Here is a 57,671-nt window from a genome sequence, read left to right on the forward strand (position 1 = left end):
GTGGTGGGTGGTACAGGAGTCGAACCTGTGACCTACGCCTTGTAAGGGCGCCGCTCTACCAACTGAGCTAACCACCCTCGCCATGGGCTGCGCATTCTACCGAAATCCGACGGGGTGTCAAACACTTTTCAGAAATTAATGGGAAAAAAGCCAAGATATTGATTGTTGGGCACTTTTTAACCATTTCGCCCCTGAAAGACCGCCGTTTTTACCCGCCGTAAAGCGGTTGCACCACTGAGCGTTTCCAACCGGACAGCGTTGGGCGTTAGAATGGCGCTTTACCGTTCATAACTACTATTACGATGCGCTTACCGCCCGCTTTCAGTACAGGTTTGAAACGATGCCTCCACCCCGGCGTCTGGCCGCTGCTGTTGTGGTGTCCTGTTTCGCTCGCCCAGGACGATACGAGCTGGCCGACTACGCTTCTGTGGGTAGTGATCCTAGTACTGCTGTTTTTGCAAACGCTCTTGATCCTCGGTTTGCAGCGCAGCCGTCTGAATAACAAGCGGGCCAAACGCGCCCTGAGTAAAAACCAGACAGAGTTGGAAGCGCGTATTGCGGAGCGCACGGACCGGCTGAACCTTGCCAACCAGCAGTTGCAGGATGAAGTGGCACATCACCAGGCGACGGAGATCCTGTTGCGCGAAACGCAGGATTACCTCAACAGCATTATCAACGCGATGCCGTCGGTGTTGATCGGGGTCACCCCGGAGGGCAAGGTCACCCATTGGAACACGGCGGCCGAACTGTCTACCGGGCTGCCACCCAATCAAGCACTGGGTAAAACACTGGTCGATATCTACCCCAACCTCCCCATCTCCATGGATACCATTGCCCGCACCATTCAAACCGGTGTGCCCTATCTCAATGAGAGCTTGCAGGAAGGCAAAGGCAGCAGCGCGCGTTACACGGACCTCAGTATTTACCCGTTGATTGCCGTACAGGCGGTCGGGGCCGTCATCCGTATGGACGATATCACGATGCGGGTGCGTATTGAGAATATGATGATCCAGAACGAAAAAATGATGTCGCTGGGCGAGCTGGCCGCCGGCATGGCCCACGAGATCAATAACCCGCTTAGCGCGGTTTTGCACGGCGTTCAGAACATACAGCGCCGCACCTCTCTCGATCTGGAACAGAATCACCACGTCGCGGAAGAGCTGGGCGTAAAACTGGACGTTTTGCACCGCTATCTGGAAGAGCGTCGCGTGCTCAGTTTCCTGGACGACATTCGTGAAGCCGGCGAACGCTCCATGCACATTGTCAGCAATATGCTGGAGTTTTCCCGAGGCAGCAGTCATCCCCACGATCAGTTCGATCTGGCGAGAGTCATTCGACACACACTGGAGCTGAGCGACAATGCGCTGAACCTTCAGGAAGAAAAACGCCCTGAGTTAATCACCGAGCTGGAAGACGCTCTGCCCCCGGTCATGGGCTCCGCAGCCGAAATCCAGCAGGTGATTCTCAACCTGTTGCGCAATGCCATGCAGGCCTTTTACGCAGACCCACCGAACCGCCCGCCCGTGATCTGGTTGCGCGCCTTTGTGGACCGGGGCAGCGCCGTTCTGCAAATTGAGGACAACGGTCCCGGTATGCCCGAAGAAGTCCGACGACATATTTTTGAGCCTTTTTTCACCACCAAGGATGTGGGGCAAGGCACCGGGCTCGGTCTGTCTGTATCCTACTTCATTGTTACCGAACACCATTCTGGAACCATTGAAGTGGATTCTCTCCTCGGAGAGGGCACCTGTTTTACCATTCGCCTGCCGCTGGCGGATCACACAGAACACCACCGCACCAGCAACCCTCTGTCTTCAGGGCCCACCTCATGATCAAGTATGCCACCCGTGCCTCATTTGTTACCTCACTGTCTGCCCTCTGTCTGGGAGCCGTGTTGCTCGTTGGCTGCGCCACGCCGACGGTAACACCGCCCTCAGAGGAGGAAAAAAACGCGCTGGCCGAAGCCAGTCTGGCCTCAGCCGTCTACACGGAAACCCTGCTGGGCCGTTGTGAACGCGTGGGCCCTGACTTGAAAAGCCTGGCGCGGGATCTGCGTTTGATGTGGATGACAGAGCACGGCGACCTTTTGGCTGGCGCAGATACGCAATACAGCCTGTCTTTGGCGAATGAAACTCTGGATTACAGTGGGCATGCTATGGCGTTGAGTGCCGTACGCTTTTTGCACCATCACCAGTCCCGCGCCGAGAAAACCCTTCGCCTGCATGAGCGCAGCCCGGAAAACCGCCGTCTTGTGTGCGAACGTGAATTGAATAATGTGGAGCGCGAACTCAACCAGCCGCTGGTCGAGCAGGATGATACGGAGCGCGCGGCGCTGATACGCCGCATATTGATTGCACAAGCCGAACGTCCGGTGACACTCGAGGACGTGCCCACACTGGCACTGCAAATCCCTGGGCAACAGCCTCCCGGGCGAAGCTACCGCGCCCTGGAGTCCAGGTGGCTCTCAGAGTGCGAGGACGGGATGCTGTTGGTCATTGCCAATGAATGGCCGCACGAAGCCTACGGTGCGTTTTGTGATTCCAGCGAAACAGGAGCACCCTCTGGCCCGCGCTTTGTGACCTGCGAATGGGGCGAGTGTGATTCGCTGTAGCGAGCCCCGCGCAGGGGCTGATTCACTGGCGAGCACCTGCTACAATCCCGCCGCTTTCCATTCATGTCTATCCCGCTTGCAGCCACTGCGCTGTCGCCGCTGCAAGCGATCAACCGGCCATATCGCATCATGAGCAGTATCCATCAGGTATTTCCCGAGCAGTACGACCAGCAGCTGAATGATAAAGTCGCCCGGTTGCGCGCTGATTTCGCGCACTTTGAGCTACCTGAGATTGCCGTCTTCGAGTCACCGGCAAGCCATTACCGGTTGCGGGCCGAGTTCAAGATGTGGCAAGAAAACAACCGCGCGCATTATGCGATGTATCAGCCGGGGGAGTACAAAAAACCGTTTGTCATTGACACTTTCCCCGTCGCGTCCAAACGCATTAATGCGTTGATGGGTCCGCTGCTCGACGCGATTAACAGTGACCCGCTACTGAGAGTCCGGCTGTTTCAGGTGGAATTTCTCACAACGCTCTCTGGGGACGCCCTGATCACTCTGCTGTATCACAAACGACTGGACGAAGACTGGGAAGCTCGCGCGCACGCCTTGAAAGCCGAGCTGGGGGTGGACCTGATTGGCCGCAGTCGCAAACAGAAAATTGTGCTGGGCCGTGACTATGTCATGGAGTCGCTACGTGTGGGAGATCACACCTACCGCTACCAGCAGATTGAAAGCGGCTTTACCCAACCCAATGGGCGGGTGTGTGAAAAAATGCTGGAGTGGGCGGTGACCCACAGCCGCGGTTTGGGGGGTGATTTGCTGGAATTGTATTGCGGCAACGGTAACTTTACGCTTCCGCTGTCCCGAAATTTCGACCGGGTACTGGCGACTGAACTGGCCAAAAGTTCGCTGGCGTCGGCACGCTACAATCAAACGCTCAACGACATTGAGAACGTCACCCTGGTCAGAATGTCCAGCGAGGATTTTTCCCAGGCGCTTGATCACGTCCGGCCTTTCCGTCGGTTGCGCGATATTGATCTGGACAGCTACCGGTTCAGCACCCTCTTTGTCGATCCGCCACGGGCGGGCCTGGACCCTCACACGACGGAAGTCGCTCAGCGTTTCGACAATATTCTGTACATTTCCTGCAATCCGGAAACTTTGCGGGATAATCTGGCCACTCTCACACAAACCCATCGTATTGCGCATTTTGCGGTGTTTGACCAGTTCCCCTACACGCATCACCTGGAGTGCGGCGCCGTACTCACCAAGCGCGAGCGCTCTTGAAGATTAGAACACCCGGCCACGAATTTGCTTTGCGGCGCTCACGACGGCCTTTTCGTGAAACTGTTCCTGGGTGGCCCGCTCACGGTCGTATTGGAACTGTTCTTTGCGGCTGAGCGCTTTCCAGCCCTCCAGGATCGGAATATGTTCGGTGGCCGTTTTCAGGTCGTAGAACGGCGAAAACTCATCGCGCACGGCATCGTCAACCCCCAGGCTGTCCAATAACACGCTGATGCGAATACTGGCTTCGGTCAGGGTAATATCGTCGGAACCAATCGCCTGGGCGATCACTTGGATACTCTTGTTAATCCGCTCGCGCTGGGCATCAACCGCTTCCTGCTGCAAGCGTTCCTGTTCACGTCGTGCCTGATTGAGCTTGTGAACCTTAAAGAGCAGCGTTCCCGCCACCGCTGCCAGAACGCCGATAATGACAATGCCGGCAACTGCTAGCCCTACCCACAGATTCATCGCATTCACTCCTCTATTCTATTGCGGATCACCGTCAGGGTGCTCCTCTGACAGCGACGCATCGCTCAAGGTTTCCAGATCGGCCAGTTCGTCCGCATCCTCCAGTTTGTCCCGATCAATGGCTTTTTTGGTTTTCGCACCCAGCTTTCGAATATTGTCCACCCGCCGCAGCAAGTTACCGTTACCCGTCGACAGGCGTTTGCGCGCCGTCTCGTAAGCGTCACGAGTTTTATCGATATGGTTGCCCACGGTATCCAGCGCTTCGAGCAACAACACAAACTGGTCGTGCAGCTTGCCCGCGTCCCGGGCAATACGCTCGGCATTTTTGTTTTGCTTTTCGTAGCGCCAGATATTTTCTACCGTGCGCAGGATCGCCAGTAGTGTTGTAGGGCTGGCGAGAATAATATGTCGGTCGTACGCATCACTGTAGAGCTTCGGATCCTGTTGCAACGCCAGCATAAAGGCGGCTTCAATGGGAACAAAAATAAACACGAAATCCAGCGCTCGTACACCTTCGAGCTGCTCATAATCCTTAACACTTAACCCTTTGATGTGGTTGCGCAATGACTGAATGTGCTGCGCCAGAAAACGGTCGCGCTCGGCCTGATCTTCACTGTTGCAGTATTTTTCATAATCCACCAGCGACACTTTGGCATCAATAATAATGTCCTTGTTTTCCGGCAAACGCACCACCACATCCGGTGTACGCCTTCCACCATCGGCGCTCGCGTAGCTGACCTGGGTGTCGTATTCGCGGCCTTTCTGCAAACCCGACTGTTCCAACAGGCGCTCCAACACCACTTCACCCCAGTTTCCCTGTGATTTGGTGTTCCCTTTGAGCGCCTGGGCCAAGCTCACCGCATCCTGGCCAATTTTCTGTGCCTGTTTCTGCAATTCCACGACCTGACCCGCCAAACGGTTGCGCTCGGCATTTTCCTTGTCGTACACATCCTCCACCTTGCGACGGAATTCCGACAGTTGCACTTTCAGCGGGTCAATGGTGGTTTCCAGCAGGGTTTTGCTGTTGCTGGAAAACTGTTGCTGCTTGCTGTCAAAAATTCGATTCGCCAGGTTTTCGAACTCTCCGGACAGCTGTTTTTTGGCGTCTTGCAACAGCGCCAATTGCGCCTCGAAGTGCTTGCGCTCCTGGCCGAGCTGCGTTTCCAGCTCCGCCACCTGCCGTCGGGTATCACTCAGCTGCTGCTCGCGCTGGCGCAAATCGTTCTGCGTTTCGCTCAGGTATTGCAATTTTTCGCGCGCCCCGGCCAGTTCCTGGCGGGCGTCGCTCAGTTGCTCCTGAAGCCGTTCCCGTTGTTGTTCACCGCCGGTGAATTCATCGCGCAACGCCCGTTGCTGCTCCCGCAGCTGTTCCACCTGCTGCTCACTCTGTTGCAAACGGTAACGCTGGTCAGCCTCTTGCAGCGCCCAATCACGTTCATTATCCCGGGCCTGTTGTTCCAGCTCGCGAGTCCGGGCCGCCACCGCGTCGTTTTGACGGCGATGGTAAAACAACGCGGCCAACGCCACGCCGAGTAACAGGCTTGCGCCAGCGGCGAGTAAAAGTGTTAAGGATGTCTGAGACAAAAATGCTCCCTAATTTTCCGAAGGGGCCGCTTGTGCGCGACCGTTGGCCCACCTACAATCGCGTTTGAACCCGCCATTGCGCCATCAGGATCATGTTGCTTTCGCCAATTCACCTATTCTACCAAGCCCTGCCCTCTCCGCCCAAGCGGTGGCGTCCATGACGTCCGTCCGCCCTGGGGCGTCACGCCCTCCGCAGTTGCTGGTGTTTGACTCGGGAGTCGGCGGGCTCAGCGTGGCCGCCGAGATCCAGCGCGCGCTGCCCGGCTGTGCCATTGCCTACGCGTCGGATAACGCCGCCTTTCCCTACGGCACCAAGGATGAGGCCACGCTGGTGGATCGGGTGGGTCGTGTGCTGGCGTCGCTGGTGAACGCCGTACAGCCTGACGTTATCGTGGTGGCCTGCAACAGCGCCAGCACTCTGGCGCTGCCCCATATCCGGGCCCGCTTCGCGGCGCCGATTGTCGGTGTGGTTCCAGCAATCAAGCCAGCCGCCGCGTTAACCCGCAGCCGGGTAATCGGCCTGCTGGCCACACCAGGTACTGTGGCACGACCCTACACCCACGAGTTAATAACACAGTTCGCGGCGGACTGCACGGTGATCTCACTGGGCAGCTCTGCGCTGGTGGAAGAGGCGGAGGCCCGGCTGCGCGGCACACCTGTGGACCCCGCTCGTCTGGACGAACTGCTGAGGCCGCTACGCGATCACCCGCGATACGGGGAAATGGACACACTGGTTTTGGCGTGCACCCACTTTCCGTTGTTGCGGGACGACCTTCAGCAATGGGTCGGCTCAGCAGTGCAATTGGTCGACTCTGGAGAAGCCATCGCCCGACGCGTCGAGTACTGGCTGAGCCAGCTGGCGCTGCCCAGAGAGAACACCCGCCCGGAGCACCTGGCTTTATTTACCCGGGACGATCCGGAGGTGGCCAGGCTCGCCCCGGCCTTGCAGCGTTTCGGTTTCGAACAGCTACGCATCCTGCCTGTTTAGCAACGCGGCCCTGTTTTTCACTCGTTGTCTCTGAGTAACGCCATCAAATCAGGGGCTGGAACCGGGCGACTGAAATAGTAACCCTGGCCATAGTGACAACCGCAGTCACGCAGAAATATCCACTGCGATTCGGTTTCCACTCCTTCCACCACCACGCGATACTGAAGACTGTTGGCCATGGCAACGATCAGCGTCGTAATGGCCCGATCGTCTTCATCGTGAGGCAGGTGCTGCACAAAACTGCGATCCACTTTCAAAATCGTCACTGGCAACTGTTTGAGGTAACTGAGCGATGAATACCCGGTACCGAAATCATCAATGGCCAGGGTTACACCACTTCGGCGCAGTTCGTGAAGGCTGGCCAGTGCCGCGTTGATGTCCAGCATCAACGTGCTCTCTGTGACTTCAAGCACCAACTGCTCTGGAGCGACCCCGGTTTCGCGCATCACCGACTGGCAGGAGGTCACAAAGTGGCGGTCATTCAACTGCCGGGCCGATACATTGATCGACACCCGCACGTGAGAGAAATGGGCGAGGTGCAACCGCCTCGCCTGCTCGCAAGCGGCTCGCATGACCCACTGTCCAATCGCAACAATCAAGCCACACTCTTCGGCCACAGGGATAAATGCACAGGGCGACAACAAACCACGTTCCGGATGGTTCCAGCGCAGAAGTGCTTCAACACACACGATATGGCCGCTTTGCATATCCAGTTGAGGCTGATAGACCAGCTCAAATTCGTCATTACAGTTGGTCTCTATCTTCGTGTTATTCTTCCCGTTCACTATGCCAACCCCGTTTGCACACGAGGAGCCAAGCCCGTTCCCATGCCTACTTCTCTGTTCGACCTGAAGCCGCTAACCACTGCGCTGGAGAATGGCGACCCGATCATCACCGCCAACGACCGATTGCGCCGTCACCTGCTCAACGCCTGGGACCAGCGGCAAATGCAAAACGGGCAGCGGGTGTGGGCGTCACCTCCAGTGTGGCTGCTCGACCACTGGCTTGCGCAGCAATGGCAGATACTGATGAGCAATGGGAGCGCCAATAGCGACCGTGCACCGGCTTCCGCTCACCAGCGCCACTGGCTGTGGGAGCTGGTAATCAGCCAATCCGATGCCGCCCAGACACTGCTTCAGGCCGAGCCTCTGGCGCAACAGGCCGACACAGCCCTGCGCAGCTTAATGCGCTGGGAAATAGAGCCCGACACACTGGAGCAGGACCTGTACCTGAACGCGAACAACCGCGCATTTTTGGAGTGGCAGCGACGCTTCAACCAACGTCTCGCGAGCCGACAGTTGATGATGCCCGAGATGGCACACCGTCGCGTGGCGGACGCGTTTGCAGAGGGCGAACTGCCGCGCTTGCCGCGCCTGTGGCTACTGGGTTTTGACGATATCCCGCCGCTGTACCAGCGACTGTTCGAGGCCGCCAGCGACGACGTTCACCGTTTGATGCCTGCGGGCGTCAGTCATAACCGGACACATCGGGTAACGGTGCCCGATGTGGATACCGAACTGAGTGCGGCAGCACTCTGGAGCCTGCAACAGCTCGAACAGGACCCAGATGCCAGCATTGGTATTATTGTGCCCGACCTCGGGCAGCGACGGGACCAAGTGGAGCGATTTTTCTCCGAAGTGTTCGAGCCGGGCTCTCTGTTGCCCGACCAACCCAGGCGTACCCCGCCCTTCAATTTTTCGGCGGGTGTACCGCTGGGAAGCACACCGCTCATTCACAGCGCCCTGGGACTGCTTGGGCTGCTGCGCGATCAATGGCCGCTCAACGATGTGTGCGCCCTGTTGCACACCCCCTTTTGGGGTGACCCCGAACGGGAACTGGTGCTGCGTACCCACTGGAGCACACGGTTGCGCGAGACGGGTAAGTTTGATGTGACCGGTACGGACCTACGCACAGTGGGTGAACGTTTGGCGGAACAGCTCACCGAAAGCACGGAAGCCGACCTTGAGTACACGGGTGACCCCATTGGCCCGGTACAGCGGCTGCAGCAGATTGATGAGCTTCGCCGCCGCTTCCCCTCCAGCGCCAGTGCTCGATTCTGGGCCGGGCAATTTCAGCGCACGCTAAATGTACTGGGCTGGCCGGGGCCGCGTCGCCTGGACAGTGTTGAGTACCAGCAGGCCCACCAGTGGGGAGAGTTGCTGGAGCTTTTCGCCACGCTGGAGGCCACTGGCGCCGACTTATCCTTGCCACAAGCGCTGACCCAGCTTGCCCAACTGGCCCGTCAAACCCACTTCCAGGCCCAAACTCCCGATTCTCCCATCCAGATTCTGGGAGCGCTGGAGGGTGCTGGACTGCGCTTCAGCCACTGCTGGGTCGTAGGGCTGCACCAGCGCCAGTGGCCTCCCGCCCCGGCACCCAGTCCGCTGTTGCCCTTGGAGCTGCAGCGGGACAAGCGCATGCCCCACGCCAGTGCCGAGCGGGAGCTGGACTTCGCCCGCAGCCTCACCCGACACTACGAACAGTGCGCGGAAACCGTCGTTTTCAGTTGCGCACGTGCCGATGAACAGGGCGACCTGGCCCCCAGCCCTCTGATTCGCAGCATTCCGGAAACGACCCTCAGCGCCCTGATACGCAACAGCGCTAGTGCCGACACATCCATGGAAGGATTGGAAAAAGAAATGGAAGGAGTGGAAGGAATGGCCATGACTGGACGATCGCAGTTTCGCGCCTCGTTGGCCGAACACCGCGCCCTTGAAGTCAGCCGGGACCGGCAGGGGCCAAGGTTCGATACCGAGCAAAACGCCCCCGGCGGCAGCAGCCTCTTCAAGCAGCAGGCAGCCTGCCCGTTTAACGCCTTCGCGCAACTGCGCCTGGGCGCCCGATTGCCCGACCCGCCCGTTGTCGGTCTGTCACCCGCCGAGCGCGGCACGTTGTTGCACGGCGTATTGGCAGAGGTCTGGAAAGTACTGCAGGACTCGGAAAGCCTGGCCAATTATGACGAGAACGAACTCAAAGCCCTCATCGCCCAGCTCAGCGAGCGAACTCTGGCCCCTATCCGCCGCCGACGGCCTCGTGAGCTGGGTCCGGAGTATTGTGCGCTGGAGCTGGAACGAACACAGGGCATGGTCGAGCGGTGGCTGCAATTGGAAAAACAACGCCCGCCGTTCCGGGTAATTGCCACCGAGCAACGCCGTCAAATCCAGTTTCAGGGCCTGAAGCTGACGCTGTTCATTGACCGTATCGACGAACTTTCCAGCGGAGAGCGTTTGTTGATTGACTACAAAACCGGCGCCGAACTCAATCCGTCCCAGTGGCTGGGAGAACGCCCGGACGAACCCCAGCTGCCGCTCTACACCGTGACCGATGACCTGCCCGTGGCCGGTGTCGCTTTCGCGCAGTTAAATCCCAAAGCCACACAGTGGATCGGACTGGGCCAAGTAAGCACACCTCCACCCGGCATCAAACCCGCGGACGACTGGGACGCGTTGCAGGACGAGTGGCGCACCGCACTGACGGCGCTGGCCGAGGCGTTTATTGCCGGTGAGGCCAGCGTGGATTTCAAGGACGCCAACGCCCAGCGCTTTTCCGGACAGCTGCTGCCGCTGAATCGATGGCTGGAAAAAGACACCGTTCAGCGCTACCTGACTGAGCACGGCGCGGCTGATTGAGCCATGGGCATGCCCCATGTCAGACCTCCCCAATTTGGCAAAAGTAGACCCAATGGCACAAGTAGACCCAATAGATAGCGACACCCTAGACCACCGCTCTCGCAGCCTGGAACAACTCCCCCACGGCGCCTTCAGTCCCGACGCGCCACCGGATTTCGACGCCCGGCAGGCCGCGCTGGACCCGTCCCGTTCTTTTGCGGTCGCCGCCCCGGCGGGCTCCGGTAAAACCGGGTTGCTGACCCAGCGCGTGCTGACGCTGCTGGCACACTGCGATCACCCCGAAGAGGTTCTGGCGATTACCTTTACGCGCAAGGCCGCCGGCGAGATGCAGGAACGTATCATGAGCGCCCTGCGCGAAGCGCAGGAGCAGCCCGAACCGGATAACCCCCATGCGCAACGCACCTGGCGGCTGGCGCAGCAGGTGTTGCGGCGCGATCACGAGCGCCAGTGGCAACTGCTGATGAATCCGCAACGGCTGCGTATCCAGACGATCGACAGTCTCTGCCGCAGCATTACCCGACAATTGCCGCTGGACAGTCAGTTGGGCGCCCAACCCGACACGCTGGACACACCGGAGCTGGCCTACCGGCAAGCGGTACGTCAGTTTCTGGCGAGACTCGAACGCGACGCCGATATTCGCGACGACCTCAAGCGCCTGTTGCGCCACCTGGACAGCCATCTCGGCAGCGTGGAATCCCTGCTCACCCGACTGCTCGCCAAGCGCGACCAGTGGCTCGGGGTCATGCTGGAAGCCCGGCAGGCTCACGCGCGGGATTACCTGGAAGGCGTCTTGCAGGCCGTCGTGGAAGAACAGCTGCAACAGGTCACCGAGGGTATTGGTTACCACAGCAGTGCGCTTTGTACGCTCGCCGATCAGGCGGCCGTGAATGTGGAGCAGGAGAGCCCGGAAAGCCCGATCCTGATGTTAAAAGGCATGGTCGAACTGCCCACTACCGAGCCGGACGGCCTGCCCCACTGGTGCGCCATCGCCGAACTGTTACTGACCGGCAAGGGAGACTGGCGCAAACGTCTCACCAAGAAAGAAGGCTTTCCGGCAGGAAAAGCCGGTGCAGCGCTCAAGCAGCAGTACGAAGTGCTGGCGGCGGATTTACAGGAAATGACGCCGGATCTGGCAGAGCAGCTGCACGCGGTACGTCAATTGCCACCAGCGCACTACACCGAGCCGCAGTGGCAATTGCTCGACAGCCTGACGCGGCTGCTGCCCCTGCTCAGCGCTGAACTCACGCTTGTGTTCAAACAGCTCGGCGCCACCGATTACAGCGCCATCGCCCAGGCGGCAAGTCTCGCCCTGGGCGATGAAGACAACCCCAGTGATATTGCGCTGAAGCTCGACTATCGCATCCGCCACATTCTGGTGGATGAATTTCAGGATACCGCCGCGCCCCAGTTACAGCTTTTGGAGCAGCTCACCGCTGGCTGGCAACCGGATGACGGACGCACACTGTTTATCGTCGGCGACGGGATGCAGTCCTGTTATGGCTTTCGCGATGCCAACGTCGGCCTGTTCCTGGACGCACGAGCGCATGGCGTCGGTCAGGTCCCGATGACGGCGCTGGACCTGACGGTCAATTTCCGTTCGCAAACCCATATTGTTCGCTGGGTCAACGCCACGTTTAGCCAGGCGTTTCCAGCCCGGGATGATATTGGCCGCGGTGCGGTGCGCTATTCGCCGTCGACAGCCTTCAATGCCGCGCTGGATATTGACGCGGTGAACGTGTACGGCTGCCTGTATCAGGGCGAACACGACGACGCTGACAGCGACGCCAGGCACCCGGATGCCAGCGCCGATAAAACGCTGGCTCAGTGGCAGGAAGCCGACTCCGTGGCCGAACTCGCCACCCGGGCTTTGAATAACAACAGCGAAGACAATGTGGCCGTACTGGTGCGCAATCGTCCGCACCTGCAATGGGTTTTGCCAGCGCTCGCACGCCGGGGGTTGCATGGGCAGGCCACCGAAATTGATCGCCTCGCCAGTCGCATGGCGATTGTGGACTTGATGTCATTAACACGGGCCCTGCTCAATCCCGATGACCGGATCGCATGGCTGTCGGTGCTGCGAGCACCATGGTGCGGGTTAAGCCTGAACGACTTGCAAGCGATTGCCAACGCTAAGCTTGGCACTGTGAATCCGCCCCTGAAATACCAGTGGCCGGTACTCTGGACTCAGTTATTGCACCGGGCCGATATTGAGGCACTTAGCGCTGAGGGACATCGCCGCCTCGACCGCGTAATGAATGTGCTGGAAGACGCCTGGCGGAATCGGCATCGCAAGCCATTGCGGCTGTGGATTGAGGGCATCTGGCTGGCGCTGGGTGGCCCCGCTTTGCTGGCCGATCCGGGCGATGCCCAGGACATACCGGCATTTTTCAACTTGCTGGAGCGCCACCAGCTCGGCGGTGGACTGCGCGACTGGGAGACCTTTGAGCGCGCCGTCGACCGTCTGTTTGCAGCGCCACGCGCGGACGCCAACCCCCGGCTGCACATCATGACGCTTCACAAGTCCAAAGGACTGGAGTTCGACGTTGTCATCATTCCGGGGCTGGACCGGGCTCCCAGCGGTGACGATAAGGAATTGCTGCTCTGGCAGCAGCGCATCAGCCAGCACGGTGAGCGACAGTTACTGCTCGGCCCTCTCGCACCCACCGGCGCCGACAGTGATCCGCTCTACCAGTTTATGCGCACTGAAGCCAAGCAGCGCGATACCTATGAATCCACCCGCTTGCTGTACGTCGGATGCACTCGCGCCATCAAGCAACTGCATCTGTTGGGCTGTGTCGGCCTCGACGCCCGAACCGGTAAACCACGCGCGCCCAGACAGGGTTCACTGCTGCGCACCATCTGGGCGGAGGTAGAGAGCCAGATGGTGGCAGCGCCCATGCCCTCCCCCGCAGCGGTGACCGCGTCGAGCCCTGACGGAGAGCACGGTACCCAGCATGCGCAACCGATTCTCCGTCTGCCACTGGACTGGCAATCGCCCCCGTCGCCCAGCATGGAAATACTGGCGCGTTACCGGGGCCACGAGTTCGACGACGATGACGATAACATTCCGGAGGTGGAAACCCCCGAGGCCCGGCTCGCCCGGCACACCGGCACAGTGCTTCACACGCAGTTGCAGCACCTGACAGAGAATGCCGTGCAACGCTGGTCGGAAGACTGGGCGGAACAACAACGCCCGCTGTGGACGCTGCATCTGCGTCAGCTGGGCTGGGAGCCCGACAGCGTAGCCCACGCCCTGGAGAAGATCCGCCAGGGTTTGCGGGCCACACTGGCCGACCCCGATGGCCAATGGTTATTAAACCCGGGCCACGAAGACAGCCGTTGCGAATGGGCGTTGCGCCACCGCGACCCCAGCCGTGCCACCGTTCGGGAATCGATCATCGACCGGACGTTCGTGGACGGCGGTGTGCGCTGGGTAGTGGACTACAAGAGCAGTCAACCAGAAACGGGCGAAACCACCGAGGACTTTATGGCGCGCGAGATCCAGACCTATCGCCCACAGCTGCAACGCTACGCGCAGGTGCTGCAGGATTTTGGTGAAAAGCGGCCCATTAAAACCGCGCTGTATTTCCCGCTGTTGGACGCATCGACGCGGTTGGTCGTTGTGGAGTGGTGAGCGGCTTGATGCCTTGGTGATAAAGTCCGCGGGACACCAACCCCGGTAAGCGCTATCGATTGGAGCTATCTTCCGGTATCTATTGGAGTGATAGGGAAATTTCTCCCAAAAGAAGCGCGGTTTTCAGTAGAATAGCGCTGTAAACGCACTATACCCAATGGATTCAATTCGATGACCGACACTCAAGTAGACGATCTCAACGTAGTCTCCCAGGAGTTGTTGATCTCACCGGCCGATCTCAAGCGTGAGCTGCCGATGAGCGACAAAGCCCGGGAGGTGGTCACCCAGGGCCGGGAAACGATTCGCAATATCCTTGATCGTAAGGATCACCGGATTTTTGTGGTAATCGGCCCCTGCTCCATTCACGATGTGGACGCCGCCAAGGATTATGCCCAGCGGCTGAAAAAACTGGCTGAAGAAGTCAGTGATACCATCTATGTGGTGATGCGCGTCTATTTTGAGAAGCCCCGGACCACGACCGGTTGGAAAGGCCTGATCAACGATCCGCACCTGAACGACTCCTTCAAGATTGAGGAAGGCCTGCATATCGGTCGCCGTTTGCTGCTGGATATTGCCGAGCTTGGCCTGCCCGCCGCCACCGAGGCGCTGGACCCGATCTCCCCGCAATACCTGCAGGACCTGATCAGCTGGTCCGCTGTGGGTGCCCGCACCACGGAATCCCAGACTCACCGGGAGATGGCCAGCGGCCTGTCTGGCGCCGTGGGTTTCAAGAACGGCACGGACGGCAGCCTGACCGTGGCGATTAACGCGTTGAAGTCCGTGTCCAAGCCGCACCGGTTTTTGGGTATCAACACCGAGGGCCAGGTCTCGATCATTCACACCCGTGGCAACCAGTACGGGCATGTGGTATTGCGCGGCGGTAACGGCAAGCCGAACTACGATTCCGTCAGCGTTGCCATGTGCGAGCAGGAACTGGAAAAAGCCAAAGTGAGCCCGCCGAATATCATGGTGGATTGCAGCCACGCCAACTCCAACAAGAACCATGAACTACAGGTTCTGGTCATGGATAACGTGGCCAATCAAATCGCGGAAGGCAACCAGTCCATTGTGGGGCTGATGGTCGAAAGTCATATCGGGGCCGGCAATCAGCCGATCCCGGAAAACCTGAACGACCTGAAGTACGGCGTGTCGGTTACCGATGCCTGCATTGACTGGGACACCACCGAGCGGGCGTTGCGAGACATGCGTGATAAAATCAAGGATCATCTGGCCAAGCGCCAGTCCTCGTAAGATACCTTTCGAGCGGGCGGGTGATTCGCCCCCTCGCTCGGCACTCCCCTCTACCGGTCGATCAAGCTCAGGGCTGTCTCAACCACGCTCAAGGCTACCTCACCCACGCTCAAGGCTGTGTCGTGACGCCGCCGATGGCCTGGTAGAGCGTGACGGCGGCGCTCAGGCGATTGAGGCGGCGCTGTATTAACTGGTCTCGAGCCTGGAACAGGCTGCGCTGGGCATCAATCAGCGTCAGCAAATCATCACTGCCCTCGCGGTATCGTACATCCGTCAGCTCCAGGGTTCGCTCCGCTTCATCCAGAATGGCCTGATCACTGCTTTCCTGATCCCGCTGCAACACCACCTGCCCCAACGCATCGTCGGTTTCCTGCAACGCGGTCAACAAGGTTTCCCGGTACTGCGCCAGTAACTCCAGACGACGGGCTTCGGTTTGGCGGGTTTGCGCGCGCGTGCGGCCACCATCAAACAACAATTGGCTAAGCGATAAACCCACGGAATTCACTTCCCGGGCATCGCTCAGTGAAAACAGTGAGGAGGTCGCCAGGCTAAACCCTGCACTGAGACTAAAACTGGGTAAAAATGCACGGCGTGCCGCAGCAACATCGGCATCAGCCACCTGCAACTGCGCTTCGGCCCGGGCAAGATCCGGACGATGATAAATAACGTCTACCGGTGTACCCGGCCGCAACTGCGGCACGTTGATATCCCGCAGGGGTTCATCATCAAGCGACAGGTTTTGAGGCAGTTCGCCAATCAGCACCGCCAATGCACGACGGGTCTGTCGGGCCTGGTAATCCAGCGGCGGCAACTGCGCGCGCTGCGAAAGCAGACTGGTGCGTTGCCGGGACACATCGGCGGCACTGGCGGCACCGTTTTTATAGCGCACCTCGACCACACGCATAACCCGCTCGCTCAGATCAATGTTCTCCCGCGCAATCTCGATACGCGTTTGCAGGGCCTGATACTCAAACCAGGCGTTTGCAATCGCCCCCGTGAGGCTCAAACGCGCCGCCAGATAATCGAACTCACTGGCGTTAAAACTCGCTTGCGCCGCCGCTCGCTCAGCCGCTACCCGTCCCCACAAATCCAGTTCATAACTCAGGCCGATATTGGCTGACGTTGATTCCGAAGCGCGGCTGTCGCCCTCCACATCTTCACTGCTGCGACGACTGGTACTGCCACCGAGCGTCAAACTGGGATAGACCGATGCCCCGGCGCTGCGCATTTGCCACTCCGCTTGTCGCAGGCGTTGCTCGGCCGCCGCCAGGTTCGGGCTCTGCTTCATCGCCTGGGCCATCAGGCGATTCAGGGCCGGTGACTCGAACCCTTGCCACCAGGGCCCGGTTATTTCACCAACATCGCTCTCTCCCGTCACGCTGTTCCAATTAAGCTCCGGGTTCAGCGCAGGTCGCTCAATCGGATCGATCCGTGCGCAGCCGGAGAAGACGGTCAGCGCCAATAATGAGGCTGGCAGAACGGAAGCCGACAACACACTGCGATAACGGACGCCCTTCATTCCCATACCTTTTACTCCGTTGCGAGCGCGCTAACCGGATTCAACCGGGAGGCTTTGCGCGCAGGCAAATAACCAAACAACAAGCCGGTGGCAAACGCGCAACTGAACGCCAGAACCACCGGTAACAGCGAGTAATAAATGGGTGTGCCAAACCACGCAATCACAGCGGCTACAGCCAGGCCAACGATCACACCAATCAAACCACCCAGGGCCGATACCACGAGCGCCTCAATTAAAAACTGTTGCAGTATGTGCCGGGTACGCGCACCGGTAGCCATCCGTATGCCAATTTCCCGGGTGCGCTCGGTCACACTGACCAGCATGATATTCATGACGCCGATCCCACCGACCAGCAGGGAAATGGCGGCAATGGAACCAAGCAGCCAGGTCAGTGTGTCCTGGGTTTCCGAAATCGTATCGATTAATGACGCCATATTGCGAATCTGGAAATCCTCGGTGCCGTGGCGCTGCATCAACAACTGATGGATGGCATCTTCGGTGCCTTGCATCAACTGGGTGTCGTCCACCGCCACCGTAATATTGCGCAGATGTTGTTGCCCGAAAATGCGCAAACTGCCGGTGGTGTATGGCACCAGAACGGTGTCGTCCTGATCCTGTCCCATGGGCGAAGCACCGCGGGTTTCCATGACGCCGATGACCTGAAACAGCACGTTGTAGATCATGATGTACTCACCCAGCGGGTCGCGGCCATCGAACAGGGAGGACACGACAGTGCTCCCCAGCACGGCCACCGGGGCGTAACTGCCCTGCTCGGCTTCGGTGAAAAATCGCCCTTCGTCGACGCGCCATTGACGGGCCTGGGGGAACTGGTGCGACGTTGCATTGATCTCCGCGCGGTGATCGGCATTGCCATAGCGCAATGTCTGACTGCCTGTGAGCTCTGGCACGGCGGCGATAATGTTGGGCACCACTTCGTTGATAGCTTCCATGTCCTCCGGCACAAGCGTGGTGACGTTCCACCGACCGCCCCACTGATCGGGACCACCGGGCCGGACCAGCAATAAATTACTGCCCATTTCACTGATTCGATCCACCACTTCCTGCCGGGCTCCGTCACCAATGGCCAACATGGTAATGACCGAGGCCACACCGATGACAATGCCAAGCAACGTCAGTGCGGTGCGGAACACATTGCTGAACAGGGAGCGAAATGCGGTTTTAGTGCCTTCCATTAACTCGTTGGTAAACGGCGGGTCGCGATGCCAGTCGGCGCCAGCGCTGTGACTTTCGCCGGCATCCGGGAAAGTCGGTTTGGAAGGACCGGGATCGGAGACAATGCGCCCATCGCTAATATCAATCCGGCGCTGTGCATGAGCGGCGACTTCCGGGTCGTGGGTAATCAATACGATGGTATGCCCTTGCTCCGACAGTTCGCGCAACAGTGCCATCACGTCTTTGCCGCTTTGGCTGTCGAGCGCGCCGGTGGGCTCATCGGCAAGAATAATTTCGCCCCCGTTCATTAACGCACGAGCGATGGAAACGCGCTGTTGCTGCCCGCCGGAGAGTTGGCTCGGGCGGTGGTCGAGTCGGTCAGAGAGCCCCAGTTTTCCGAGCAGGTCCGACGCGCGTCGTCGACGCTCCGTCGCACTCAATGCCGAGTAAATGGCTGGCATTTCCACGTTTTCGAGCGCACTGGCGCCGGGCAGCAGGTTGTAGCTCTGGAACACAAAGCCAAAAGCTTCACGGCGCAGTTGCGCCAATTGATCGCGGTCCAGGTCGGCGACATCCTGTCCTTTGAACCGGTACTCGCCACCGGAGGGTTTATCCAGGCAGCCGATGATGTTCATCAACGTCGATTTTCCGGAGCCCGACGCGCCCATGATGGCCACGAACTCCCCGGGGTACACCGTCAGATCCACCCCGTGCAGCACCGGTGTTTCCAGCTCACCGTTGTGGTAGCTTTTGGTAACGCCGTGCAGTGCCAGCAGGGGCTCCGGGGTTGAGGCCCCGGTGGAGGGCTTCGAAGCAACCGGCTCACGCATCAGCGAAACATCCTCGGCACGCGCATATTGTCATCGCGGCGACCGCCATCCGGAGCCAGCACCACTTCATCGCCCTCGCTCAGGCCTGACAAAATCTGTGCGTGCACGCGATCGGTTTCCCCGACGCGTACCTGGCGTCGCTCGGGTTTCCCTTGGGCATTGAGCACCATCACCGATCCGGCACGGCCCGGCGCTTCAGCGGCTTGATCCGCGCTTCTAGTGCGCTCCCGTGAGCCGCCCTGTCCAGGACCTGCAGCACCATAGCGCACCGCCGACACCGGAATGATCAGGGCGTTCTCCGCTTGCCCGGAAATAAAAAACACCTGGGCCGTCATCTGTGGCAGCAGGCGACCATCCTGGTTGGGGACATCGAAGAGGGCGTAATACAGTACGACATTGTTTTCCACCAGCGGCGTAGGCTCAATGCGCTGCAACGTCCCTTCCCAGCGCTGCCCCTGATTGCCAAGCGTAGTGAAGTACACGGGCATGCCAAGACGCAGCTTGCCGATGTCAGCTTCCGACACCTGTGCCTGCACACTCATGGTTTCGAGATCGGCAATGCGCATCAATATCGGGGCTTGCTGGGAGGCGTTCAAGGTTTGCCCCTGGCGGGCATCGATCGTGACCACAGTGCCGTCCATAGGCGCGTAGATATTGGCGTACTCCAGATTGGCCTCTTCAGCGCGGAGCGTGGATTCGGTTTGTTCAATCTGGGCGCTCAGGGCTTCGATCTGCGCCTCGGCCGAGCGCAGAGACGCTTCCGCACTTTGCAGGGCTTCCCGCGTGGTGGCATCTTCGGCGAAGAGATTTTCCTGCCGCCGCAACTGGATGCGGGCCAGGGTCAGTTGCGCTTCACGATCTTTTAACTGCGCTTTTTGGTTACGCAGCTGTGCGCGGGTGCCGTCCACTCGCGCGATATAAACAGTGGGGTCGATTTCGGCGAGCAAGTCTCCCTGACTGACTTCATCACCCACCTGCACATGCAGCGTTTCCAACTGCCCGGACACCTGTGCGCCTACATCAACGTAAGTGCGAGGTTGCAGCACCCCGGTAGCGGTGACTCGATTTTCAATATCGCCGCGCTGAACGGCAACCGTCGCCAGCGTATTGTCCGAGCCACCGTCCGGCCAGAAAACGAAAGCCGTTACAGCCAGTATTACGACTGCGAGTAAACCAAGTCTCCCCGGTTTAAAGAAAGCACTGCGCAACGCCATAAGCAGAAGAGTCCGTTTTATTCATTTCAGGGGCGTATTGTGCGCACTTTATCCTCTGAAGGGCACCCCTTGATAGGCGATTTTACACGCGTTAACACGAGACCCTGGAATATGGACAAATGTGCAGATACTGATATGCAGAACCCAATGGCGGAGCTACAGGAGAAAAACTATGGGCAGGAGCGCGGCCCGTGCGGGGCCGCCTGGTATGGCTGCTGGTGCGGCTGACTGCCGGTGCGACTGAGCGTGTAGCGCAAGCCGGATGGGAGCTGGGACAGCCAGCTTACATGTACGCGTTGGTGCGGTCGGTATGGTCGGTAACGTCACGCACGCCTTTCAGTTCCGGCAGCTTTTCCATCAAGGTCGCCTCGACCCCGTTTTTCAGCGTCACCTCCACGGCGCCACAGCCCTGGCAACCGCCCCCAAAACGAAGCACCGCGTACTGGTCTTCGGTGATTTCCACCAGACTGACGTTGCCGCCATGGGACGCCAGCCCCGGATTGACTTCGTTGTAGAGGACATAGTTGATTTTGTCCTCCAACGGACTGTCGTCGGTGACCTGAGGCATTTTGGCGTTGGGAGCCCGAATGGTGAGCTGGCCGCCCATTCGGTCAGCGGAATAATCGACTTTGGCGTCTTCCAGATAAGGCAGGCTTCGGGCTTCAAAAAAGGCACTGAAACCATTAAGTTCGACGATTTCATCGTCTTCCTTGGCCTCACCGGGGCGGCAGTAGGCAATACAGGTTTCGGCCTGGGGGGTTCCCGGGCTGGCTACAAACATGCGGATGCCGACGCCTTCGTTGTCTTTCTGCTTGTCGAGCAGTTCTTTGAGGTACTGTTGGGCGGATTCGGTAATCTGTACGTTAACCATAACGGCGCTTGTGCTCCAGTACTGCGGTAGCGATATACCTGATTGATTTACTCAGGTATTTTACGGGATATCTTGGCGGGAGACAAAGGGGGAGTGGGTGGATCGGTTGGAGGTGTGGGGCTGGATAGACCCGTTGTAGACTCTCTGAGGCATGGATGCCGATGAGAAGCCCCCACGGACGGGTTCACGGCGGGTCTACAACGGGTCTATCCAGCCCCACACCGGGCGTGCCCCCACCACCAAACCTGCGAACCACCACCATTTCTGCTAAAATCCCCGCCCTTTCAAACGCTATCCATCACGTGACATCAATCCCACCAATAGGTATTCCATGAGCCTGGACCAAGACCGCCAAACCCGCCTGGACACCCTGCACCGCCTAGTGCGTGAACGCATCCTGATTCTCGACGGCGGTATGGGCACCATGATCCAAAACCTCAAGCTCAAGGAGGCGGACTACCGGGGCGAGCGCTTTGCGGACTATCACACTGACGTAGCAGGCAATAATGACCTGCTGGCCCTCACCCAGCCCGCCATGCTGAAAGACATCTACAAGGGCTACCTGGACGCGGGCGCGGATATCGTCGAGACCAACACCTTTAACGCCACTCGCGTCTCCATGGCGGATTACGAGATGGAAGAGTGGGTTCCCGAGCTGAACTTGGCTGCGGCCCGGCTGGCCCGGGAAGTCGCCGATGAATACACCGCCGAGAATCCGGATAAACCCCGCTTTGTCGCCGGGGTGCTCGGCCCGACCAGCCGCACCTGCTCGATCTCCCCGGATGTCAACGACCCCGGCGCTCGGAATATTACTTTTGATCAATTGGTGGACAATTACCTAGAGGCTCTCGACGGGCTGGTACGCGGTGGCTCCGACCTGATCCTGATCGAAACCGTATTCGATACGCTGAATGCGAAAGCCGCCGTCTTTGCCGTTCAAGAGTATTTCGAACGCAACAGCGTGGAACTGCCGATCATGATTTCCGGCACTATCACGGATGCCTCCGGTCGCACGCTGTCTGGCCAGACCACCGAGGCCTTTTACAACTCTCTGGAACACGCCAGTCCCTTCTCCATGGGGTTGAACTGCGCACTGGGCGCGGAGGAATTGCGCCCTTATGTGCAGGAAATATCCCGCGTGGCGCATTGCTGGGTGTCAGCGCACCCGAACGCCGGACTGCCCAACGAATTCGGTGAATACGACCAGACACCGGAAGAAATGGTGTCGGTGGTGGAAGAGTTCGCCGCAAGCGGGCTGGTGAATATTATCGGTGGTTGTTGCGGCACCACGCCAGAACATATCAAGGCCATCGCCGATGCGGTGGCCAAGTATCCACCTCGTGCCTTGCCCGATATCGAACCGGCCTGCCGCCTGTCCGGACTGGAACCGTTCAACATCACCAAAGACTCACTGTTCGTCAATGTGGGCGAGCGCTGTAACGTGACCGGCTCGGCCCGTTTTAAGCGCCTGATTGTGGAAGAGGATTATACGACCGCACTGGAAGTGGCCCAGGAGCAGGTTGAGGGCGGCGCCCAGGTCATCGACGTCAACATGGACGAGGCCATGCTCGACTCCGAGAAAGCCATGGTGCGCTTTCTCAACCTGATTGCCGGCGAACCCGATATTGCCCGTGTGCCGGTCATGGTGGACTCCTCAAAATGGACGGTCATCGAAGCCGGCTTGAAGTGTATTCAAGGTAAACCCATCGTCAATTCCATTAGCCTCAAAGAGGGTGAAGACGAGTTCATCGAGCGTGCCCGGCTTTGCCGCCGCTATGGCGCCGCCGTTGTCGTTATGGCCTTTGACGAAGACGGCCAGGCCGACACCGCCGAACGCAAAAAAGAAATTTGCGAACGCTCCTACCGGGTACTCGTGGATAAGGTCGGCTTTCCGCCGCAGGACATCATTTTTGATCCGAACATTTTCGCTGTCGCCACCGGCATTGAAGAGCACAACAACTATGCGGTGGATTTTATCGAAGCCACCCGCTGGATTCGCCAAAACCTGCCCCACGCCGGGGTCAGCGGCGGCGTATCCAACGTGTCCTTCTCATTCCGAGGAAACAACCCGGTTCGGGAAGCGATTCACTCCGTTTTCCTGTACTACGCCATTAAGGCCGGATTGAACATGGGCATTGTCAATGCCAGCCAATTGGCCGTGTACGACGACTTGCCCCAGGAGCTGAAAAACAAAGTGGAAGACGTGCTGCTCAACCGCAACGACGGCGCCACGGAAGCGCTGCTGGATATCGCGGATAAGTACAGAGGCGACGGCGGCAGTGGTGAGAAAAAAGAAGATCTGGAGTGGCGTAGCTGGCCAGTAGAAAAGCGCATTGAACACTCACTGGTCAAGGGCATTACCACCTATATTATCGAAGATACGGAAGTGGCGCGCCATGGGGCCTGCAAACCGCTGGACGTGATCGAAGGCCCGCTGATGGACGGCATGAACGTTGTGGGCGACCTGTTCAGCGAAGGCAAAATGTTTCTGCCTCAGGTCGTTAAGTCTGCACGTGTCATGAAACAGGCCGTGGCCTACTTGCAGCCCTACATCGAAGCGGAAAAAACCGAAGCCAGCAAACCCAATGGCAAAATTCTGATGGCGACGGTGAAAGGCGACGTGCACGATATTGGGAAAAATATCGTGGGCGTAGTGCTGCAATGCAATAACTACGAAGTGGTCGATCTGGGCGTAATGGTGCCCACGGAAAAAATCCTGCAAGTAGCCCAGGAAAAGCAGTGCGATATCATCGGCCTCTCCGGCCTGATCACCCCTTCCCTCGATGAGATGGTCAATGTTGCTCGGGAAATGCAGCGCCAGGGTATCAACAAGCCGTTATTGATCGGGGGCGCCACGACGTCCAAGGCCCATACCGCCGTCAAGATCGACCCGGCATTTAATTTGAATCAGGTGGTCTACGTTGCCGACGCTTCCCGCGCCGTGGGTGTGGCAGGCAACCTCCTGTCAGACAGCAACCGCGATGCGTTTGTCGCGGGCATCCAGAAAGAGTATGAAAAGGTACGCGAGCGCAACGCCAACCGCAAACCCCGCGGCACATTGCGCAGCTACACTCAGGCTATCGAAAACCGTCCGGACATGCAGTGGGACATCTACACACCGCCCAAGCCGACGTTTACCGGCTTGAAAGTGTTTGATGATTACCCACTGGAAGACCTCATTGACACCATCGACTGGACACCGTTCTTTATGTCCTGGGACCTGGCCGGAAAATACCCCAAGATTCTCGATGACGACGTAGTGGGTGAAGCTGCCCGCAGCCTCTTTAACGATGCCCAACACATGCTGCGCAAGCTCATTGACGAGAAGCGCTTGAAAGCCCGTGGTGTTATTGGAATCTGGCCCGCCAGTACCGTTCGAAACGACGATATCGAGCTGTACGACGAACAAGGACAGGTCATCGATACGCTGCACCATATCCGGCAGCAAAATCAAAAGCCCGGTAATGATCCCGCCAACTACTCTCTGGCGGACTTTGTGGCACCTAAAGACAGCGGCAAGCAGGATTATGTCGGCGGTTTCGCCGTCACCGCTGGCATCGGGGCCGAGGAGCTGGCGAAAGAGTACGAAAACGCCGGCGACGACTACAACAGTATTATGGTCAAGGCGCTGGCCGACCGATTGGCAGAATCCTTTGCGGAACATATGCATCGCCGGGTTCGTAAAGAATTCTGGGGCTACCAGCCGGATGAGTCCCTCGGCAACGACGAGCTTATCCGGGAAAAGTACCAGGGCATCCGCCCTGCCCCAGGCTACCCGGCCTGCCCGGATCACACCGAGAAAGCCACCTTGTTTCGCGTACTTGAAGCAGAGAAGAATACCGGGCTGGAACTCACGGACAGCTTCGCCATGTATCCCACGGCGGCCGTGTCAGGCTGGTATTTTTCCCACCCGAAATCGAAATATTTCAACGTGGGGAAAATCCAGAAAGACCAGGTGCAAAGTCTCGCAGACCGTAAAGGGATGAGCCTGACCGATATGGAGCGATGGTTGAGCCCTGTGCTGGGGTATGAGCCTGGAGCTGACTAAACAGTATGGGCAAAGGTCCCTCGTACGGGAGAATCTGGCGGCTGCAGCCCCCCCTCCCGTGCGAATGGCTTCCTCGCAGACCGCTCCAGGTAGTGTAACCTCACCCGCTTATCCTCGATAAACACCGCTCACCTCTCTCATTGACCTTTCAGCACTTTTCTCGACTCAACTCATTTCAGCCAAAATAAACTTCTCTCCACGCCTTTTTTATACCCTACAATATAATGAGCGTGTTTGATGACCATACCTAACTTCAAATCTTGCCCCGTTCTGCTTTTTTTGCTATCGCTTCTCATGACACTACCGACATTCGCCGATAACAACGACGATTTGGAATCACTAAAACAGGATATCAAACGTATCTATAGAGATAGCGGTAACGTGGCGCTAGGCATTGCCGTGGTGGATAACGGGCGAGTGGCCTGGATTGATACGTTAGGCCAACAGGAACTTCCAGAGGGAAAACCGGCCAATCAGCGAACGCGCTTTCACGTTGGTTCTATTTCCAAGATGTTCGTCGCATTGTCAGCTCTTAAATTAACCGAGCAAAACGAACTTGACTTGCAAACGCCGTTGTATCAATTGGCTCCTGAAGTAAAGCATCACAACCCCTGGGAAAACTCAGATCCGGTTCGGTTAGTCCACCTTCTGGAACACACGACAGGCTGGCCCGATTGGAGCTTCGCTGAGCTGGCTTACACAGAAGAGCAATCATTAGATTTATTAGGTGATCTGAATGCTTTTCCAGAAGGCCGTCGCTCTCGCTGGCCTCCAGGCACGCGAATGGCTTACTCCAACGTTGGAGCTGCCGTAGCGGCCTACGTTGTAGAAAACGTCAGCGGTGTTGATTTCTATAACTATGTGCAAGATAACATTCTTACACCGCTCGATATGTATGATTCCGGCTTCGTCACGCCAAATCAGGATAAGTTAGCACGCCCACATATCAACGGTGCCCCGGTTCACTATCGTCCGCAGATCTACTACCCCAGCAGTGCCTTCACAAGTTCTCCAGCCGACATGGCGCAACTGTTGTTGCTTTTCCTGGGAAGCAGCGAGAACCTACCTCTGTCAACGGAAACGATTTTACGAATGCAAGCGCCAACCACAACATTAGGGAACTCTGCGGGTATTACAGCCGGTTATGGCCTCGCCAATCGAACACGTGGATTTAAAGAACATGGCGTCGTCTTCCATGGGCATGACGGACGAATCCCGGGTGCTATGGCCACTTTATCCTACTCTCCAAGCTTGAATAGTGGCTATTTCCTGGCTCTGACAGGAAGCGGGGCCGGCGCTCAGAAGTTATTGAACACAGTCAATGACTACCTTCTACGAAACCACGCCAAGCCAGAAACAAAAAGTAACCCGACCAAAGAGAGCGTTTCTAAGTGGGAGGGCTACTACCAGCAAGTTCAATTCCCTGTGGATTTTATGAACTTTTTGCCGACCGCTCTTACCTCTATTCAAATCTCATTGGAGAAGGGAGAGCTGATTGCGAAAGGCGCCACCCCCTTTTCTTCAAAACGTGATACTATTTTCATACCTAAAAACAACGTATTGATTGACAAGGGGACCGGCTTGCAAACCGCCGCGCTAGTTGACGACCCTTTGATTGGGAACGCTCTACAAATCGGCAGCACGCTTTACCAGGAAACTTCGAAGGTACGGCTATGGCTGCCGTTGCTCTGCTGGATAGCTATTCTAGCGCTTAGTGCGTTGACGTTAATATGCGCAATTATTTTATCGCCCATTCGTTACTTCCGAGGGAAGCTCGAGCCGCCCGGTGCCGAACTCAGCTTTTGGGCAGCACTATCAAGCCTGACTTTCTTAGTATCTGCGCTCTACCCCATACTGAACCCTTTAGATATAACGCGTATCACCCCCTGGTCCTGGCCTTCCACTTTCCTTTTTGCCCTGACCTTAGGTTACGCGCTATGCTCAATGCTAGGTGTGATTTCCCTAAAATCTTTGCGTAAGATACCATTTCGGCTCAAAAGCCAATTGCCACTGATCATGGTGATTATCTCCCATGGCGCGATGTCTGTGTACCTTGCCCTACACGGTTTAATCGGGGTGAGGCTATGGTCCTGGTAAATCCATGATAAAACCGTTTTTTCCTCGTCAATCAAGATTCTGGTGGTACCACTGCACCGCCCTCACTGTTGTGGGGTTAGTGCAAGTGCTGTTTATTACTTTTGACCGACCTCACCCAGTAGTGGACATTTTCAGCAGTCTATTATGGGTTCCACTGTTTACCGTAGCAGCTCTTGTTTTTCGACAGCGATATATCAGGCTCAGTTGGAACACGTTAGGTACAGCGAAGCTGATCTTTTTTTCCATGCTGAACATTGCCGCTTTTTCTTTGATCATCAGCGCTATCAACCTGGCAATAGTCATCATGATTTTTTCAGACCAGCTGTTTTCTGGCAGCTTTTCAGAAAATTTTTTTGGCTTTCCTCACGGTACAGAAACCATACTGTTTAACAACACGATCAGCACCAGCCTTTTGCTTAGCGCCTGGGTTCTTTTTTATATCGGTATTAAAAGCAGGCAACGAGCACACCAATCTGAAAACGACAGGATAAATACCGAACATCGTCTTAAAGAAGCCCAGTTCAGGGAGCTGTCCAATCAACTGAATCCACATTTTTTGTTCAACAGCCTAAACAACATCCGGTTCACGATCCACGAAGATCCGAACAAAGCGGATAAAGCACTCACTGCGCTCTCCGATATTCTTCGATACTCTCTGGACATAAACACCAAAAGTAGAGTTCCCCTTAGCCATGAGCTTCAGGTGGTAAAACAATATTTAACCGTTGTCGATCTTCACTTAGAGCAACGCCTTGACTGGCAATTAGCCATTTCGGATGAGGTTCGGCAATACTTGATACCCCGAATGAGTTTGCAGCCTTTGGTGGAGAACGCTATAAAGCACGGCATTGAGCCCTCCCCTTCGGGAGGAAATTTAACTATTAAAGTCTACTTAGAGGCCAAAAATCTCACTCTGGAAGTCATGAACACTCGGTCGCTTTCTTACCCTAGAGAAACAAAACCAGGAACCGGTCTCGACAACTTGAAGCGACGCATCGCAATTATATACAGCGGGTCAGCCAGCCTTATTATTAAGAAGACTGCCACACATTACTTTGTGAGACTGACGCTTCCACAGGAGACTTGACGAATGAAAACGGTTGTCATTGAAGACTCTCGCATCGCCCGAAACGGACTCCTTAACATGCTGTCCGTTTCCCATGAATTGCAGATTCTTGGCAGCGCCGCCAATGCCGAAGAAGCCCGGGACTTAATTGCGTTACATCGGCCTCAACTGCTTTTTCTCGATATACAAATGCCAGGAGATGATGGCTTCCAGTTATTGGATTCGCTAGATTACGATCCCTATATCATTTTTACCACGGCGCACGCAAAGTATGCTGTACGCTCTTTTGACTATCAAGCTATAGATTACCTGTTGAAACCGATAAGCCAAGAAAGGTTGGCAATAAGCATCGCACGGGCTTTAAGTCATCACCAGGATCAACCGAGCCACTCCCCTCTCGATTACGACAGCCGGGTTTTCATCAAGGATGGGGATGAATGTCATTTGATCGCCGTATTCGACATTAGCTATCTCGAAAGCTGTAAAAATCACGTCCGTGTGTTCTTTTCAGGGAAAAGCGCGTTTGTAAAGAAGCCATTAAGACAACTTGAGTGCCGGCTCCCCTCTACCCTGTTCTTTCGAGCCAGCCGACAATACATTATTAATTTGAAACACGTCGCGACTATTGAGAAATCCGTTGACGAGGGATATGAAGTCACTATGGAAGACAGCAAAGTGATTCATATCTCCCGTCGCAACGGTATTATTTTGGGGCAACGTCTCACGCTATAGCGGAGCAAGTCAAACGATTGAGACATCAAGAAAGGCAAACACCACTCTCAAGGGTGCAAACCTTCGGTCACCTTCATCGTGTGAGGATCAAACGGTGAGGAATAGTGCTCATGAGCGATCTTCCCGACCAACTGCCCCTTTCTCGACTCGTCGGTACAGCCACCACGGAAAGATAATGTGCGACAGCCTTGCGTACGTTTTATCGGTCAATAAGTGTTCGAACAGCCTGTCGGGCTTGGCTTAGCATACGACCAATCAGCCGTGACAGAATCCAACGCATTAGGTCCTGCGTAAGCTCGCTGATGGAGTCTACCCATTTCATACCCAACAGCCGGGTTAAGCGTCGCATCAGGCGAAGCACCCAGAAACTGACCTCTTTCGAGAGGTCTATTCCCCGCTTGAGAACCAAGGCGATACGGTCCGCCAGCGTCATAGCCCCCATAAACCCCATCTGGAGCGGTGCCAGCAGTGCCACGCTGAGCTTTCCAAGCACCCATGCCAGCGCAGCGCTGGCGCGCTGCCATACACCTGGGTCTGCCGCATTATCCAAAGCGTCTGACGTGAGCCACTGCTGCAAGGCCACATCAGTCAGCGCTGGATTTGGCCGACTTTTGAGCATCAGCCAGCTAGCGCGTTTCATGGAATGAACATAGTTCACTACGCGGTGTGCGGCAAAGGACATTACGCCATGTCCGTAAGGAATTTCATACCCTGCGCCAGGCATCGGCGCATGCCGGTAGGGAAACACTGGGACCATGGCGACAGGATCATTGCGGTGATGGACACGGTATACGCTGGGCGAATTTAGTTTACGCGTCAATTGAGTGGCAAACCCTTGCAAACCCACTCTGGGAGCGCCAAAGCTGTAAAGTTTTACCGAGTTTGACTGGTGGCTTTTCAGCCAATCGGCCACCAGCGTGGCCACGGCTCCACCCAGGCTATGACCAATGCAGTGAATGGTGCCTGTCGTAGTAGCGTGCTCTGCAAGAAACTTTTTCAGTTGCGGCAGCAGGCTCGACAGTATCTGGTTAAATCCAATGTGTACCAGTGAACCGGTAGGACCGCGCTCCAGACCAAGGCGAGCGTTGCTTAACCAGTCAGCGCCGTAATTGGCACTGGTTGATCCACGGAATATCAAGAATAGCTCATTGCTTCTTGCCTCACGCCCTTTAACACAGACTGCAAATGCGTCCTTTGTATTCAACAACCTGAACCCTACAGTCGCATTAAGTAGAGAGCTTGCTCCTTCAGAACGAGAGAACTGTGGACTCTGCAAAAACACCGACAACATACTCTCGTCTTGAACAGTGTATACCTCTTCGGCCAATTTGGCGGCTTCCTGTGGAGTTAATACTTTCATCCTTTCCTCTCTATCAGTTATTAACTGCATCCCACGTACAAACAGTTCCAAGCAATCCATGTTCCACATCGACACGCTGAAACTCATTAGTCAGTTCGCACGTTAGGCCTACTGGCCGTCCGCCTAACTCGCCAAACAAAGATTCATCCATTTTTCCCATTTTCCAAACCAGATACTTTTGGCCATTGAATGTCACATGTATTTCCTGATGAACGACAAACTCAGAAAACGACATTGGACGCCATAGGCCGGTAATTTTCGGAAGCGAAAATTCTCCGTGCTGATTAGTAGAAACCGTGTGGTAGTGACCGTCCTTCCCGTCCCATGTCACCTTTCGTTTGAGAACAGCCCCCACCGCAGGCTTTCCTTTAAACGTAACAGTGCCTTCCATTGGGGAACTTAGCACCACTTCTTTTTTAGGAAATAAAGACATAGCGACTCCTTGCGGGGGCAGCATGAGCAACAAAAGAACAAAAAAACCAGTCAGAATCAGCAGGACAATGTGGCGAGTTTGAATCATCGGGCAGTCCGTTTGCCAGGCGAGGCGGTTCCGTTGAATGTTTTTACGATAGTAAACTTTGGGGATTTTCTGTCAAGCCAGAGGAAACTCTTTGTCTTCGAAATGCAGACTGAGTCACGGCGTGACTTCTTCTTATGAAGTGCAGACCCCTTGTCTACTTCGAATCGCTTCGAGCAAAAACACTTCTGGAAATAAAAAAAGGCCGACAAATGCCGGCCTTTTTTCGAACAATGCAAGACAGCTAATTAATCTTGATTCTTCATTTGTGCCTTGATCAGGTCACCCAAAGTGGTGGGCGAAGCCTGCTCAGCGGTTTTGGCACTGTGCTCTTTCACCGCCGCTTTCTCCTCGGCGACGTCCTTGGACTTCACAGACAAGTTGATAGTGCGGTTTTTGCGATCAACGCTGATGATTTTGGCTTCAACTTCTTCGCCCTCTTTCAGCACGTTGCGCGCGTCTTCCACTTTCTCACGGCTCAGCTCGGAGGCTTTCAGGTAAGCTTCAACATCTTCCGCCAGAGTCACGGTAGCGCCCTTCGCTTCGACTTCTTTCACAGTACCCTTGATCACAGAACCTTTGTCGTTCTCTGCCAGGTATTCTGAGAAAGGATCGGTCTCCAGCTGCTTGATGCCCAGGGAGATACGCTCGCGCTCGGGGTCGATAGCCAGCACAACGGTTTCCAGCTCGTCACCTTTCTTGTACTTGCGTACGGCCTCTTCGCCAGCTTCGTGCCAGGAGATGTCGGACAGGTGAACCAGACCGTCGATGCCACCATCCAGACCGATGAAGATACCGAAATCGGTGATGGATTTGATCTTGCCGGAGATTTTATCGCCCTTGGCGTAGGTGCGTGCGAATACGTCCCAGGGGTTTTCCTGACACTGTTTCATGCCCAGAGAGATACGACGACGTTCTTCGTCGATATCCAGGATCATGACTTCCACTTCGTCACCCACATTCACCACTTTGGACGGATGAATGTTCTTGTTGGTCCAATCCATTTCGGAGACGTGAACCAGGCCTTCCACACCTTCTTCCAGCTCAGCAAAGCAGCCGTAATCGGTAAGGTTGGTAACCACAGCCTTGACCTTGGTGTTTTCCGGGTAACGGCTGGTGATGTTGACCCAGGGATCTTCACCCAGTTGCTTCAGACCCAGGGAAACACGGTTACGCTCACGGTCGAATTTCAGCACCTTGACTTCGATATCGTCGCCAACGTTCACAATTTCGCTCGGATGCTTGATGCGCTTCCAGGCCATATCGGTGATGTGCAGCAAGCCATCAACGCCGCCCAAATCAACGAAGGCACCGTAATCGGTCAGGTTCTTCACGATACCCTTGATGACCATACCTTCTTGCAGGGTAGCCAGCAGTTCTTCACGTTCTTCCGAGTTGGCTTGTTCCAGCACGGCACGGCGGGATACCACCACGTTATTGCGACGCTGATCCAGCTTGATCACCTTGAATTCCAGTTCTTTACCTTCAAGGTGGGTAGTGTCACGCACGGGGCGAACGTCTACCAGAGAGCCCGGCAGGAAGGCACGGATGCTGGAAACATCCACGGTGAAACCGCCTTTAACCTTGCCATTGATAACGCCTTTGACCACTTCGTCGGCGGAGTGTGCTGCTTCCAGCACTTTCCAGGCTTCAGCGCGCTTGGCTTTTTCGCGGGACAGGCGGGTTTCCCCGAAGCCGTCTTCCACTGTTTCCAGCGCGACCTGAACTTCGTCGCCGATTTGCAACTCCAGTTCACCTTCGTCATTCAGGAACTGGCTCGCAGGAATAACACCTTCGGACTTCAGACCAGCGTGAACGGTCACCCAGTCTTTGTCCACGTCGATCACAACACCGGTCACGATCGTGCCGGGCTCCATGTCGACGGTTTTCAGGCTCTCTTCAAACAGTTCAGCAAAACTTTCGCTCATGGTCATTCAAATACCTTCATAAATGCCCGCCGAACCCGGATGGGGCTCTGTCACGGGTATACCGTACTGCCAGTGGTACGGGCCGGTTAAGGAGATGACGAAGCCGACATTCTAAGCTGGCGCCTGCCGGGTTCGCCCTTGCCAGGAAAGTAGTCCATGTGTGGTTACAGTCTCCAGCAAGCGCGGCAGGCTAGCAGATTTGGAGGGATATAACAAGGCTTGCCGGTTGGTTAGAACCTGTCAGATAGTGAGAGGGGTTGAGGTGAGAGGTTATTGAGCCCGGTCTGAGAAGGGCTGATGCCTCCAAGACACGCCGTAAACCCATCCCTGGGGGCTCGAATCGCGGGTCCCCCGCTCCACGGCGTGTCTCACAGGGGGTAATACCGCCGAAGCCCCCTCTACGAAGCTCCGAAGCCCTCTGCTTCTCACACCCTGCCGTAATCGTCATCGAAACGCTGAATATCGTCCTCGCCCAGATACGGCCCCGTGCGCACCTCCACGAGTTCGAGCGGAATCTGCCCCGGGTTGCTCAAGCGGTGACGAGTCCCCACGGGAATATAGGTGGACTCGTTCTCGGAAAGCAGCATGATTTTGTCGCCCAGCTCCACCTTGGCGGTACCTTTAACCACGACCCAGTGCTCCGCTCGATGGTAGTGCATTTGCGAAGAGAGGCTGGCACCGGGCTTGACTCGCAAGCGCTTGACTTCATAACGGGCGCCCCCATCAACCGAGTCATAACATCCCCAGGGACGATAAACTTCTCGGTGCTGGAGGTGCTCCGAGCGTTGTTGCTTCTCGATTTCCGCAATGACTTTCTTCACCTGCTGAGCTTCGCTTTTGTCAGCCACAAGCACTGCATCGGGTGTGTTGATAATCAGCAGGTTATTAACCCCTACCGTGGCGACCAGCTTGTCGTGACTGAACACCAGGGTTTCGCGGGAGCCAACATCAATCGCATCACCCACGAAGCTGTTGCCTCGTTCGTCTTTGTCAGACAGCTCCCAGTAGGATTGCCAGGAACCGACGTCACTCCAGCCGGCATCCAGAGGCACACAGACTACCGCCCGGCTCTTTTCCATCACCGCGTAATCAATGGAAATATCCGGCGCACGGGCAAAAGCTTCACGATCTATACGAATAAAGTCCAGGTCAGCCGCAGCGCTTTCGAGAGCGTCGCGCGCGGCGTCGAGTACCCCCGCGGAACACGCGGCAAGCTCATCCAGAAAAGGCTGGGCCCGAAATACGAACATGCCGCTGTTCCAAAAGTAGCTGCCCTCGGCTACATACTGTTCAGCGGTGGGAAGATCGGGCTTTTCGACAAAGCATTCTACCGGCTGTGCGGCCTCTGGACCTTCCGCTGCATTGCCAGCGGCTTCGTTACGAACCTTGATATAACCATAGCCGGTTTCCGGTCGGGTCGGCTGAATACCAAAAGTGACCAACTGGTTAAGCTGAGCAGCCTGAACCGCGTCCTGAATCGCATTTCGAAACGCGCTGGTATCCTGAATCATGTGATCGGCTGCCAGCACCAGCAGCGTTGGATTATCTTCCAGTGATGCAGCCTTAAGCACCGCCAGAGCCAAGGCTGGCGCCGTATTACGCGCTACGGGTTCCAGCAAAATGGAGGCATTGGTACATCCCATTTCATGAAGCTGCTCCGCCACCATGAAGCGGTGTTCTTCATTGCACACCACAATGGGATCTCCCAGGTCAGGCACTCCTTCCAGGCGCAGCAAGGTTTGCTGCAGCATGGTGGTTTCCCCGAACAGTTTCAGCAACTGCTTTGGATAGTGTTTTCTCGACAGTGGCCAAAGGCGGGAACCGGAACCGCCCGCGAGAATAACCGGAATGATCATGGTATGGTGTTCTCCTTTTGCCGAACAACGTTTTACGGCACATCAAGATTCTGGTCAGTTAGCGACTTTTCAAAAACTCGTCGAAAGACTGGCCAATTTCAGCATGACGAACGCCGTATTCCACATTGGCGGTCATATAGCCCAACTTTGAACCACAGTCATGACTGCGCCCCGTTATCCGGAAGGCTTCTACCGTTTCATCGGTTACCAGGGCGTCCAGTGAATCAGTCAGCTGAATCTCCCCACCCGCGCCCGGCTGGGTTTTGGAGAGCAAATCCCATGTAGACTTGGACAATACATAGCGGCCGACGATGGCCATATTGGAAGGCGCCGCGTCTTTGTCCGGCTTTTCGACCATACCTTTCACCGCGGCAAAGCCACCGGGCTGTAGCTCTTGGCCACCACAGTCGACCACACCGTATTTATGAACGAGTTCCCAGGGCACATCCTCCACGAGAATCTGGCTGTGCCCGGTTTCGTCGAAACGTCGGGTCATGCCGGCAAGGTTGTCTTTGCGCAAGTTGGACTGGTATTTATCGATCAACACATCCGGCAGCAACACGGCAAAGGGCTCCTCTCCTACCACTGGACGAGCGCAAAGAATCGCGTGACCGAGGCCTTTCGCCTCGGCCTGGCGCACGGAAATAACGGTCAATCCGGGCGGAGTGATTGATCTCACTTCTTCAAGCAAAGAGCGTTTGAGCCGCGCCTCAAGCTGGGCCTCCAGTTCGAAGCTGGTATCGAAATGGTTTTCGATAGAGTTTTTACTGGCATGGGTCACCAGCACAATTTCCTTGATGCCGGCCGCAGCCGCTTCTTCAATCACGTATTGAATCAAAGGCCGGTCTACCACCGGGAGCATTTCTTTGGGAATGGCTTTGGTGGCTGGCAGCATGCGAGTGCCCAGGCCGGCCACGGGGATCACGGCTTTTTTTACTTGCATCATAGACTCCTTGAAGATGGCTCAATGGTTTATTGATTCAGTAGCGCGAGAATTTCATCCGTTTTTTCCTGGACCAGTTTCTGGTCACCGCGGCTTTCCGCGTTCAAACGCACGACCGGCTCGGTATTGGACATGCGCAGATTGAAGCGCCAGTTATCGAATTCCATACTGACGCCATCGGCCCGGTCAATGGTATTGGCTTGGCCTTTATAGTGCTCGAATACGCGATCAATAGCAGCGGCAGCGTCGTCGACGGTGCTGTTGATTTCGCCTGGTGATGGAAAGCGGTCAATGCAGTTCTGTAATAATTCCGACAGGGATTGCCCCTTGCGACCAATCAGTTCAGCGACCAGCAGCCAGGGAATCATTCCACTGTCGCAATAGGCAAAGTCACGGAAGTAGTGGTGGGCACTCATTTCACCGCCATAAATGGCGTCTTCGTTGCGCATGCGTTCTTTGATAAAAGAGTGTCCGGTTTTGGACTGAATCGCCGTGCCACCGTGTTTTTTGCAGATGTCGATGGTGTTCCAGGTCAGGCGCGGATCATGGATAATTTTACTGCCTGGCACTTTCAGCAGGAACGCTTCGGCCAGCAGGCCGACAATATAATAGCCTTCCGTGAAGGCACCTTTCTCATCAAACAAAAAACACCGGTCAAAATCGCCATCCCACGCGATGCCCATGTCAGCACCGTGCTTGATGACCGCTTCGCTGGTGGAGGCGCGGTTTTCACGCAGAAGCGGGTTGGGAATACCGTTGGGGAAGGTGGCGTCGGGCTCGTGGTGTACTTTGATGAACTCGATCATCGGTAGGTGCGATTCCAGCGCATCAATCACATGACCGGCTGCACCATTACCCGCGTTAACCACCAGTTTCATTGGCTTCAACCGGGCCACATCCACATAGCTCAGCAAGTGTTCGACATAGGCATCCAGTACCGACGCCTTGCGGTAACCGCCCCGCTGCCCGTCATCCACCGACGGAAATTCGTTGGCTTCGGCCATGGTCTGGATGTCGTTCAGTCCGGTGTCGCCACTGATGGGACGGGACCCTTCCCGCACCATTTTCATGCCGTTATAGTCAATCGGATTATGACTGGCGGTGATCACAATGCCACCGTCGGTTTTCAAGTGGCTGGTGGCAAAGTAAATTTCTTCGGTGCCACACAAACCGATGTCAATCACATCGGCACCACCGTCCTGAAGCCCTCGCGCGGCTGCAAGCTTCAAGGTCTCGCTGGTTTCCCGCACGTCACCACCGACCACCACGGTTTTAGGTTTGAGGAATTCGGCAAAAGCACGACCAATGCGATAGACAATATCTTCATTGAGCTCGTCGCCGAGTTTGCCGCGAATATCGTAGGCTTTGAAACAAGTCAGGCTCATTTTCGTTCCGTCCGGGTTTGAGTTGATTCAGGATTCAGTGTGTTTGAGTATTTGCGCCAGCACCTCGTCAATGCTCAAGTCGGTGCTGTCCAGGTATATGGCATCGGGAGCGGGCTTCAATGGTGACACTGGTCGCTCGCTGTCCTGCTTATCCCTTTGGCGAATGTCGGCCACAAGGGCGGCCATATCCACTGTCTCGCCCTTCTCGACCAGCTGGCGATAGCGTCGCTCCGCCCGGGCTTCCGGGCTGGCCGTGAGAAAGATTTTGACGTTGGCATCCGGAAAAACGGTCGTGCCCATATCCCGGCCATCGGCCACCAGTCCGGGCATTTGCCGGAAGTCCCGCTGACGTTGCAACAGGGCCTCCCGCACGGGGGGATAGGCCGCCACTTGAGACGCGGCCATACTCACCCGCTCGGTGCGAATATCGCCGGAGACATCCCTGCCATCCAAGAGAATACGGGTATCCTCTTGGTCGGGTTGAAAGTTGACATTCAGGTTACGTGCCACTTTGGCCGCAGCCACCGGGTCTTCTACATCGACCCCGGTTTCGAGCACCGCCAGCGCCGTCAGACGATAAAGTGCTCCACTATCGAGCAGGTGATAGCCCAGCCGCTGGGCCACCAGGCGGCTGAGCGTTCCCTTGCCTGCACCACTGGGGCCATCAATCGCCACTACTTTTATTGCAACGTTGGCTGCACTGTCTTTGGTCACGTTATTCAATTCTCCGTTCTTGCGCTTGCTTTTGGGGCCTTGGGTGTTTCGAGGAATCATTGGCCCGCGGCGGCCACCTCCTCGGCAATAGCGCGGCACCGGGCCAAAGGATCTTCGGCGCGGGTAATGGGTCGACCAATGACCAGATAGTGACTGCCCGCCTGAATCGCCTCTGCGGGAGTCATGGTCCGACGCTGGTCGTCTGCTGCGCTCTCGATAGGGCGAATGCCGGGCGTCACCAGACAAAACCCGTCCCCCCTCGCCGCTCTCAGCGCCGAGGCTTCCTGTGCCGAACAGACGACGCCATCCAGCCCGCTTTGCTCTGTCAGCTCGGCCAGGTGCAGCACCTGTTCCATTGGAGACCGTGAAACCCCCGTTGCGTTCAAGTCGGAGGCTTCCATACTGGTCAGGACGGTGACACCAATCAAAAGGGGGCGAGAGGTTCCGGAGCACTGCTCCAGCGCTTCACGGGCCGCCGACATCATTCTCACCCCACCAGAGGCGTGAACATTGACCATCCAAACACCCAGGTCGGCGGCGGCCTTTACCGCAGCGGCTGTCGTGTTGGGGATATCGTGAAACTTGAGGTCCAGGAAAACATCGAAGCCCAGGTTCTGTAGCTGCTCCACCACTGCGGGACCACTGCGGGTAAACAATTCCTTGCCCACCTTGAGGCGGCAGATTTCCGGAGCGAGGCGGCGTGCGAAGTTCACGCAGTCGGTCACGTTGTCATAGTCCATCGCCACGACAATGCGCGGAGCTTCGGGTCTCAGCATGCGTTCGTTCTCCCCAGTACGACTCTCGCCCAAAAGCTATGGGCACAAAAAAGCCCGAACCGAGAAGGTCCGGGCCTGCCATTAAAGCAAATTTGGCACTAAATTGCAGCGTCTAAATCTCCAAAGACCCCTCCGGGCTCATGGGGATGACGAGCAAATTTACAGTGACCGTAGGGTGGCCGTGATTAAAGCGCCATACGGTCTCGGTTAGACTCAATGGTCGCGCTACCAATGCCTTTCACTTCGGAAAGCTGATCCAGGCTGACAAACTCACCGTTGGCGTCGCGCCATGCCACAATGGCTTCGGCCTTCTTGACACCAATACCCTCCAGCGCTGCCAGCGTGTCGACGTTCGCCGTATTGATATTGACAGAGGCGGGCTCTTCAGCCCAGGCAGCAACGCTGAACATCAAAACCAGTGCGGATAACAAGGACGGGAACAGTTTCATAGTGAACTCCTTTTACGATGTTTTCAGTTAAGAACGGATTGAACCATTACACAGTGCGTCATAAACAACGCCCGCCAATTATGGAGAGCAAGTCATTTGGCGCGTAGGAGAAATAAGCGTCGCCCCGTGTAGGAAATCAACCACAAGACTGAAAAGTTTGACTGGGATCACGGTTTGAAGCGAAGTTTTACCGATGGGGAAAGCGTCATGGCGGACGCACCCAAAGGTGCGCCCGTCCCGTTCTCTACAGTTTGCTTAGGTCTTTCGCATCCCAGTGCGGGAAGTGTTTGCGAATCAATGCATTTAACTCGAGCTCAAATTCACTGATATTGGTGTGAGCTGTTTTGGTGCGTTTCAGACCCTCAATCACCATACCCGCGCCCACGGTAATGTTGGTGAGTCGGTCAATGACGATAAAGGAGCCCGTCATGCGATGATTCGGGTAGGCATCCACAACCACAGGCTGGTTAAAAGCCAGATCGGTGACAGCGATGTCATTCAGCTGCAGCTTGTCGGCGGGTTTTTGTTCCTGCGTGTTAACGTCCACGCGATAATCAATATTTTCTATCGCACCCGAGACAGATTTGCTCGCAAACTTAAACAGATATTCCTTGCCCACCTGCCCCGATTCTTCGTTCATCCAGACCACATGGGCTTTCAAGTGATTGGTCTGGGTGACCTTATCCCGCGCATGCACGAGCATGTCGCCACGACTGACATCAATCTCGTCTTCAAACGTCAGTGTGACCGCCTGCCCCACAAAGGCTTCAGGCAAGTCGCCATCGAACGTGACGATGGATTTGACCTTGCTGGTTTTGCCGGAAGGCAGCACTTTGAGTTCATCACCGACCTTCACAACACCAGACGCAATGGTGCCGCAAAACCCGCGGAAATCCAGGTGTGGGCGATTGACATACTGCACCGGAAAACGGAAGTCGTCGAAATTGCGCTCGGCCATGACCGGCACGTTTTCCAGTATCTCCATTAGCGTCGGGCCGGTATACCATGGCGACTGCTCGCTGCGGTTTACCACATTATCCCCTTCCAACGCGGAGATCGGCACAAACTGCACACCACTCATGTCCAGCTTTTCGGCAAAGTTCAGGTAGTCAGCCTTAATGTGGTTGAAGACTTCTTCACTGAACCCTTCCAGATCCATTTTGTTAATCGCCACGACAATGTGCTTAATGCCCAGCAGCGAGGCAATGTAGCTGTGGCGACGGGTCTGGGTCATCACGCCGTGGCGGGCATCGATCAGGATCACCGCCAGGTCACACGTAGACGCGCCAGTGGCCATGTTTCGGGTGTACTGCTCGTGTCCCGGAGTGTCGGCGATAATGAACTTGCGCTTGGCCGTGGAAAAATAGCGATAGGCCACATCAATAGTAATGCCCTGCTCTCTCTCAGCCTGCAAGCCGTCCACCAGCAATGCCAGGTCCACTTTTTCGCCCGTGGTGCCGTATTTGCTGCTGTCCGAACTAATGGATTCCAGTTGGTCTTCGTAGATCATTTTGGAATCGTGCAGCAGCCGGCCGATCAACGTACTTTTGCCGTCGTCTACGCTCCCGCAGGTGAGAAAACGCAGCAGTTCCTTGTTCTCGTGTTGCTCGAGATAAGCGTCGATGTCTTGTTCGATCAGGTCGCTCTGATGACTCATGCTGTCAAATACCTTGGTCTTGAATTCGTTGTTCCGTAGCGGTTCAGTAAACAGGCCCTAGAAGTACCCTTCCTGCTTTTTCTTCTCCATTGAGCCGGAGCTGTCGTGGTCAATCACACGCCCCTGACGCTCGGAGGTGCGGGTCAGCAGCATCTCCTGAATAATTTCTGGCAACGTGGTCGCCTCGGACTCCACCGCACCGGTCAGGGGATAGCAACCGAGAGTGCGGAAGCGCACCATTTTTTCCTCGGGCACTTCGCCGGGTTCCAGCGGCATACGGTCATCATCCACCATGATCAATGTTCCGTCGCGCTCAACGACCGGGCGCTTGGCCGCGAAGTACAGCGGAACCAGCGGAATACTTTCCAGGTGGATGTATTGCCAGATATCCAGTTCTGTCCAGTTCGACAGCGGGAACACGCGGATACTCTCACCCTTATCCACCCGGCCATTGTAGATATTCCACAACTCGGGGCGCTGGTTTTTCGGGTCCCAGCGGTGGTGCTTGTCACGGAAGGAGTAAACCCGCTCTTTGGCGCGGGACTTTTCTTCATCCCGGCGAGCACCACCAAAGGCCGCATCAAACTTGTATTTGTCCAACGCCTGTTTCAGCGACTGGGTTTTCATGATGTCGGTGTGCTTGGCGCTGCCGTGGGTAAAAGGCCCCACACCCATTTTTACGCCTTCCTCGTTGATGTGCACGATGAGATCCCAGCCGAGGTCTTTTACTCGTTGATCGCGAAATTTGATCATTTCCTGGAATTTCCAGGTGGTATCGACGTGCATCAAAGGAAACGGTGGTTTGCCTGGATGGAAGGCTTTCTGGGCCAAGTGCATCATGACCGCCGAGTCTTTGCCGATGGAGTACAGCATCACCGGGTTGTCGAACTCCGCCGCTACCTCACGAATAATGTGGATACTCTCGGCTTCCAGTTGTTTCAGGTGGGTAAGGTTGTATTGGTCTGACATTCCGCTCAACACTGTTATCGGGGTGACGCGGCCTGGCCGCGCCCCGCCCTGGGTGATTGGGTATAGGCCTGTCGTAAGGCCGCCTGAAAACGGCGCATTATAGAGTAATACGCCCTGTTTCTCTAATGATCGATTACTTCTAAGGATATGCCGGTTTGTTTGGCCAGGGCCACAAACGTCGGGAAAGAGGTGGCCACATTGGTGGCGTCCTTGACACGAATCGGCTGGCTGGCACGCAGCGCGGCAATGGCGAAAGACATGGCAATTCGGTGATCGTGGTGGGTTTCCACGTCGCCACCGCCCAGGGTGCCGCCCTGAATCACAATGCCATCCGGGGTGGGCCTGGCATCAATGCCGAGCGTGGTCAGCCCATCTGCCATGGCCTGAATGCGGTCGCTTTCTTTCACCCGCAGTTCCTCTGCGCCCGTCAGCACGGTTTCGCCCTCCGCGCAGGCCGCCGCAATGAACAACGCCGGGAACTCGTCAATCGCCAGAGGCACCTGATCTTCGGGAATATGAATGCCTTTTAGCGGCGCGTACCGCACGCGAATATCCGCAACCGGCTCTCCACCTACCGTGCGTTCGTTACTCAGCGTCAAATCGCCGCCCATGGCTTTAAGAATATTGATAACGCCGATACGGGTGGGGTTGATGCCAACGTGGGTCAAGGTCAGATCAGAACCTGGCGCAATGCTGGCCGCCACCATAAAAAAGGTGGCCGAGGAAATATCGGCGGGCACCTCAATGCGTGTACCGGTCAGCTTGCCACCGCCGGTTAACTCCGCCACCGCGCCATCTTTGCGCACATCGTAACCAAAGCCGGTCAGCATGCGCTCGGTGTGATCGCGAGTGGGGGCCGGTTCAGTGACGCGCGTGGTGCCCTCGGCGTACAGGCCCGCCAGCAGCACACAGGACTTCACCTGGGCACTGGCCATGGGCAAGGCATAGTCAATTCCTTTGAGCGCTTGCCCACCTTTGATCTTCAACGGCGGGCGCCCACCATCATTGGTGTCAACCACGGCGCCCATTTCACGCAGCGGGTTGGCTACGCGATCCATGGGTCTTTTGGCCAGAGACTCATCACCACTGATTTCACTGTCAAACGCCTGGCCGGCGAGAATACCGGACATCAAGCGAATGGTGGTACCGGAGTTACCGATGTAAAGCGGCTTTTTGGGGGCTTTCAAACCATGCAGCCCAACGCCGTGAATCTTGACCCGACCTTCGGCCGGCCCTTCAATCACCACACCCATATCGCGAAATGCCTGCAGCGTGGCCAGGGCGTCCTCCCCCTCGAGAAAGCCTTCCACTTCCGTCACGCCTTCGGCCAGTGAGCCTAGCATTATCGAACGGTGGGAGATGGATTTGTCGCCAGGCACACGAATAGAGCCTTTTACGGTTCCTCCCGGCTGAAGCAGGTAATCAATTTTTCCTGTGGTCATGGTGGTTACAAACGCCTTCTTGGACAAAATATTGGTGAAGTGATCGCGAGCGGCTTTGGCACGGGTAAACACACCCAACAGGTATTCGCCATCCTCCCGCTCAATCGCGGCACGCAAACGGGTCAGGTTATCAATAAACAGGTCCAGCGAATCGAGTACCGCCCCTCGATTGGCCTTCATAATATCGTGCCACATCACCGGATCGCTGGAGGCAATGCGGGTGAAGTCCCGAAAGCCGCCCGCCGCGTAACGAAAAATATTCGGATTGGCGATATCCTCCGAGAGCGTATCCACCAGCGAATAAGCGATGGCATGAGGCAAGTGGCTGGTTGCACCGAGCACCTGATCATGCTCTTGCACGGACATATCCAATACTTCCGCACCCACAGCCCGCCACATCGCACGGACTTTTGAGAGCGACTCGGGGCGAGTATTGTCCAGTGGTGTCAGAATCACTCTGTGCTGGTCGTACAAATTCGGATTGGCGGCGGCAACACCGCTGCGCTCCGACCCCGCGATGGGGTGCCCCAGCACCAGTTGGGGAGGCACTGTGCCGTAGACGGCTTCCGCAGCCGCCTGCACACTGCCTTTGACGCTGGCACCGTCGGTAATGGTGACGTCGGGCGACACGGTGTCCCGAATATGGGCCAATACTTCGGCCACCGCCAGTGTCGGGACGGCGATAAAAATAACATCGTCCGCCCCGAGTTCGCCCGCTATCGCCTCGAGCGATGGCACTACCCGATCTACGACACCGAGCTCCAATGCCTTGCGTGCCGAGTCCTCGCGGAGCACCACGCCAATCGCTTCGCGACAGGCGCCTCGCTCGCGCAACGCCGCCGCCAAACTGCCTCCGATCAGACCAAGGCCGACCACCACCAAGCGGCCCACAACAGGACCCACGGCAGAAGCGCTGCGAACGCCTGTAACATCAGGCATGGTTAGAGCACCGCTTTGGGGTAGGCACCCAACAGCTTGACATCAGCGGCTCTCTCGGCCACTTCCTTGAGCACGGCGCTGACGCCCGGCTCTTCCGCGTGGCCAGCAAAGTCGATAAAGAACACATAGGTCCAGACTCCCGTTCGAGAGGGTCTCGACTCGACGCGGGTGAGGTCAATGCCATGGCGGTGGAACGGCTCCAGCAAGTTGTGCAGCGCCCCGGGTTCGTTGCGCATGGCCACCACAAGAGAACTCTTGTCATCGCCGCTCGGGGGCACTGACTCCGTGCCAATGATCAGAAAGCGGGTGGAGTTATCCGGCTCGTCTTCAATTTTTTCGGCCAGCGTCTTTAGGCCATACAAATCCGCTGCCATACTGCCGGCGATCGCGGCCGCGTTCCACTCACCTTTCAAGCGTCGCGCTGCTTCCGCGTTGCTGCTGACCGCCACCCGCTCGGCTTTGGGATAATGGGCGTCCAGCCATTTGCGACACTGGGCAAGCGATTGGGAGTGGGAATAAATCCGGGTGATACTTTTGACATCGGTGACATCGGAAATCAACAGGTTATGGTGAATGCGCAGTTCCACTTCACCACATATTTTCAGGTTGGATGTCATAAAATTATCGAGCGTATGGTTCACCACACCTTCGGTGGAATTTTCCACCGGCACCACCCCATAACTCACCGCACCGGCTTCTACTTCCCGGAACACCTCGTCAATGGCCGAGAACGGCATCGAGACGGCCGAATGACCGAAATGCTTAAGGGCGGCCTGCTGGGTAAAGGTACCCTCAGGCCCGAGATAGGCCACTTTGATCGGCTGCTCCAGCGCCAGGCACGCCGACATAATCTCCCGGAACAACCGGGCCATTTCTTCGTTGCTGAGTGGACCCTGATTACGCTCCATGGCCTTGCGCAACACCTGTGCTTCGCGTTCGGGGCGATAGAAGGTTTTTATATCGCTGCCACTGTCTTTCTTAACATCGGCCACATCCTGCGCGCACTGGGCTCGCTCGGAAATGAGTTTACCGATCTCATCGTCGATGGCGTCGATACGGTCGCGCAGCGCTTTAAGCTGTTCTGTTTCGTTCATAAGAGAATGCCGGTTACTCGGCGTCGTCCTCCACCAAAGACTCGCCACTTTCTTCGTCTTCCTCAATGCGCTCTACGCCTTTGACGTGTTCGCCTTCCTTGAGGCGAATCAGACGAACCCCCTGGGTGTTACGACTCAGCACCGAGACTTCATCCACGCGGGTACGGACCAATGTGCCCAGGTCAGTAATCATCATGATTTCCTCACCATCCAGCACCTGAACCGCACTCACCAGTTGCCCGTTTCGATCCGTGGTTTGCATCCCGATAACGCCTTGCGCTCCACGGCCTTTGGTGGGGAACTCCTCAACCGGTGTCCGTTTACCGTAGCCGTGCTCACTGACCGTCAGCACTTTGCCGCCCTCTTCCGGCACGATCATGCCCACCACTTGATACGGGTCGTCCATCCGGATACCGCGAACACCGCGCGAGACGCGGCCCATGGAGCGAACCGTGTCCTCGCGGAAGCGCACGGCCTTGCCGCTGCTGGAGAACAACATGACATCATGACTGCCATTGGTGACCGCTGTGAAAGCCAGGGAGTCGCCTTCGTCCAGTTCAATCGCTTTCAGGCCCACACTGCGCTGGCGGGAGAACTGATCCAAAGGCGTTTTCTTCACTGTGCCACGGCGCGTGGCCATGAAAATAAAGTGATCCGCATCGTAATTTTTCACCGGCAGTATCGAGGTAATGCGCTCACCCTCTTCCAGCGGCAACAAATTGACCACCGGACGACCGCGAGACTGACGTCCGGCCACCGGAATCATATACACTTTAAGCCAATAGACTTTACCGGCGTTTGTGAAACACAAAATGGTGTCGTGGGTGCTGGCGATCAACAGGTGTTCGACGAAGTCTTCGTCTTTCACCGCCGTTGCGGATTTACCCATACCCCCGCGGCGCTGGGCCTGATAATCATCCAGCGGCTGGGTTTTGGCATAACCGTTGTGAGAAATGGTCACGACGCGGTTTTCTTCGGCGATCAAATCTTCAGTGGTCAGATCAAGCGTGGAGGCGGTAATTTCCGTACGGCGATCATCACCATAGTTGGTCATCACCTGCTCCAGTTCCTCACGGATCACTTCCATCAAGCGCTCGGAACGGTTCAGAATGTCCAGAAAACCGGCAATTTGCTCCAGCTTTTCTTCGTACTCGGCCAACAGCTTGTCGTGCTCCATCCCGGTCAGGCGATGCAAGCGCAAATCCAGAATGGCCTGAGCCTGCATGGCCGAGAGGTAATAGTGTCCGTCGCGCACACCAAACTCATCCCCCAAATCCTCGGGCTTGCAGGCATCATCTCCCGCTCGGGCCAGGAAGTCGGTCATCTGCCTGGTATCCCAGCCGCGTGCCATCAAACTGTCCTTGGCTTCGGCGGGTGAAGGGGAGGCCTTGATCAGCTCGATCACTTCATCGATATTGGCGATGGCCATCGCCAGGCCTTCCAGGATATGGCCTCGCTCGCGCGCCTTGCGCAGCAAGTAAACCGTACGGCGGGTCACCACCTCCCGGCGATGGCGTACAAAGGCCTCCAGCAACTGCTTCAGGTTCAGCAGTTTGGGCTGACCGTCCTCCAACGCCACCATGTTAATACCAAACACGGTTTGCAACTGAGTTTGCGCATACAGGTTGTTGAGCAAGACCTCACCGGACTCGTTGCGCTTCACTTCAATCACGATACGCAGGCCGTCTTTATCAGACTCGTCCCGCAACTCGCTGATACCTTCGATTTTCTTGTCCTTGACCAGCTCGGCAATCTTTTCGATCAGGCGCGCCTTATTCAACTGGTAAGGAATCTCGGAAACAATAATGGTCTCACGACCGGTCTTGGGGTCTTCTTCAATCTCTGCCTTGGCGCGCACATAAATGCGGCCACGACCGGTACGATAGGCCTGAACGATGCCCGCACGGCCATTGATGATGGCCCCCGTGGGAAAATCCGGACCCGGGACATGCTCCATCAACTCATCGATTTCGATATCTTCGTTATCGATCAGTGCCAGGCAGCCCTTGACCACCTCTTTCAGGTTATGCGGCGGTATATTGGTGGCCATGCCGACGGCAATACCGGACGAGCCATTGACCAACAGGTTGGGAATGCGAGTGGGAAGAACTTCGGGAATCTGCTCGCTGCCGTCGTAGTTGTCGACATAGTCCACCGTTTCCTTGTCGAGATCGGCGAGCAGGTCGTGGGCAATTTTGGCCATGCGCACTTCGGTGTATCGCATGGCGGCGGCGTTATCGCCGTCGATGGAACCGAAGTTACCCTGTCCATCCACCAGCATGTAGCGCAGGGAGAACGGCTGGGCCATGCGCACCACCGTGTCGTATACGGCAGAGTCACCGTGCGGGTGATATTTACCGATCACATCACCCACCACACGGGCAGATTTGAGATACGGTTTATTCCAGTCGTTTTTGAGTTCGTTCATCGCGAACAGCACGCGGCGGTGAACCGGCTTCAAGCCATCGCGTACATCCGGTAGTGCCCGGCCCACGATAACGCTCATCGCATAATCGAGATAGGACTGCTTGAGCTCATCTTCGATATTGACGGGTGAAACTTCTTTCGCTAATTCGCCCATGGACTCGCAGAGTTCCTTATTATCAAAAAGGCTAATGGATCAACATTGCCTGATGATCGGAAAAACAGCCACCCGACAGGGAGGCTGCAAGGTGACCACCAGAACCACTCTCGCCCGCGCCGCAGCGCGCTTTGAAGCCAGCATCGGAGGCCATTTACAAAACGACAAATACTACCACAAAAACCGGCCAAGGGGGTGATTTGACAGGCTTTTTCGGACACCCACGCCTGCATGAAGCGGTGCTTTCGGAGTATACTGGCGAGCCCTTTGCGATAAAGCCTCAGGATTTGTTCTATGTCTGCTCCCGAAACCGTCAGCCTGGTCATCAAAGCCCGCTGGATAGCTCCGGTCGTGCCGGAGAACCGGGTGTTCGAGCACTGCGCGCTGATTGTTGATAAAGGCGTCATTCGCGCCCTGGTCCCTCAGGAGGAAGCCGACAAGCGTTTCGACGCCGAACAAACGATTTTTCTGGGCAACCACCTACTGACCCCCGGTCTGGTGAACGCGCACGGGCACGCCGCCATGAGCCTGCTGCGCGGCCTGGCGGACGACCTTCCGCTCAAAACCTGGCTTGAGCAGTATATCTGGCCCACTGAAAATCGCTGGGTCAACGAAGACATGGTGCGAGACGGCACAGAGCTGGCCATGGCGGAGATGATCCGCTCGGGCACCACCTGCTTCAGCGATATGTACTTTTTCCCAGGCCAGGCGGCCCAGGCCGCTCAGCAGGCACACATGCGCGCCCACATCCACTTTCCGGTCTTCGACATGCCCAGTGCCTGGGGCCAGGACGCCGAGGACTACCTGCGCAAAGGGCTGAGCCTCCACGATGATTTCCGCGCCCACCCCCTGGTTCGTGTCGGTTTTGGGCCTCACGCGCCTTACACCGCCTCTGACGACACATTGAAACGAGTCGCCACCCTGGCTCAGGAACTGGATGCGCCCATCCAGATACACCTCCACGAAACCGCCCAGGAAGTCACCGATTCGTTGAACGAACACGGCAAGCGACCCAGCCAACGGCTGGCAGAACTGGGGCTGCTCTCGCCGCTGACCCAATGTGTACATATGACTCAGGTGGACGACTCCGACGTGCGCCTGCTGAGTGAGCACGGCGCCCATGTCGTACACTGCCCTGAATCGAACCTCAAGCTGGCCAGTGGCTTCTGTCCTGTGCAGCGACTGCTGGACGAGGGGATCAACGTGGCTCTCGGCACCGATGGCGCCGCCAGTAATAATGATCTGAGCTTGCTGGGGGAAATGAAAACCGCCGCCCTGCTGGCCAAGGCCGTGGCCGGGCGCGCCGATGCACTGGATGCCCACGGCGCTCTGCGCATGGCCACATTAAATGGTGCGAGAGCCCTTGGGCTTGAGGATCGAATTGGCAGCCTGGAGGTCGGCAAATCAGCCGATGTGATCGCCGTCGAGCTGAGTGATTTGTCCTCCCAGCCCATTTACAACCCGGTTTCTCAGCTGGTGTACACCGATTCCAGCCATCGAGTAAGCCATGCCTGGGTCGCCGGAAAAGCGCTGCTACTGAGTCGCCAGTTGCAAACCCTGAACGAACGTGAATTGATTGGCAAAGCTCGCTGGTGGGCCAAACAAATCGGAAACCAGCGCTGAACCGTATCCATGAGACCGGTCAACGCACCACCAGACGCATTACGGCAGGCGGGCCCTGCCTAATTAGGAGTTCAACACATGAGTAATGTTGACGCCGCAGAAGTGGCCAAGTTCGAAGCGCTCGCCAGCCGCTGGTGGGACCGTCACAGTGAATTCAAACCCCTGCACGATATCAATCCGTTGCGGACCGGTTTTATTGACCAGCATTCGCCCGTCGCCGGCCGAAACGTGCTGGATGTGGGCTGCGGAGGTGGCATCCTGAGCGAGGCCCTCGCCCAGCGCGGAGCAACCGTAACCGGCATTGACATGGGCGAAGCGCCGCTGGGCGTCGCCCGGCTGCATGCCCAGGAGTCCGGACTGGAAATCGACTACCGGCAAATCACCGTCGAAGACCTGGCCGACCAATCCCCGGAACGCTACGACATTGTCGCCTGCCTGGAAATGCTGGAGCACGTACCCGACCCCGCTTCCGTCATCGCCGCCTGCGCACGACTGGTCAAGCCCGGCGGACACGTTTACTTCTCTACCATCAACCGCAACCCCAAGGCCTACGCCTTTGCCATACTCGGGGCCGAATACGTGTTGCGTTTACTACCCAAAGGCACGCATGACTATCGCAAATTCATTCGTCCATCGGAGTTATCCCGCTGGATGCGCACGGCGAACCTTGAGTTGTGCAAAACCACCGGCCTGACCTACAACCCGCTGACCCGGCACTATCGCCTGAATGACCGCGATGTCGACGTCAACTATATGGTCCACGCGAGGCGGATAGGATAAGTTTTATGAATACAGTGCTTTCATCGCGTCCGCCTTCCGCGCGACAGACCGTGCGGGCTGTCCTGTTTGACCTCGATGGCACCCTGCTGGATACAGCACCGGATTTTGTGGTGGTACTCAATCAACTCCTGGGGGAGCATGACCGCCCCGCCCTGCCAGCCGCCACCATTCGCCGTCGCGTATCCAATGGCGCCCGCGCCTTGGTGGAACTGGCTTTTGGTGTCGGCCCTGGAGATCCGGCCTATGAACCCTTGCGCGAGCGCCTGCTGGAAATCTACAGCGGCCATTTGGCGGTTTACACCGAGCTGTTCCCCGGTTTGCAACGATTGTTGACCCAGTTGGACGAGTGGCAAATCCCGTGGGGCATTGCGACCAACAAGCCCGCCGCCTATGCCATTCCGCTCATGGAGCAGTTGGATTTGCAACCGGCTGCGGAGTGTATAATCTGCCCGGACCATGTAGAAGAGCGCAAACCGCACCCGGAGTCGTTGTTTCTGGCCGCGAAACAGTTGGGCTGTGAGCCGCGAGACATTGTGTATGTCGGCGATCATTTACGGGATATTGAGTGCGGCAAGCGTGCGGGTGCAATAACGATTGCGGCGGCGTATGGTTACATTGAGGAGGGCGATGATGTCGACGCCTGGGGGGCGGATTATCGCGTGGAGCACGGTGAGGAAATGTTGGGGATTTTGCAGGCGCTAATGGAGGAATTTCCAGAGGAAGTTTAGGCTCAATTTAAAGCCCGGTCGGAGGTGGGGTGGAGCTATTGGAAACACGCCGTAAACCCATCCATGGGGGCTTCATGTCGGCATCCATGCCTCCAAGAGTTTCCAATAGCTCCACCCCACCTCCGACCTACGAGCATCAATCCCCTCTAGCAATCCGATACTCCTAAGACAAATTGCCGGAATAACCCAGACTCAGAACTTTATTCGAGGCACTTAGGGAGAGGGTCGGGTAAACCCTTCGACGACTCTTGGACGCCTACAGGGATGTATGTGGTAGAGCGACGCAGGAGCCAAAGCCGAGGCATGGATGCCGACATGAAGCCTACAGGGATGTATTCATGGCGGGTCGTCGAAGGGTTTATCCGACCCTCTCCCGGACGCCAACAAAGCTCAAAACGCAACACGGATCTCTTGAATGATGAAATTACCAAGCAACTACCATCCCGCCTCTGACGCCCTCAAAGACAAAATCATCGTGGTGACCGGCGCGGGTGATGGCATTGGTCGCGTCGCCGCCAAGACGTTCGCCGCCCACGGCGCTACCGTTGTATTGCTCGGGCGCACCACCGCCAAACTCGAACACGTCTACGATGAAATTGAGCGCGAAGGCGGCCCGCAACCGGCCATTTATCCCATCAACCTCGAAGGCGCGACGGAAAAAGACTACCGGGACCTCTCCGATGTCCTCCTTCAGGAATTCGGCGTCTTGCACGGTTTGCTGCACAACGCCGGAGATCTCGGAGAACGCACACCGATTGCCAGCTACGCTGCGGACACCTGGATGCGAGTAATGCATATCAACGTCAACGCGCCTTTCATGCTGACCCAGGCACTGTTGCCTCTCATGGAAAAAGCCGAGCAAGGCAGTATTGTGTTTACCAGCTCCGGAGTGGCCAATAAGGGACGTGCGTTTTGGGGCGCTTACGCCGCCTCAAAATCCGCTCAGGATAACCTGATGCAAACACTGGCCGACGAGCTTGAGGGAGCTTCCTCAATGCGGGTAAACAGTATTAACCCCGGCGCCACCCGCACTTCAATGCGAGCCAGTGCCTATCCGGCGGAAGACCCGAAAACCCTGCCCCGGCCTGAAGACCATATGCCATTGTATGTCTACCTGATGAGCGACGATGCGAAAGGAATAACCGGAGAGATTTTTAACGCTCAATAGCAAGGCAAGTCGGGCGACGACTCAAGAGCGGCGGGAAGTCGAGGGGTTGTACTCCTGCATTGTTTGCAGCAATGAAGCTTCGGCACGGGACAGGCCACAGCGCCGAGCCACTTCCGCCGCATCGTGTCCCATTTGAAACAACTGGCTTGCCTCAGTGTAAGGTAACTCGCCGTCGCTCGCTGCCGAACCGCCACCCGCCTCACGATTGGCGGTCACGCGCTTCTCCATGGCCAGTAAACGGTTGCCCATGCCAATGGCGGCACTGTTAGACACGGCCAGCTCGCTTTCCAGGCGTTTCTGGCTGTGACGCATGCGGTCAAGCTGGCGATGACTTGCGCGGAATGAGAGCGCAGCCAGCCACAGAGCGAGCAAGCTCACCACCACGCTAAGTCCCACAGCAAGCCACAGCCAGTTCATCAAATCTCGTCGAGCTCCGCCCACTCTTCATTGGAAAGCAGCTTGTTCAGATCAATCAGGATTAGCAGCTCATCATTTTTATGGCACACACCCTGAATAAACTTGGCACTTTCTTCATTGCCAACATTCGGCGCCGTTTCAATTTCGGATTGATTGAGGTACACCACCTCCGCCACGCTATCAACCAGAATGCCAATCACATGGTTGTCCGTTTCGATGATGACAATACGGGTATTGTCAGTCACTTCACCCTCGGCCAGCGCGAAGCGGTGGCGAGTGTCGATCACAGTGACCACATTGCCGCGCAAGTTGATAATGCCCAGCACGTACGCCGGGGCACCGGGCACGGGTGCGATTTCGGAGTAACGCAACACTTCCTGAACTTGCATCACGTTGATGCCATAGGTCTCCCCGTCCAACCGGAAGGTGACCCACTGCATGACCTGATCCGTGCCGTCTTTGGAGTTTTTCTGACTGTGTTTGGTCGCCGTTTCAGTGGCCATTCCTCAGTTCCTCAATCACTCAAATATCTCGGGTGTCGTAGTTGCTCACTATAGCCGATTCGGGCCTCGGTGAGCCAGTTCAAGCACGCTTGCGATCAGCGTCCATCAAAAGTTGCCCCATCCGGGGAATATCCAGCAAAGCGCACATATGTTGCTTTACCGTCCCGGCCAGCCAGGGGCGCCGACTTCGCTCGGATCGCCACTTCACATCCTCGGGATCAAGGCTGATCGGCTGGTTCACGGCGTCCACCGCCAAACCCCAGGGAACCCCATCGATCGATACCACATATTGGGCGGTTTCCAGGAAGTGTTCATCGTAGCGTTCAGGCATGACGAATTTAGCGGTATTAACCGTGCGCACTTTGCCCGTCGACGTGGGCAGCAGGCCCATAAACCAGTCCGCTTGCCCGAAAAGCGGTGTTAACTCGTCGGTTAACGGCTGAATTTGACCCAGGGCCACCAGGGGCACGGCCAACGTCAGCCCTGACACGTCGAACAGCAACACATCAAAGCGCCGCTGTGCCCAGGCCGGGCGACCATTGTCGAGCCACTCAACGTCTTTCATGCGGAACACGGGGGCCGACGCCTCCGGTTCGGGCACCTCAATCCCAGGCGCCCCAATCTCAGGCGCGAACTGCGCAGGAGATTCCTGAGGTTTTTCCGGAGCTGGCCGGGGGTCCACAATGGCCGGTGTTTCAATCACCGTTTTCGTTGCGGGCGCGGCTGCGCTGTACAGGAGCTTTTGCAAACGCTCCCGCTGCGGATTCGCGTCGGTGGAATCAGGTTCAGCATACGCGACTGCCGCCGGCTCCGGGGTGATCAGCAGCTCGTCCAGATAGGACTGAAGCCGAGCCTGAGGGTCGGTCTCATTATCAGGGCGGTTCATCCCCGACCTCCCATGGCCGACGCGGTTGCCACAACTGGCTCTTTGCGGATTAACCACTTATACAACGAGCGGTAAGCGTCGGCACCACGGCTGTCAGGCTCAAAACGGTGCGGCGGAATGCCCGCCTTACTGGCATCTCGAAATTTGGTGTCCACGGGAATCATGCCCGGCCATACGTGGTCAGGGTACGTGTTGCGAATGGTCAACAAACTGCTGACCGAAGCCTGGGTGCGGCGATCAAACATGACCGGCACCACATGGTATTCGAGCGGGTTTTGACGGGATTTACTCATCATCTTCAACGTATTAACCATACGCTCCAGGCCTTTGAGCGCCAAGTACTCCGTTTGCACGGGCATTATCAGCCGGTGCGCCGCCGCCAGTGCATTCACCATCAACACCCCTAGCAGCGGGGGTGTATCGATCAGGACCAGATCATAATCATCATATATTTGCGTCAGTGCGCGTGTCAGTACCAGCCCCATTCCCTCTTGCCCCACCGAGTGACGCTCCAGCGTGGCCAGGGCCGTGGCCGACGGCAACACGTGTAACCGCTCGAACTTAGTGGGCTGAATCAGCTCTCGGATACGCCCCGGTGTCAATTGACGGCGCTCCTCAAACAAGGTGAACACACTGCTGCGCGCCGAGTCCGGGTCATGGCCAAAATAGGTGCTCAGCGAACCGTGAGGGTCCAAATCAATCATTAATACGCGACGACCCTGATCCGCGGCCAGGCCACCCAGGGCGACAGTCGTGGTGGTTTTACCGACACCACCCTTCTGATTGGCTACACTCCAGGCTCGCAACGGGGTCTTTCCTCACACTGTCATTGAAAAAACCGGGTGCGGCGTGGCCGCTATGGTTCCGGTGCGTTTTGCTGAGGGGCTACACGCCGCTGGCGTGGCAACTCCGGATCACTGCTGAACAGCAACCCGCCGCCCTCCAATTGTACAGGCTCAATCACTTTTTGCTCGACTTCTCGGCTCTGATCAGCATCCGGGGCTTCTTCGGGTGCATCGGACGTCGATACTCCGTTATCGGCCTGACTCAGACTTTCTTGAGACACAGAGGCTTGAGGCACAGGGGCTTGAAACACAGGAGCTTGAGCCGCAGCCTCTGAACTCGCCTGTGATGTACCAGGCTCCTCCTGAGTGTTTCCCGTCGCGTCCAACCAGCCCGTCTCCGACAGAGGTGTCGTCGGTCGGTTCATGGCCTCCCGTGCAATCATCAACGCCACGCGACGGTTTTTCGCTTGCCCCTCAGGTGTATCGTTATCCGCCACCGGCTGATATTCACCATACCCCACCGCCGACAGCCTCGCAGCCGATACGCCACTGGCCGCCAACAATTTGACGATAGCACTGGCGCGCGCCGCCGATAATTCCCAGTTGCTGGGGTACTGTACATTCTGTATCGGTCGATTATCCGTATGGCCTTCCACCTGGACAGGGCTCTGGTATTCACTCAGCAACAACGCCATTTCCTGGAAAATGTCCCTTGCCTGGCCACTGGGCTCTGCACTGGCGGACTCAAAGAGAATGCTGTCTTTCAACTCGACCTTCAGCCAGTGCTCATTGGCGTAGACCTCCAGCAAATCCTCGCCGATCAGATCGCTGAAACGATCATTGATACGTTGTGCGAGTTCACCCAGTTCTCCCAAATCCCCCAACTCATCCAGCGCATCCACTGAGGCGCTTTCACCGAGCTGGGGATTTGTTGTATCGCCCCGCTCGTCCCCGCGTATATCGATAGCGGACGAGGATGGAGATCGCGAGGGCTGACCCACCTGAAGGGGCCGCACCGAGCGTGTGGGCTCGAAAGCTTCGGTCAAGGTTTCGGACAATACTCGATACTTGCTCTCGCTCACTTGAGAAATGGAGTACATCACCACAAAAAACGCAAACAGCAGCGTAATAAAATCTGCATAGGAAACCAGCCAGCGCTCGTGGTTCACGTTCAGTTCTGAGGGACGGCGGCGCGGCATGGGCAACCTCTATTTGTGCAGGTAGCCGTTGAGTTTCATCTCAATAGAACGAGGGTTTTCCCCGTCTGCGATGGCGATGATGCCCTCGATCATCAACTCACGATAATGTGAACGCTCATTGATACACATTTTCAGCTTGTTAGCGATGGGCAACAAGAAAAGATTGGCTAATGCCACGCCATAAATGGTCGCGACGAAAGCGACAGCAATACCGGGGCCAAGCTGTTCTGGATCCGCCAGGTTTCGCATGACATGGATGAGCCCCATCACCGCGCCGATAATGCCAATCGTGGGTGAATAACCACCCATGCATTCGTAAAACCGTACCGCGTCCTGATCGCGTTGTTCACTGAGAATCAGCTCATTTTCCATGACGCGACGAATGACCATCGGTTCGCTCCCGTCCACCATCAGCTGCAGGCCCTTGCGTGCAAAAGGGTCGCTTTCATTGTCCGCAATTTGTTCCAACCCCAGCAGACCTTGCTTACGGGCGGTAACAGACCAATTGACGATACAGTTAATACCCGTTTGAAAAGCGTTGACTGGCGGGCGGAATATCCAGGGAAATATTTGCAGCGCCCGCTTCAAGTGCACTTTCGGTGTTTGCAGCATCGCCGCACCCAAAGTGCCACCCACTACAATCAACGCCGCCGGACCGTTCAACAAGGAGGAGAGCGTACCGCCCTCTATAAAATTACCACCGATCAGTGCCGCGAAACCGACAATAACTCCCAGGATGCTGAGCAGATCCACGGTCAGCCAACCTCCCGGGCCAACCGGGGCCCGATATCTTTCAAGCTCAATACTTTATCGGACAAGCCCGCTTTGGCTACCGCCATAGGCATGCCGTAAATCACACAACTGGCTTCGTCCTGGGACCAAATGGTGGAGCCTGACTGCTTTAGCATTCGTGCGCCTTCGCGGCCATCCGCGCCCATGCCGGTCAATACCACACCCAGCACCTTTGCCCCATAATGTTTGGCCGCCGAGCCAAAGGTAATGTCCAGTGAGGGTTTATAGGTGACCCGCTGATCATCCAGAATCCGCACCGAGCCACGGCCATCGACCATCAGCTGTTTGCCTCCTGGCGCCAACAGCGCAAGCCCGGGTTCCAGGGCGTCGCCGTCCTTTGCTTCCCGGACCCGCACCTGGCATTGTCGATCCAGTCGTTCCGCAAAAGCGCGAGTAAAATTTTCAGGCATGTGCTGTACCAGCACGATCGGCAACGGGAAACGGGCCGGTAGATTCACCAGCACATCGGTCAGCGCGACAGGACCACCCGTAGAGGCGCCGATAACCAATAATCGATAATGGCGCTTGCCGACAGCCGGGCGAGAAGCAGGTGCAGGGCTTTCCTGAGGGTCGGCGATCTCGGGCGCGGGGCGCTGAAGCCTCGTGGCGGCCCGGGTGGCGCTGGCAGAAGCTCGCGACTGCCGCCCCAGCGTCAACAGCCGCTCGTGCAATTTATCGCGTAGAGCCTGTGCGTTTCTGGAAACTTCGCCAAAGTCCTTAGGCATGAAGTCGGTCGCACCGGCTGACAGTGCATCCAGGGTAATGCGCGCCCCTTCGTAAGTGAGCGAAGAAAACATCAGAATGGGGATGGGCCGCTCGGCCATGATATGCCGGACAGCGGTTATCCCGTCCATTTCCGGCATTTCGAAGTCCATTGTGATCAGGTCTGGTTTGAGCGATCTCGCCTGCTCTACCGCTTCACGACCATTGGAGGCAACACCCGCAACAGTAAGCTCCGGGTGTTGCTCGATCATCTCCTTCAACCGCTGGCGAAAGAAATTGGAATCATCGACCACTAACACCCTTAACGGCATGCTGCTGAACTCCTAAGAAAAACCAATCCAAGTGCGCTAATCAGCACCTGTCTCATCTCCGACTCGCCTGCCACATCGTATTGACCGCAGCTACACTCCACCAGCGTAGCGTTTAAGCAGCCCAGGGATGTCCAAAATTAAAGCCATGGTGCCGTCCCCCGTGATGGTAGCACCTGCCATGCCCGGCGTCCCTTGCAAAACCTT

Annotated in this window: 44 protein-coding genes and 1 tRNA gene (1 of these 45 running past the window's edge); 15 read left to right on the forward strand and 30 right to left on the reverse strand. The window is 56.7% G+C overall.

Translation table 11 applies throughout. The features are described from left to right. Nucleotide 1: 1 nt before the first annotated feature. Nucleotides 2–77 (reverse strand) — tRNA-Val (locus tag ACQCLF_RS12185). Nucleotides 78–434: 357 nt separating this feature from the next. Between ACQCLF_RS12185 and ACQCLF_RS12190 the strand changes: the two genes are divergently transcribed. The 3 genes from ACQCLF_RS12190 (at nt 435) to trmA (ending at nt 3,841) form a co-directional block, all read left to right on the forward strand. Beyond that, nucleotides 435–1,832 carry a two-component system sensor histidine kinase NtrB gene (locus ACQCLF_RS12190; protein WP_426987638.1) on the forward strand — a complete coding sequence of 466 codons (1,398 nt, stop codon included), beginning with the start codon at nt 435–437 and terminating at the stop codon, nt 1,830–1,832. Further along, nucleotides 1,829–2,611: a hypothetical protein gene (locus ACQCLF_RS12195; protein WP_426987640.1), complete on the forward strand. Its 783-nt coding sequence runs from the start codon at nt 1,829–1,831 to the stop codon at nt 2,609–2,611. The genes ACQCLF_RS12190 and ACQCLF_RS12195 overlap by 4 nt, the downstream gene beginning before the upstream one ends. Nucleotides 2,612–2,740: 129 nt before the next feature. Further along, nucleotides 2,741–3,841: a tRNA (uridine(54)-C5)-methyltransferase TrmA gene (trmA, locus tag ACQCLF_RS12200; RefSeq protein WP_426988022.1), complete on the forward strand. Its 1,101-nt coding sequence runs from the start codon at nt 2,741–2,743 to the stop codon at nt 3,839–3,841. Between the two features lie 3 nt (nt 3,842–3,844). Here the strand turns inward: trmA and ACQCLF_RS12205 are convergent, their stop codons facing one another. Both ACQCLF_RS12205 and rmuC read right to left on the reverse strand, forming a co-directional pair. Further along, entirely contained in the window at nt 3,845–4,306 is a 462-nt protein-coding gene (locus ACQCLF_RS12205) for a DUF2489 domain-containing protein (RefSeq protein ID WP_426987642.1), read from the reverse strand. An 18-nt stretch (nt 4,307–4,324) separates the two neighbouring features. Then, nucleotides 4,325–5,890 (reverse strand): DNA recombination protein RmuC, encoded by a 1,566-nt coding sequence (gene rmuC, locus ACQCLF_RS12210; protein WP_426987644.1) that lies wholly within the window; start codon nt 5,888–5,890, stop codon nt 4,325–4,327. Between the two features lie 157 nt (nt 5,891–6,047). Here rmuC and murI point away from each other — a divergent pair, with 157 nt between their 5' ends. Further along, a complete protein-coding gene (gene murI / locus ACQCLF_RS12215) occupies nt 6,048–6,878 on the forward strand; it encodes a glutamate racemase (protein WP_426987646.1) in 831 nt (276 codons plus the stop codon). A 17-nt stretch (nt 6,879–6,895) separates the two neighbouring features. On the opposite strand, the gene ACQCLF_RS12220 is transcribed toward murI, so the two are convergent. Then, entirely contained in the window at nt 6,896–7,663 is a 768-nt protein-coding gene (locus ACQCLF_RS12220; protein WP_426987648.1) for a putative bifunctional diguanylate cyclase/phosphodiesterase, read from the reverse strand. Nucleotides 7,664–7,705: 42 nt separating this feature from the next. Here ACQCLF_RS12220 and ACQCLF_RS12225 point away from each other — a divergent pair, with 42 nt between their 5' ends. The 3 genes from ACQCLF_RS12225 (at nt 7,706) to ACQCLF_RS12235 (ending at nt 15,392) form a co-directional block, all read left to right on the forward strand. Then, nucleotides 7,706–10,507, forward strand: coding sequence for a PD-(D/E)XK nuclease family protein (locus tag ACQCLF_RS12225; protein WP_426987650.1), 2,802 nt, complete (start codon nt 7,706–7,708; stop codon nt 10,505–10,507). Between the two features lie 52 nt (nt 10,508–10,559). Then, on the forward strand, nt 10,560–14,141 hold the full coding sequence (locus ACQCLF_RS12230) for a UvrD-helicase domain-containing protein (RefSeq protein ID WP_426987652.1): 3,582 nt from the start codon (nt 10,560–10,562) through the stop codon (nt 14,139–14,141). Between the two features lie 171 nt (nt 14,142–14,312). After that, nucleotides 14,313–15,392 (forward strand): 3-deoxy-7-phosphoheptulonate synthase, encoded by a 1,080-nt coding sequence (locus tag ACQCLF_RS12235; RefSeq protein ID WP_426987654.1) that lies wholly within the window; start codon nt 14,313–14,315, stop codon nt 15,390–15,392. 109 nt (nt 15,393–15,501) lie between these two features. Here ACQCLF_RS12235 and ACQCLF_RS12240 read toward each other — a convergent pair whose 3' ends face one another. The 4 genes from ACQCLF_RS12240 to nfuA form a co-directional block, all read right to left on the reverse strand. Next, nucleotides 15,502–16,911: an efflux transporter outer membrane subunit gene (locus tag ACQCLF_RS12240; RefSeq protein ID WP_426987656.1), complete on the reverse strand. Its 1,410-nt coding sequence runs from the start codon at nt 16,909–16,911 to the stop codon at nt 15,502–15,504. 11 nt (nt 16,912–16,922) lie between these two features. After that, the gene (locus ACQCLF_RS12245) at nt 16,923–18,914 is read right to left on the reverse strand and encodes a MacB family efflux pump subunit (protein WP_426987658.1); all 1,992 of its coding nucleotides are present in this window, start codon (nt 18,912–18,914) and stop codon (nt 16,923–16,925) included. Then, nucleotides 18,914–20,128, reverse strand: a complete 1,215-nt coding sequence (locus ACQCLF_RS12250; protein WP_426987660.1) for an efflux RND transporter periplasmic adaptor subunit — start codon at nt 20,126–20,128, stop codon at nt 18,914–18,916. Before ACQCLF_RS12250 ends, ACQCLF_RS12245 begins: the two co-directional genes overlap by 1 nt. Nucleotides 20,129–20,411: 283 nt before the next feature. Beyond that, nucleotides 20,412–20,999 (reverse strand): Fe-S biogenesis protein NfuA, encoded by a 588-nt coding sequence (nfuA, locus tag ACQCLF_RS12255; protein ID WP_426987662.1) that lies wholly within the window; start codon nt 20,997–20,999, stop codon nt 20,412–20,414. 331 nt (nt 21,000–21,330) lie between these two features. On the opposite strand from nfuA, the gene metH reads away from it, so the two are divergent. From metH to ACQCLF_RS12275, 4 genes are all read left to right on the forward strand, one after another. Beyond that, complete coding sequence (gene metH / locus ACQCLF_RS12260) at nt 21,331–25,047, forward strand: methionine synthase (protein WP_426987664.1); 3,717 nt, start codon at nt 21,331–21,333, stop codon at nt 25,045–25,047. A gap of 237 nt (nt 25,048–25,284) precedes the next feature. Next, nucleotides 25,285–27,144 (forward strand): serine hydrolase domain-containing protein, encoded by a 1,860-nt coding sequence (locus ACQCLF_RS12265; protein WP_426987666.1) that lies wholly within the window; start codon nt 25,285–25,287, stop codon nt 27,142–27,144. Nucleotides 27,145–27,148: 4 nt separating this feature from the next. Further along, a complete protein-coding gene (locus ACQCLF_RS12270; protein ID WP_426987668.1) occupies nt 27,149–28,231 on the forward strand; it encodes a sensor histidine kinase in 1,083 nt (360 codons plus the stop codon). A 3-nt stretch (nt 28,232–28,234) separates the two neighbouring features. Then, a complete protein-coding gene (locus ACQCLF_RS12275; RefSeq protein WP_426987670.1) occupies nt 28,235–28,942 on the forward strand; it encodes a LytR/AlgR family response regulator transcription factor in 708 nt (235 codons plus the stop codon). A gap of 199 nt (nt 28,943–29,141) precedes the next feature. Here ACQCLF_RS12275 and ACQCLF_RS12280 read toward each other — a convergent pair whose 3' ends face one another. From ACQCLF_RS12280 to gyrA, 14 genes are all read right to left on the reverse strand, one after another. Then, the gene (locus tag ACQCLF_RS12280; RefSeq protein WP_426987672.1) at nt 29,142–30,080 is read right to left on the reverse strand and encodes a lipase family protein; all 939 of its coding nucleotides are present in this window, start codon (nt 30,078–30,080) and stop codon (nt 29,142–29,144) included. Nucleotides 30,081–30,315: 235 nt separating this feature from the next. Beyond that, entirely contained in the window at nt 30,316–30,822 is a 507-nt protein-coding gene (locus ACQCLF_RS12285; protein ID WP_426987674.1) for a DUF6795 domain-containing protein, read from the reverse strand. 245 nt (nt 30,823–31,067) lie between these two features. Next, a complete protein-coding gene (gene rpsA / locus ACQCLF_RS12290; protein WP_426988024.1) occupies nt 31,068–32,747 on the reverse strand; it encodes a 30S ribosomal protein S1 in 1,680 nt (559 codons plus the stop codon). Between the two features lie 425 nt (nt 32,748–33,172). Further along, nucleotides 33,173–34,603 (reverse strand): mannose-1-phosphate guanylyltransferase/mannose-6-phosphate isomerase, encoded by a 1,431-nt coding sequence (locus ACQCLF_RS12295; protein ID WP_426987676.1) that lies wholly within the window; start codon nt 34,601–34,603, stop codon nt 33,173–33,175. A gap of 58 nt (nt 34,604–34,661) precedes the next feature. Next, on the reverse strand, nt 34,662–35,549 hold the full coding sequence (gene galU / locus ACQCLF_RS12300) for a UTP--glucose-1-phosphate uridylyltransferase GalU (protein WP_426987678.1): 888 nt from the start codon (nt 35,547–35,549) through the stop codon (nt 34,662–34,664). Between the two features lie 26 nt (nt 35,550–35,575). Then, a complete protein-coding gene (locus tag ACQCLF_RS12305; RefSeq protein WP_426987680.1) occupies nt 35,576–36,931 on the reverse strand; it encodes a phosphomannomutase CpsG in 1,356 nt (451 codons plus the stop codon). A gap of 27 nt (nt 36,932–36,958) precedes the next feature. Beyond that, the gene (cmk, locus tag ACQCLF_RS12310) at nt 36,959–37,645 is read right to left on the reverse strand and encodes a (d)CMP kinase (protein ID WP_426987682.1); all 687 of its coding nucleotides are present in this window, start codon (nt 37,643–37,645) and stop codon (nt 36,959–36,961) included. Nucleotides 37,646–37,701: 56 nt separating this feature from the next. Then, complete coding sequence (gene pyrF / locus ACQCLF_RS12315; RefSeq protein WP_426987684.1) at nt 37,702–38,421, reverse strand: orotidine-5'-phosphate decarboxylase; 720 nt, start codon at nt 38,419–38,421, stop codon at nt 37,702–37,704. Nucleotides 38,422–38,606: 185 nt separating this feature from the next. Beyond that, entirely contained in the window at nt 38,607–38,870 is a 264-nt protein-coding gene (locus ACQCLF_RS12320; protein ID WP_426987686.1) for a ComEA family DNA-binding protein, read from the reverse strand. A gap of 244 nt (nt 38,871–39,114) precedes the next feature. After that, nucleotides 39,115–40,527 (reverse strand): sulfate adenylyltransferase subunit CysN, encoded by a 1,413-nt coding sequence (gene cysN, locus ACQCLF_RS12325; RefSeq protein WP_426987688.1) that lies wholly within the window; start codon nt 40,525–40,527, stop codon nt 39,115–39,117. Between the two features lie 57 nt (nt 40,528–40,584). Continuing rightward, nucleotides 40,585–41,496, reverse strand: coding sequence for a sulfate adenylyltransferase subunit CysD (gene cysD / locus ACQCLF_RS12330; RefSeq protein WP_426987690.1), 912 nt, complete (start codon nt 41,494–41,496; stop codon nt 40,585–40,587). Nucleotides 41,497–41,618: 122 nt separating this feature from the next. Then, nucleotides 41,619–43,877 carry a bifunctional prephenate dehydrogenase/3-phosphoshikimate 1-carboxyvinyltransferase gene (locus ACQCLF_RS12335; protein ID WP_426987692.1) on the reverse strand — a complete coding sequence of 753 codons (2,259 nt, stop codon included), beginning with the start codon at nt 43,875–43,877 and terminating at the stop codon, nt 41,619–41,621. 2 nt (nt 43,878–43,879) lie between these two features. Next, nucleotides 43,880–44,971 (reverse strand): prephenate dehydratase, encoded by a 1,092-nt coding sequence (gene pheA, locus ACQCLF_RS12340; RefSeq protein ID WP_426987694.1) that lies wholly within the window; start codon nt 44,969–44,971, stop codon nt 43,880–43,882. A gap of 13 nt (nt 44,972–44,984) precedes the next feature. Then, nucleotides 44,985–47,552, reverse strand: coding sequence for a DNA gyrase subunit A (gene gyrA / locus ACQCLF_RS12345; protein ID WP_426987696.1), 2,568 nt, complete (start codon nt 47,550–47,552; stop codon nt 44,985–44,987). A gap of 294 nt (nt 47,553–47,846) precedes the next feature. On the opposite strand from gyrA, the gene ACQCLF_RS12350 reads away from it, so the two are divergent. From ACQCLF_RS12350 to ACQCLF_RS12365, 4 genes are all read left to right on the forward strand, one after another. Next, the gene (locus ACQCLF_RS12350) at nt 47,847–49,175 is read left to right on the forward strand and encodes a TRZ/ATZ family hydrolase (protein WP_426987698.1); all 1,329 of its coding nucleotides are present in this window, start codon (nt 47,847–47,849) and stop codon (nt 49,173–49,175) included. A gap of 78 nt (nt 49,176–49,253) precedes the next feature. Further along, nucleotides 49,254–49,955, forward strand: coding sequence for a bifunctional 2-polyprenyl-6-hydroxyphenol methylase/3-demethylubiquinol 3-O-methyltransferase UbiG (gene ubiG, locus ACQCLF_RS12355; protein ID WP_426987700.1), 702 nt, complete (start codon nt 49,254–49,256; stop codon nt 49,953–49,955). 5 nt (nt 49,956–49,960) lie between these two features. Then, nucleotides 49,961–50,683 carry an HAD family hydrolase gene (locus ACQCLF_RS12360; RefSeq protein ID WP_426987702.1) on the forward strand — a complete coding sequence of 241 codons (723 nt, stop codon included), beginning with the start codon at nt 49,961–49,963 and terminating at the stop codon, nt 50,681–50,683. A gap of 415 nt (nt 50,684–51,098) precedes the next feature. After that, a complete protein-coding gene (locus ACQCLF_RS12365; protein ID WP_426987704.1) occupies nt 51,099–51,851 on the forward strand; it encodes a YciK family oxidoreductase in 753 nt (250 codons plus the stop codon). A gap of 21 nt (nt 51,852–51,872) precedes the next feature. Here ACQCLF_RS12365 and ACQCLF_RS12370 read toward each other — a convergent pair whose 3' ends face one another. From ACQCLF_RS12370 to ACQCLF_RS12405, 8 genes are all read right to left on the reverse strand, one after another. After that, entirely contained in the window at nt 51,873–52,268 is a 396-nt protein-coding gene (locus ACQCLF_RS12370) for a DUF2802 domain-containing protein (protein WP_426987706.1), read from the reverse strand. Beyond that, on the reverse strand, nt 52,268–52,771 hold the full coding sequence (locus ACQCLF_RS12375) for a chemotaxis protein CheW (protein ID WP_426987708.1): 504 nt from the start codon (nt 52,769–52,771) through the stop codon (nt 52,268–52,270). The genes ACQCLF_RS12370 and ACQCLF_RS12375 overlap by 1 nt, the downstream gene beginning before the upstream one ends. 79 nt (nt 52,772–52,850) lie before the next feature. Next, on the reverse strand, nt 52,851–53,657 hold the full coding sequence (locus tag ACQCLF_RS12380) for a chemotaxis protein CheW (RefSeq protein WP_426987710.1): 807 nt from the start codon (nt 53,655–53,657) through the stop codon (nt 52,851–52,853). Continuing rightward, nucleotides 53,654–54,463, reverse strand: coding sequence for a ParA family protein (locus tag ACQCLF_RS12385; RefSeq protein WP_426987712.1), 810 nt, complete (start codon nt 54,461–54,463; stop codon nt 53,654–53,656). The genes ACQCLF_RS12380 and ACQCLF_RS12385 overlap by 4 nt, the downstream gene beginning before the upstream one ends. Nucleotides 54,464–54,513: 50 nt before the next feature. Then, nucleotides 54,514–55,641 carry a flagellar motor protein MotD gene (gene motD / locus ACQCLF_RS12390; RefSeq protein ID WP_426987714.1) on the reverse strand — a complete coding sequence of 376 codons (1,128 nt, stop codon included), beginning with the start codon at nt 55,639–55,641 and terminating at the stop codon, nt 54,514–54,516. 9 nt (nt 55,642–55,650) lie between these two features. Continuing rightward, entirely contained in the window at nt 55,651–56,394 is a 744-nt protein-coding gene (locus ACQCLF_RS12395) for a flagellar motor protein (protein WP_426987716.1), read from the reverse strand. 2 nt (nt 56,395–56,396) lie between these two features. Then, nucleotides 56,397–57,467 carry a protein-glutamate methylesterase/protein-glutamine glutaminase gene (locus ACQCLF_RS12400; RefSeq protein WP_426987718.1) on the reverse strand — a complete coding sequence of 357 codons (1,071 nt, stop codon included), beginning with the start codon at nt 57,465–57,467 and terminating at the stop codon, nt 56,397–56,399. A 90-nt stretch (nt 57,468–57,557) separates the two neighbouring features. Then, nucleotides 57,558–57,671: the end of a chemotaxis protein CheW gene (locus tag ACQCLF_RS12405; RefSeq protein ID WP_426987720.1), read on the reverse strand. 2,118 nt of this gene lie beyond the right edge of the window; 114 of the gene's 2,232 nt are visible here — the last part of the coding sequence; its start codon lies beyond the right edge, outside the window — the gene reads right to left on this strand; it ends in the stop codon at nt 57,558–57,560.

It is taken from the genome of Marinimicrobium sp. ARAG 43.8, from assembly GCF_050113635.1.
In the GTDB taxonomy this organism is placed as follows: domain Bacteria; phylum Pseudomonadota; class Gammaproteobacteria; order Pseudomonadales; family Cellvibrionaceae; genus Marinimicrobium.

Excerpts from the sequence above, each read along its gene's own strand:
- rpsA (WP_426988024.1), bottom strand. The coding sequence starts at position 32,747 with ATGAGCGAAAGTTTTGCTGAACTGTTTGAAGAGAGCCTGAAAACCGTC.
- ACQCLF_RS12360 (WP_426987702.1), top strand. The coding sequence starts at position 49,961 with ATGAATACAGTGCTTTCATCGCGTCCGCCTTCCGCGCGACAGACCGTG.
- ACQCLF_RS12335 (WP_426987692.1), bottom strand. The coding sequence starts at position 43,877 with ATGCCTGATGTTACAGGCGTTCGCAGCGCTTCTGCCGTGGGTCCTGTT.
- galU (WP_426987678.1), bottom strand. The coding sequence starts at position 35,549 with ATGATGCAAGTAAAAAAAGCCGTGATCCCCGTGGCCGGCCTGGGCACT.
- ACQCLF_RS12195 (WP_426987640.1), top strand. The coding sequence starts at position 1,829 with ATGATCAAGTATGCCACCCGTGCCTCATTTGTTACCTCACTGTCTGCC.
- metH (WP_426987664.1), top strand. The coding sequence starts at position 21,331 with ATGAGCCTGGACCAAGACCGCCAAACCCGCCTGGACACCCTGCACCGC.
- ACQCLF_RS12270 (WP_426987668.1), top strand. The coding sequence starts at position 27,149 with ATGATAAAACCGTTTTTTCCTCGTCAATCAAGATTCTGGTGGTACCAC.
- ACQCLF_RS12365 (WP_426987704.1), top strand. The coding sequence starts at position 51,099 with ATGATGAAATTACCAAGCAACTACCATCCCGCCTCTGACGCCCTCAAA.
- ACQCLF_RS12235 (WP_426987654.1), top strand. The coding sequence starts at position 14,313 with ATGACCGACACTCAAGTAGACGATCTCAACGTAGTCTCCCAGGAGTTG.
- cysD (WP_426987690.1), bottom strand. The coding sequence starts at position 41,496 with ATGTCAGACCAATACAACCTTACCCACCTGAAACAACTGGAAGCCGAG.
- ACQCLF_RS12240 (WP_426987656.1), bottom strand. The coding sequence starts at position 16,911 with ATGAAGGGCGTCCGTTATCGCAGTGTGTTGTCGGCTTCCGTTCTGCCA.
- ACQCLF_RS12275 (WP_426987670.1), top strand. The coding sequence starts at position 28,235 with ATGAAAACGGTTGTCATTGAAGACTCTCGCATCGCCCGAAACGGACTC.
- ACQCLF_RS12375 (WP_426987708.1), bottom strand. The coding sequence starts at position 52,771 with ATGGCCACTGAAACGGCGACCAAACACAGTCAGAAAAACTCCAAAGAC.
- ACQCLF_RS12230 (WP_426987652.1), top strand. The coding sequence starts at position 10,560 with ATGGCACAAGTAGACCCAATAGATAGCGACACCCTAGACCACCGCTCT.
- ACQCLF_RS12245 (WP_426987658.1), bottom strand. The coding sequence starts at position 18,914 with ATGCGTGAGCCGGTTGCTTCGAAGCCCTCCACCGGGGCCTCAACCCCG.
- cysN (WP_426987688.1), bottom strand. The coding sequence starts at position 40,527 with ATGAGTCATCAGAGCGACCTGATCGAACAAGACATCGACGCTTATCTC.
- ACQCLF_RS12380 (WP_426987710.1), bottom strand. The coding sequence starts at position 53,657 with ATGAACCGCCCTGATAATGAGACCGACCCTCAGGCTCGGCTTCAGTCC.
- pheA (WP_426987694.1), bottom strand. The coding sequence starts at position 44,971 with ATGAACGAAACAGAACAGCTTAAAGCGCTGCGCGACCGTATCGACGCC.
- ACQCLF_RS12305 (WP_426987680.1), bottom strand. The coding sequence starts at position 36,931 with ATGAGCCTGACTTGTTTCAAAGCCTACGATATTCGCGGCAAACTCGGC.
- ACQCLF_RS12320 (WP_426987686.1), bottom strand. The coding sequence starts at position 38,870 with ATGAAACTGTTCCCGTCCTTGTTATCCGCACTGGTTTTGATGTTCAGC.
- motD (WP_426987714.1), bottom strand. The coding sequence starts at position 55,641 with ATGCCGCGCCGCCGTCCCTCAGAACTGAACGTGAACCACGAGCGCTGG.
- ACQCLF_RS12205 (WP_426987642.1), bottom strand. The coding sequence starts at position 4,306 with ATGAATCTGTGGGTAGGGCTAGCAGTTGCCGGCATTGTCATTATCGGC.
- murI (WP_426987646.1), top strand. The coding sequence starts at position 6,048 with ATGACGTCCGTCCGCCCTGGGGCGTCACGCCCTCCGCAGTTGCTGGTG.
- pyrF (WP_426987684.1), bottom strand. The coding sequence starts at position 38,421 with ATGCTGAGACCCGAAGCTCCGCGCATTGTCGTGGCGATGGACTATGAC.
- ACQCLF_RS12295 (WP_426987676.1), bottom strand. The coding sequence starts at position 34,603 with ATGATCATTCCGGTTATTCTCGCGGGCGGTTCCGGTTCCCGCCTTTGG.
- ACQCLF_RS12285 (WP_426987674.1), bottom strand. The coding sequence starts at position 30,822 with ATGATTCAAACTCGCCACATTGTCCTGCTGATTCTGACTGGTTTTTTT.
- ubiG (WP_426987700.1), top strand. The coding sequence starts at position 49,254 with ATGAGTAATGTTGACGCCGCAGAAGTGGCCAAGTTCGAAGCGCTCGCC.
- gyrA (WP_426987696.1), bottom strand. The coding sequence starts at position 47,552 with ATGGGCGAATTAGCGAAAGAAGTTTCACCCGTCAATATCGAAGATGAG.
- ACQCLF_RS12225 (WP_426987650.1), top strand. The coding sequence starts at position 7,706 with ATGCCTACTTCTCTGTTCGACCTGAAGCCGCTAACCACTGCGCTGGAG.
- ACQCLF_RS12350 (WP_426987698.1), top strand. The coding sequence starts at position 47,847 with ATGTCTGCTCCCGAAACCGTCAGCCTGGTCATCAAAGCCCGCTGGATA.
- ACQCLF_RS12400 (WP_426987718.1), bottom strand. The coding sequence starts at position 57,467 with ATGCCGTTAAGGGTGTTAGTGGTCGATGATTCCAATTTCTTTCGCCAG.
- ACQCLF_RS12265 (WP_426987666.1), top strand. The coding sequence starts at position 25,285 with ATGACCATACCTAACTTCAAATCTTGCCCCGTTCTGCTTTTTTTGCTA.
- ACQCLF_RS12370 (WP_426987706.1), bottom strand. The coding sequence starts at position 52,268 with ATGAACTGGCTGTGGCTTGCTGTGGGACTTAGCGTGGTGGTGAGCTTG.
- ACQCLF_RS12250 (WP_426987660.1), bottom strand. The coding sequence starts at position 20,128 with ATGGCGTTGCGCAGTGCTTTCTTTAAACCGGGGAGACTTGGTTTACTC.
- trmA (WP_426988022.1), top strand. The coding sequence starts at position 2,741 with ATGAGCAGTATCCATCAGGTATTTCCCGAGCAGTACGACCAGCAGCTG.
- nfuA (WP_426987662.1), bottom strand. The coding sequence starts at position 20,999 with ATGGTTAACGTACAGATTACCGAATCCGCCCAACAGTACCTCAAAGAA.